The organism is Shinella daejeonensis, from assembly GCF_024281235.1.
GTDB lineage: Bacteria > Pseudomonadota > Alphaproteobacteria > Rhizobiales > Rhizobiaceae > Shinella > Shinella daejeonensis.
This window is the reverse complement of the sequence record NZ_JAHWXY010000003.1, coordinates 396960-448442: the sequence shown is the minus strand read 5'-3', so window position 1 is coordinate 448442 and position 51483 is coordinate 396960. Positions and strand designations below refer to the sequence as shown.

The window sequence follows — 51483 nt, the reverse complement described above, 5'->3', positions numbered from 1 at the left end:
GGATCATTGGCAAGATGATCGCGGGTGGCACTGGGCGCGTGCTTCACACCCACAGAAACAGTTAAAGAAGAGTCTTCTATAGAGTGTCGGTGCCGATTTGCGCCTGATGTCCCGATACTGCGTGCGCCTGATGTCCCGATTGCGTCCACAGGGTTATCCACAGTGCCTGTGGATAGTTTTGCGGGGAGAAAGCGCAGCAGTTCTCGCCCGTCCTGCCACTCGATCTGGAGACGATAACCGGGCAGAGATTGGCGGGCTGCAATCCGGCGCAGATCGAGCGCGAAGTCAGACGGCCGTGCGAGGCTGCCAGATTTATGGTGCAGGTGAGAAAACTCGAATACCCAGCCCTCGGGCTGATGTCCGGCATGCTTGCGGGCGACGCGATAGAGCCAGCGCTCGATGCCACCTTTCAGCCGGAAATATGCCGGGTCGATTGCCAGAACCAGCGAGCGATCGATGACGCTCTGATAGAGCCATTCGGGCAGGACGAACTCCATGCCCTCGACGCGGCCCCTGCGCGTCGTCATCTCTTCCCATTCGTTGATCCATGAGAATTGGCGGCGCCGCCAATGCGCGCCATTGCGGATGCTGGTCGCGATGACGGTCGATTGCAGCCGCGCGAGTGCGGCCTTCAGCAGAAGATAGTCGCGGTTTCCGGTGGACCGGCCGACCGCGCGCAGGAGCTGATAGGGCATGAAGCGAAAGAAGCGCGAGGTGGGAAAGCCGGCGTTCTCGGCCGCGACGATCTGGGACGCCGCCCAGATCAGCACATCGGCATCCCAGATGGTCGCCATGCCGTGCTCGGGCATGGCGAGCACCTGCACCTCCACATCGGCGGCCTTGTAGAGAATGGGCCTGGTGCGCGGGGATTTGGCCAGCGAGAAGAACGGTCGTTCCATCAGGTCGCGCTGATCGCGCGGCGCGGCGTCTCCGGTGGCTACGACGAATGGGTCGAGGTGGCTGCGCTCGCTGACAGCATCGCGCCTCGACGGTTTATGATCGTTGGTGCACAGCATTCAGAGTTCACCCCTCTCGGCAGGGGTGAGCGGACGCGCCGGAAAGACCGTACCGGCATTTTGGTCGCGCGTGGATTTCCGCGAGCCGACTGCGCTCCAGGCCTCCAGATCGTGCAGGGTGTAAAGGACGCGCCCGCCGATCTTCCGATAGACGGGCCCAGTTCCATAGGTCCGGTGTTTTTCGAGGGTGCGCAGCGAGATACCGAGGAAGCGTGCAGCTTCCTGGGTGCGAAGCAGGCGCGGCGGCAGGTCGGCTTTGCGGCCGTGGGTCATGGGATCGCCTCCGGTTGGTCAGACAGACAGGCCGTCGCGGGGACGGCGGACTGTGGCGAACCATGGCGAGGCACCGGCGGCGTGTAGCGTGCCGCATTTGCGACCACTCGCTGGCGGCACCCCCTCCAAGACGGGGCTGGCACGGAAAAAGACGTGAGATTTCAGAGGCGAGATGGCTGCCCCGTCGAATTGCCGAAGACAATCCTGCGCGGTTCAGCTATGAATGTAGATGGAGCAGACGCACTGCTCCGGGGGCGTCGAAACCCCTGACTAGCGGTTGGTGTCGGCCGTGACGACACCAAACTCCTTGACCCTATGGTCGGGGAGCCCATGGCGTATGTCCAGGGCTACCCGCCTAAAGGCCATGGGGCCGTCTAGTCACGGTTTCGAACTTCCCGATCACCAGGTCAAAGGGGCCAGTTGCGGGGGCGCACCGCAAGCAAGGCAATTCTTCGGATGGGGAGTGAAATGAAAACACCCACTGAACTCGATCCCGATGTCGATGACGTCGCGCCGACCGGCGATCAGATCACGCCGTATGACGAGCAGCATTTTGTGACCTACCTTCGGCTGCTCGATGCCAAGGCCGAAGATGCCGATTGGAAGGAAGTGGCGCAGATCGTTCTGCACCGCGATCCTGCTGCCGAGGAGCTTCAAACCTACCGCTGCTGGCAAAGCCACCTGGAACGCGCGCAATGGCTTTCGCGTGAAGGCTATAAACGGATTCTGGAGCAGGCCGCTGCAAACAAGGCGTGATGCTGAGATCCCAGTGTCAGGACTTGCCCGGCTTGACCGGGTAGTGAAGCAGCAGACGATAGCCTCCCCGCATCATCCTGATGCCATGCTTGACCAGACGGCGCGCCTTGTTCTTGCGCGGGTCGTTCTCAAAATCTTCTTTCGTCCCCTGAAAGCCGAGCAGGACTTCGGCAATGGCGCGATAGCTCTCACCGCGCAGTTTCGCGTCCAGCGCGCGCAAGGACAGGATGTGCCATTCGCGCAATTGATCTGGGAGCGTGCCGATGGCCGGGCCTGGCGGGCGGCGTGTCAGGGAGCGCCACAGTCGTCTTGCCGCGTGGATACGCAATTCCAGAAAGCTGTCCAGCGGCAAAGTCACCGCGTAGCTGGCTGCTGTGTCCGGTGTGCCATCCGGCAACCAGAATTGGTGCGCTATTCCGTCTAGACGCCATATGCCGTGCCAGCCGTCAGTCGCTCGGCGAAGCTCCAGACCATCAAGATGCGCCAGCGTGAACAAGGAGCTGCCGTGAGCTCCATCGGCCTCGACCTCTGATAACCTCACTGCTTGTGGCTGGAGTTTTGGCGACCATATTATGGTCTGCTGTTCATGCGGCTCGTCGGGATTGCTGGGGAAATCGCACACCCCAACGCTCGACGAACGCCTCCAGATGTCCGGAAGCCGACTGCTTACTCGCCGCCAGAGCCCTGTATTCCTGGCGGTATTCGTTGTTGCGGCGAAGGTATTCCCAGGCGAAACCGGCGGCCGGCAGATTCCTAGTGTGCCTGTAAGCCGCCGGAGTACGCCAATCGATGCTGAGCATGGCGCTTCCTCCCTATGTCGGGCGCGCAAGCGCTGCCCGCATAAAGATCATTCGGTACGTCCGGCCACAGGGGTAGCCCTCGTTGAGAGATAACTGGTCCGCGTAACCCGATCAGTGCCCCAATGCGTTCCGACAATGCTTGCATTGTCCTGCGAGCCGGGCCCCGCCCGGCGAGCGTGTTTTTCCAACGCGATGCCGAATGGACGCGCGAAAGCCGCCGTCCCGGCTGGGACGGCGGCGGCGACTTGCGGCCATACAATTTTTTTATGGGCGAAGCGAGCGCCAGGCGTCTTGAGTTCCTGCACGGCGGTATGACAGGCGGCGGCAATGGAACGGATGCCATAGGTAATTCAGCGGCTCGAAACCGTTCCACCAATCGGCATCGATGTCACCGCAACGGCCCTCGAACAGCACTTCTCCGCTTGCGAGGTGAAGCCTGAAATCCATCGGAAGGGCTGCGGCCTGTTTCGGTTCTCCGCGTGCCGGAATGCCATTCGCGTCCTCGCCCAAGCCTATGCAGCCGCCATGGTGATCAACCGTAACAATCCGGCGCATTGTGAGGTCCTTTTCGTAAAATGGTGGCATGATGGCGCCCGCCCCATCGACGAGCGCCGGTGCAAAGGGGCTATGCGGCCACCCGGTGGTGTTGCAGCTCCGCAAGGCGCTTTCTGGCGGTGTGATAGTGGGCGTTGTCCAATTCGATGCCGGTCCAGTTACGCCCAGTCTGCTGCGCGGCCGCCAGGGTCGAACCGCTGCCGCTGAACGGGTCCAGCACTAAATCGCCGGGCTTCGTGAACGCCTCGATAAGCGGCGTCAAGGCTTCGACGGGTTTCTGCGTCGGATGCAGCCGGTTGCCGGTATAAGGAAAGTCCAGCACGTCAGGGATAGGCTGGGCGGGCAAAGTCGGATTACCCTTTGCCAGCAAATAAGCCTGTTCGTGCTGATAGCGAAGGAAGCGCGTTGATGACGCATAACGCTTGCGGAAAACAAGATGCCCGACAACTCGGAAGCCTGCCGCCTTCCATGCGTCCATGAAAAGATCGACTTTGTTCCACCCATAAAAGCTGACGCAAAAGCCGCCGTCCTTCAAAACGCGGTGCATCTGAGTGAACGCCGGGCGAAGCCAGCGGCCGTTATCGTCGTTGGCAATAGTGCGGCCCTGCCGGTCGCGGAAGTTCGTCACATAGGGCGGGTCGGTCAGGATGAAATCCACCGATGCGCGGTCAAAGGACCGCATCACGTCGATGCAATCGCCATTGAAAATGACATTGCTGGGGGTGTTGGCTGTGTTGGTCATATCTCTAATCCTTCCGGTTTGGGTTCAGAGCCGCGAAGCGCGCGCTCCTGAACCCTTGCCCGTCGGCGAGACCGGGGGGTGAAAGGTGCAAGAGCGATCGGGATGGAGGGGGATCACCCGGCCTGCACGTAACGGAGGAACGAAGTGGAGGAAGGCCGGGGAAACCGTCCCGGTCGAGCGTCAGCGATCCCTTGCGCCGCGCTCGGGGGCGGCGTCCCCAAGCCTTTGAATAGAGTCGGCGGAAGCAACGGCGATGATTTAGTGACCGTATGCGGTCAAGCTTGGTGCGCCGCCGCTGATCTGATTATCCCGGCAGTCCCGATTTCACTTAAAATCCCGCGTTCTGACCCTGATGGCGTCGATATGCAGGTCGCGCACATACATATCGCGCGTTCTCGACACCTTGGGTGGCTGACCGCGGGGATCTGGCGAGGACGATCCGTGGTGGAATTCATCGCCACGACCATGCGGCAGCGGAAAGGCGGCGTCCCGCTGCCCGATGCTCGCCAGTTCCCGTGACAGATCGGTGATCCTATGCGCGACGAGATGCACAACCTCGCCCTCGCGCTGGATACGGCCCTTCACGGCGATCATGCCCGAGGACAGGATGATACGGCGGAACTTCTCAAACACCTTGGTCCAGACGACGAGATTGGCGATGCCGGTTTCATCTTCCACGGTTACGAACATCACCCCTTTGGCCGAGCCGGGACGCTGGCGAACGAGAACGATCCCGGCCGCTTCCAGCCATCGCCCATCGCGTGACCCCATGGCCTCGGCACAGGAGACGATCCGACGTCTCGCGAGATCAGCACGCAGGAAGGAAACCGGATGGCGGCGCAGCGACAGGCCGGTATGGCTGTAGTCCTCGACCACCTCGCGCCCGGCAGCCATGGCGCGCAAGCTGATCGCAGGCTCTTTGACCTCCGCAATGGTCGCGCCCGCCCGCGCTGAGGCGGCGGCGAAGAGCGGCAGTTCTTCATCGCGCAGGCCCTTGATGGCCCAAAGCGCCTCCCGACGGGCGAGGCCAAAGGCCGGACGAAAACCATCGGCTTCGGCGATTCTCGTCAATGCCGCGACCGGAACGCCGCAACGGCGCCAAAGGTCGTCAACCGATGTGAAGGGCTGATCGGCCCGTGCGGCGGCAATGGCGCCGGCATGGGCATTGGCCAGCCCCTTGACCATGCGCAGACCAAGGCGCACCGCGAAGCGAGTTTCGTCGCCGGCCGGCTCCAGCGTGCAGTCCCAGCGGGAGGCATTAACGCAGACCGGACGCACCTCGACGCCATGATCGCGCGCATCGCGAACAATCTGCGCCGGGGCATAGAAGCCCATGGGCTGAGAGTTCAAAAGCGCGGCGCAGAAGGCATCGGGGTGCCAGCATTTCAACCAAGCCGACGCATAGGCCACGAGTGCGAAGGATGCGGCATGGCTCTCGGGGAAACCGTAGGAGCCGAAGCCCTCCAACTGCCGGAAGGTGCGTTCGGCAAACTCTTGTTCATAGCCATTGGCCACCATGCCCTCGATCAGCTTGTCGCGGAACTTCGAGACCCCGCCGGTGAACTTGAAGGTCGCCATGCTCTTGCGCAGCAGGTCGGCTTCGCCGGGGGTGAAGCCCGCGCATTCGATGGCCACGCGCATGGCCTGTTCCTGAAACAAGGGCACGCCCAACGTTTTTCCCAGCACCTTCTCCAGCTCCGGCGTTGGGTAATGAACCTCTTCCAGCCCTTCGCGGCGGCGGAGATAGGGATGAACCATGTCACCCTGGATTGGTCCGGGCCGGACGATGGCGACTTGCACCACGAGGTCGTAATAGGTGCGTGGTTTCAGGCGAGGCAGCATCGACATCTGCGCGCGAGACTCGATCTGGAATGTGCCGAGCGTGTCCGCCTTGCGGATCATGGCATAGGTGCGTGGGTCTTCGGCCGGGATCGTCGCCAGATCGAGTTCGATCCCCTTGTGCTCCGCAATCAGGTCGAGCCCCTTGCGCATACAGGTCAGCATGCCGAGCGCCAGCACATCCACCTTCATGAAACACAGGGCGTCGATATCGTCCTTATCCCATTCGATGATCTGGCGATCCGCCATGGCGGCAGGTTCGATCGGCACAAGATCATCGAGCCGGTCGTGGGTCAGGACGAAACCGCCGGGATGCTGCGACAGATGGCGCGGCGCACCGCGGAGCTGGGCAGCCAGTTCCAGGGTCAGACGCAGGCGTCGATCTTCGGGGTTGAGGTTCAGCTCACGGATCTGCTGATCCGAGACGCCGGTTTCCGACCAGGCCCAGAGCTGGCCGGACAGGGACTGGATCAGATCCTCGGGCAGGCCCATGGCCTTGCCGACATCACGCAGCGCTCCCTTGGAGCGATAGCGGATGACGGTGGCGGTCAGCGCGGCATGCTCTCGGCCATAATGATTATAGACCCACTGGATGACCTCTTCGCGTCGCTCGTGCTCGAAATCCACGTCGATGTCGGGTGGCTCGCGACGTTCTTCGGAAACGAAGCGCTCGAACAGGAGATCGTTGCGGCCGGGATCAATGGCGGTGATGCCCAGAACATAACAGACGGCGGAGTTCGCCGCCGAGCCACGCCCCTGGCAGAGGATGCCCTTCGAACGCGCGAAGCGGACAATGCTGTTCACGGTCAGAAAATAGGGAGCATATTCGAGCTTGCCGATCAGGGTCAGCTCATGGCGCAGGGCCGCCGTCACCTCATCCGGAACGCCTTCGGGATATCGGGTTGCCGCGCCCTCCCAGGTCAGGCGCTCCAGCGTTTGCTGCGGGGTCAGGGTCGGATCGGCCCGTTCCTCGGGATATTGGTAGCGGAGTTCGTCAAGACTGAAGGTGCAGCGCCGCGCGATCTCCAGCGTTCGCGCCAAAGCCTCGGGCCAGCGGGCGAACAGGCGGTACATCTCGGCGGGCGGCTTGAGATAGCGGTCGGCATGGGGCTCCCGCCGAAGACCGAGGGCGTCTATTGTCGTGCTGTGGCGGATGGCCGTCACCACATCCTGCAACATGCGGCGACCGGGCTCGTGGAACAGCACGTCATTGGTCACGACGGTCGGCACCCGCGCCTGCTGCGCCAGTTGTGACAGTTCCCACAGCCGCATCTGGTCATTGGGGCGGCGTCGCAGTGTCAGCGCCAGATAGGCGCGGTCCCCGAACGCCTCGCGCAGGCGGCGCAGGCGCAGGGCACAGTCCTCATCGGCGAGGTCCGGTACCAGTACCGCGATCAGACCCTCGCCATAGGCGACGAGATCAGCCCATTCGAGATGGCATCCCCCTTTACCGGCCCGTCCCTTGCCGAGCGTCATCAGACGGCACAGCCGCGACCAGGCCGCGCGGTCGGTGGGATAGACCAGCACCGACATGCCGCAGGCCAGATCAAGGCGACAGCCGACGATCAGCCGGACTCCGGTGGCCTTCGCCGCCTCATGCGCACGGACGATCCCTGCGACGGAGTTGCGGTCCACGACAGCGAGTGCCTCGATCCCCATGAGGGCGGCGGTTGCGAACAACTCCTCGGCCGAGGAAGCACCGCGGAGGAAGGAGAATTGCGACGTCACCTGCAATTCGGCATAGCGCGGGCCATTGTTCGGAGCGTCCGTCATCCGAAGATTCCATGCAGGAACCAGCGATGCGAGCCGGTGGCAGCATCCTCGCCATCGCCGGCGCGGAAGATCCAGAAACGCTCGCCGGCGTCATCCTCGATGCGGAAATAATCGCGCACCGCAACCAGTTCGGCGTCGCGCTTCCACCATTCGCCGAACACCCGCTCGGGGCCGTCGGCCCGGCGCACCCGCCGACGCACACCGCGCCAGGAGAACCAGTTCGGCGGATGGTCGGGCAGAAGCGCCATGGTCTCGATTGGCTCTGGCCGCATCAAGAGCCGCGACGGACGCGGCCAGTGATCCGGCCAGCTTGCGCCTGTCTCCTCGGCCAAGGCCGGGATGCGGCGGACAGATCGTTCCGGCACATCGCTGGCGACGGGGGCAAAGCGATAGATCGCTCGCGCTCCGACCCGGTTGGCCAGCGTGTCGATCAGGCCCGAAAGATCAGATTCCGGCGTATCGATCAGCGAAGTGACCGCCTGCCGCGCCTCCAGAGGCTCGGTGATGGTGGCCGCAAGCGACATGATCTCAATGCCGAGGCCGGGATCGATGGTTTCGATCTTGTCGCAAAGCAGCCGGGTCAGCCGTTTCGGATCGCGAACCGGCCGGGCCAGCCCGATGCGGACCGTCTCGATGCGGTTGTCGATGCGATGGCACAGCAGATCGAGCCTGCGCGCGCCCAGGCCGCGTTCTTCCAGACTAGCGCAGAGGGAGACAACTAGCTTGCCGATATAGCGCGCGATGGTCTCGGCCGCACCGATCGGCTCGGCAAAACTGCGCCTCGCTTCGATCATGTCTTCGGGACGGACGGGCGTGATCGGCTCTGCGGCCAGCCCAAGCGCCTGGTCGAGCCTGCGTCCGAGTTCCGGACCGAACCTGCGGGTGAGCGGCGCGCGGGGCTGACCGATCAGATCACCTATGGAGTTGAAACCCAGATCGCGCAGCCCAGCCGGGATGGAAGGCGGCAGGCGAAGCGCCTCCAGCGGCAAAGGCGCCAACATGGCCTCTGCCTTTCCCGGCTCGGAGATCAGGATCGGATCGGCCCGGTATCGGGCGAGCGCATGGGCGGCGCCCCAAGTGTCGGCCATGGCGGCGCGGGCAGCAACACCCGAAAGGGTCAGCCGACCGATAAGCGCATCCAGCATGGCAGCCTCGCCGCCGTGTAAATGGTCGGCGCCGGTGGACTCAATGACGATGCCGTCCGGTAGATCGACAGCAACGATGGGGCTGAAGCGCTGCAATACCCAGAGGGCGAGACGCTCCAGGCCTTCCGCATCGGCCTTGGGGTCGGCGGGTTCGATGGCCAGCCCCGGCACCAGCGCCTGCGCCTTGGTGACAGGCATCCCGACCCGCAGTCCGAGCGTTTTTGCCGCCGCATCTGCCGCAGTGACGATGCGCCGGTTCCGGTCTCGCCCGACGAGGACCAGAGGCGCTTCAACCGGCAGCGCTGTGTCGCCAGTCTTCCGCCGCAGCCGGTCTGTCGGCCATGTCGGCAGGAAGACCGAGATGACCCGAGCCATCGCACGCCTCCAGTTCAATATCGAGGGATTCCCCCGCACGGGCGCGGATCAGCTCGATGAGCCAGCGCGCGCGTCCGACGCCCGGAACCGGCAAGGGTTGCGACGGAAGCACTGACACCCGCCACCGCGTCATCGCCGCCGTCGGCTGCCCAAAATCGCTAGCCTCGGCTTGCCGTCGCCAGCGCCGCAGGGCGATGCCTATGGTCCCGCTCTCCTTCGCGGCCAGATGCAGCCGCCGCGAAGCGGTCATAGGCAGGCGGGCGACATCGGCGACCACCGCGCCGAGTCCGCCATGCCGCAACCCTTCCTCCATGCAGGCAAGAACCGACTTGTCGTCCCCGGCCTCGACATGGATGACGCGATCAGGGGCGAGGCCAGCCTGTTCCAGTCCCGGCGCGAACAGATCCTGCTGCGCGACACACCACAGAACCTTGCCAGGTGTTCTAGCGGCTATCCCGGCCACGAAACAGGCGGCTGCCGCACCGTCGACAGCGCCATTCCCGCCGCCCGCCACCTCATGCAGGCAGCCAAGCGCCAGTCCGCCACCCGGCAACCTCCGATCCAGAACCGGCACGCCGAAGGGCAGAACCTCCCGCGTGCGCGCACCATCTCCCTCCAACTGCGTGATACGTTCACGCAGCGCCAGAATGGCTGGATTGAGGGGGCGCGTAGTCATGCGCGTTTGGTGCTCCGAGGGTTGTCACTGTGGATTCTCGCTGTTATGTTCCTTATTTGTTCTCATTTTCGCCAGGAGTCAATCTGAGTCCGGCGAGATGTGAACGACAGGCCCGTTCGAGGTCTTTATTATGGGAGCAGAGTAAAACCGGAGGATCGGGCTTGTGTAATCTCTACAATCTGACGACGAACCAGCAGGCGATCCGGGATTTCGTGGCAGCAACCCATGACAGCCTCGGCAATCTTGAACCGTCGCTGGATGTTTATCCTGATCGTCCGGCGCCGGTTGTTCGCAACATCGACGGCAACAGAGAACTGGCCTCCCTGACCTGGGGCATGCCGACACCGGCCGAACACCTGAAGTCACCCGAGGCGCCCGACACAGGCGTCACCAATGTCCGCAAGACGTGGATAAGACATTGGCAGCAATGGCTTGGAATCGAAAACCGATGCGTGGTCCCGGCCACGGCCTTCTCGGAATACGGACAGACGCCTGACCCCGTGACGAGGCGCAAACCGCTTTACTGGTTCGCTCTGGACGACAGCCAGCCGCTGTTCTTCTTCGCCGGCATCTGGACGCGTTGGGAAGGCGTTCGCGGATCGAACCGGACCCCGCGTCCCGGCCAGCATGAACTGTTCGCCTTTCTCACCACCGAGCCGAACAACATCGTGAAGCCGATCCACCCCAAAGCCATGCCTGTGATCCTGACCAGCCGGGAGGACGTCGAGACCTGGCTGGGGGCAGACTGGCATGAGGCAAAGACGCTGCAACGCCCGCTCGATGACGACCTGCTTGAGCTCATCGAAAAGCCCACTCCTGAGGCTGGCTGAGCATTTTCCATGTCGGGGCACGCAGAACAGATCGAGGAGAGGGATGATCGGGAGGGCATGGTCCGCAAGATCATCCATGTCGATATGGATGCCTTCTATGCCTCGGTCGAACAGCGCGACAATCCCGAGCTGCGCGGCAAGCCGGTCGCGGTCGGCGGTTCAGCCGCGCGCGGCGTGGTGGCCGCAGCAAGTTATGAAGCGCGCGAATATGGTGTGCGATCGGCGATGCCGTCGGTCACGGCGAAGCGGCGTTGCCCCGATCTGGTTTTCGTGAAGCCCCGCTTCGAAGTCTACCGCGCCGTCTCGGCGCAAATCCGTGAGATCTTCGCTGAGCACACCGACCTGATCGAGCCCCTGTCGCTGGATGAAGCCTATCTCGATGTCACCGAGAACAAGCAGGGCATCCCTGCCGCAACCGAGATCGCTCAGATAATCCGCAACAGGATCAAGGAGGTGACGGGCCTCAATGCATCAGCCGGGATCAGCTATTGCAAGTTTCTCGCCAAGATGGCGAGCGACCTGAACAAGCCCAACGGCCAGGCCGTCATCACTCCGGCGCGCGGCCCGCAGTTCGTGGCCGAGCTGCCGGTCAAGAAATTCCACGGGGTCGGCCCTGCCACGGCAGCGAAGATGGAGCGCCTTGGCATTGTGACCGGCGCTGATCTCAGGGAGAAATCGCCGGAATTCCTGCGGGAGCATTTCGGGAAATCCGGCGGCTGGTACTATCGTGTCTCGCGAGGCATCGATAATCGGCCGGTGGAGCCGAATCGCGAAAGAAAATCGATTGGCGCCGAGGACACGTTCGACGCGGACATCTTCATGCTCGACCAGGCCAAGGCGGAGATCGCCGCACTGTCAGCGAAGGTCTGGCGAAGCTGTGAGGCCAAGGGGTTGACCGGGCGGACGGTGACGTTGAAGGTGAAATATGCTGATTTCCAGCAGATCACGCGCAGCCGGACCGCTGAAATACCCATCCGAAACGACAAGGATCTTGAGAGCGTAGCCTCTCAGCTCCTCACCCCGCTGTTCCCGACAGTGAAAGGTATCCGCCTGCTGGGCGTCACATTGTCATCACTGATGCAGAGCAGCGCTGAGCAAAATGATCGACAGCTCAGCCTGCGGCTTCTTTAGCGTCTTTACAGATCATCACTGTTCGTGGGCCTGAAAAATCGCGCGGAACAGCTTTTCTGGCTGCCTGACGCCTTCGATGGTCAAGACTACGGATTTTGCTTCGCCGACTGGATTGCTGATGAACCCCTTCTCATGAAGCCTGTTCATCGCTTCCCAATCAAAACTTTTTCACGATCGGCCGTCATGATCGCGTGAGAGGAAGATCAGCGCTAAGACTGCATCGCCGATTTTCCAAGAGGAGGTGGCACGTTCACTGTCGTAGTCTATACAAAGGTCAGTATCGCTGCGAAAATCTGGTAAGCGCTGAGCTAGGGGGAGGTGAGATGGGAGTTAATAAGGGCAGTGATGGTGCGGTGTCGACAACAGTCCGGCCTCTGCACCTATTGACCACCGACATCCTGCTAGCCGACCTGATTTCGGGACGAGCGATTTCCACCAACGAGGGGCACTCTTTAGCTGTCGCGACGGACCATGCCCGATCAGTACTCAATTGGTATCGAAGCAACCGCAAGTGGGCTGGCAACGTGATGGCCACCGACTGCGAGGCGATCATCGACGCTATTGCCAACGTAGCTCCCACACTTGCTACCCCGGTTTCGGCTTCGAGCCGAGCAGTGCAACACCTGAAGCTGGTAAAGCTCGTGGCACATCGCTTTGCCGGCCTTCATGCCTATGGGACCGCCACCAGCGCACCCGACGATTTTGTTTTCGAGCCAGTGAAACCCATCACTATGTTTGAAGGGTGGAACGGATCCGGCAAGACTTCGCTTGTGAATGCCATAATCTGGTGCTTGACAGGGCAATTGCTGCGCCCGCAGCGGCTGCCCGAGGGCGGTGATCGCGATTTTGATTGCATCATTGATCGGGATGTGGACCCGACCAAGCATATAATCAGCCCTGTTACTCCGCTGCCGCATGCCAACGACTGGACGCCCGACGCATCGGCAAAGTCGATCCCGGCGGATACTTGGGTAGAACTAACCTTCGCCGATGTGGGCGGTAACCTGCTTCCGCCGGTGCGGCGCACGCAGACCCGTAAGACGAACGGAAAGTTGGTTGAGGAGGGGCCGGACATCGCGACCCTTGGTGTCGACCCTATCGCGTTTCGGCTGGGCACCTCTATGCCGGGGATTCTTCCCTTTCTCCAAATCGGTAGCAGCTCTGAACTGGGTGTCGCGATTGCCAAGTTGACAGGGCTCGCGGACTTAGTCGATCTGGCACGTCATGCGGGGAAAGCGAGCAAGAAGATCGCCGGTGATATAACGAAAGAGCGCAAGAATGAGCTCGATCGGATCGACGACGGTTTTGCCGAGCACAGGCGTGACCTCGAAGCGCGGATCGAGGAGTTTCCGGCGATGAGACCGGCAGATGCTCTTCCCAACGCAGCAGACGAGAGTGCAGCGGAAGTCGTTATTCGACTTCAGATCCATTTCGAGAAACTTAAGGCCGAGGGGCTCGCCGACGCACGGGAGGTTTTGGGAGATAGTTTTGATCCGGAGGTCGCCAGCCAACGCAAGGACCTGGAGGAGAATATCGGGCCGGCGATCGAGCAACTCCGGATGGTGCGCACGCTTCCCAGCATCGAGCGGATCGGGAAACTCGTGCTGGACGCTGAGGCAATCGCGAAGGCTCGCGATTTGCTCAAGACACTGCGAACCGAGGCATCGATGCTTTCGGAACTTGCGGACAATCCGACGCTGGCCCGTCGAACCCAGCTCTATGCGCGCGTCGCGACCTGGATGGCCGAACAGGGGGAGACGCAGGAAGACCATTGCGCCGTCTGTCGGCATTCACTTGCGGGCGTGATCGATCCCGATACCAACATGGCAGTTGCGGAACATATACGACAAGTGCGCGACGATGGCGAACTCGTCGCGCAGACGATCGCCCAGTGGGAACGTCGATGGTCGGGAACATTGTCGCGCGACTTGCCGGAAGCGCTTCGCGCAGAGATGGAGCGCGATCTGCCAAAGCACCCTGGCGCACTGCTCGATACGGGACTCAAAGAAGAACTGTTCGCCACCGACGGCTTCCGCGGCACGCTGCGGGCGTTACAACCTCTAGCCAAAGAGCTGGTTGAGGCGGCAACGGCTGCGCTGCCGCCGTTTGAAGAACCGGAGAGCGAGGCCCTGCCGGAAAATATGGTCGCCGAAGTTGGCAAGCTCCCGATCATGATCGCCAGAATCGAACGCGCCTTGGCCTTTGCCGAGTGGATGGCAGCAAATCCTGGTGCCTTGCGGTCTGCATTAGAGAAGGTTCGCAATGGTGGAGGCACGGCAGCAGGGGAAGTCGTTGTGGGGATGCAGGAACATGCCGCTTCTATCGGCGGAAGCCTCAGTCGCCTTGACGAGATCGTGAAAGGAGTAGCACCTATCTCGGCCGCGATCACCCTCACAGACCGGCTCGACGCTTCGCTCAAGTCACGGCAGACAAAACTTGCGCGGATCGAGGCTTGTGGCCAGTGTGCCAAGGCGCTAGACGAAATTGTTCCCATCGGCGCGCTGGCACAGGAGCAAGTGGAGGGCTTGCGGCGCCAACTCCATGATCGCGCGGAATATTGGCGTGATCAGATCTACCAGAACGCCACGTCGTTTGCGCCTAAGCCACTAGCCTCAGGGATGAGTGCACAGGGCGTCATCGACATTCAAGTGGGGCGAGGTATTGTTCGCGCTCCTGCCCAACACGTGTCAAATTCCTCTGCGCTGCGCGCGGGGTTGATGGCCTTCTACCTCGCGTTCCGGGAATATGTGCTGAAGACCAGTGGTGGCCTAACGATCTTGGTGCTCGATGACCCGCAGGATCTGCTCGATTATGATAATCGACAGCGTCTAGCCCGAGCGTTTACCCAACTCGCGAGTGACGGCGCTCAGATTGTCACCACGACACATGATCGCAGCTTTGCGCGGACGCTGGTACAGGAATCCCGGCCCGCCGATTTGATCGCGCATCGGTCCGTCCACCCGGTGAATATCTCGCGTGCCACGCTCGAGACGTCGCTTGCTGTCGATGAACTGGACCGGAAACGTCAGCTATTCATCGCAAATCCCGACGTCGCATCTTACGCGCAGGACTATGCGAACGAAGCCAGGATCTTCATCGAAGCAAGACTCGGTGACCTCTTTGATGATCCTGCCTATCCTGCACACTCCGCGCCGACCAAGGCACCGACACTGGTGCCGCTGTTCGACCGACTGAAAGCATTGGTCAGCGGTCGCTCGAATGAATTGTTCCGCAGCCCGGTGTTGAATGATTTTTGCAACGATCAGGCGATGACTGCTGGCGCCGACACACGGCGCATCCTGAACACTTCACACCACGACAAGGCGTCGATCAGCTATGCTGATGTCGAGCGTGTTGATGGCGACCTGAAGCGTCTCCGTGCTGGCGTCGAGCGCGTTCACGGCGAATTCCGCCGCTATCGCTGGCGTGAGCCACTGACCGAAGCGCTACCAACTAATGTCGTGACGTTAATCCCGGTCAAGGTACCGGCGTTCAGCATTCCCGTCAGACAAGATATCGCGGCGTTCACCGGCCATCTCCCGTTGGGAGAAAGCCAGGTAGCCGAGTGCGAAATTTTTTCGAGCAGTTGGTTCGACGATAAGGCCCTGTTTTACATAAGGCACGACACGATGGGTTTCGCGATGCCGGCTGGATCCGTAGCTATCGTCGAGGCGGAGCCTTCGCCAGCGCGCGACCATAGTTTGGTCGTCGCTCGGCGTGGAAAGCAGGCTTATGCCCGTCGTCTCCTGCGTCCCAGAAATGGCGAGGGCTTTTCACTCGCTGCCGAAGCGACCGACCCAAGGAAAAGTCGTCCTACCCTAGCCTTCGAGGATCATGGTATTGATGTGCATCGTGTCGTAGGCCTTCTGCTCAGTCATCTGCCGCCGCCCCATGGCCGTGAAGAGGCCATCGAAATCGAAAGCGATCCGATCCTCGCCAAAGTAGAGGTGGCTTATCGGGTGCGGGAAGAAAGCGCGGTTCCACTTGCGCTTCCGGGTCAGACGATACTGGGAGGAAAAGTGCTGACGGCGGGGGAATTGTCGGCGCTTGAGGGACAGGTCGTCGCGCTAACTCTGGATGACGGCACGAGCATCCTGAAGCGGGTCGGATCTCAAGTGACCTCCGCCTTCCCGTATCTGCGCCAATTTGAGACGATCGGCGGTCTCGGCGAATCTGTCGTCATTGCGACCGAAAGCATTGAGGGAGCACCGAACATGCCGATCATGGCATATGCTCGGCCGATCATCGGCGTGATCTACGATCACTGACGGAGCCTGCGTTCGGAAAACGCAGGAAGTTCAGGCAAAATGCGGAGCTTCCAGTGTTTTCGAAGACCGCGATATGCTAGTGTTAGAAATGCCTTCAAATAAGATCACTAGGACAGTAACTGCGGACACCGCAACTCTGCTGCAGGCAGGGGAAGGTGATCGCGCGGACTTCAAGCGCGGCCCTGACGGAGTGTCTGCTGAAGACTTGGTCGCGTTCGCCAACGCGGGTGGCGGAGCCATCCTTGCCGGCGTCGACGAACGCGCCAACGATGGAGGCGCACAGGTCGGCGTCGTGGTGGGATGTGATGTTGGCGATGGAACGATACTCCAGATAGCCAACAAAGCTTTGGGGTGCATCCCTCCGGTCGCTATCGATGTCAGCATCGAAAATGACGACGGCAAGCCGTTTTTGCGAATCGATATCCCGAGCAGCGCCACGAAGCCACACTGCACTCCCAAGGGTATCTACTGCACGCGTGATGGGCGACGTAATCGCGCACTGCATCCAACCGAGCTTCTGAAAATCTTCCTCGAAAGCGAAGCGCGCGCATTCGCCGAGCGGTTTGAGGCCGCAGCAGGCCGTATAACAAAGGAACTCGGTCAGCTCGAAGCTTCTTTAGATGTCAGCATCCAGAGCATGGCCGATCAACTCGGCTGGGCTGACAGCAAGCTTGGCGATACCGAAAGCGCTCTCGACACCATCCAAGCTTACGTCACTCGCATCAACTCAGAAACCAACGATATTGCCTCGAGACTTCGAACGATTTTCCGTCAGGACAAGCGCGATGATCCCGTCACGGAGCGTGAGCGGACCAAGCTTCGTGACGAGTTAGTCGACCAACTTCTAAACGATAGAAAGCTTCTGGACGTCATCGCGAAAGGCACCGCCAACTTCACGATCAATGCTAAGGGTAAGGCCGCAGAAGAGCTGACGAAGGAAGATCTCCACCCAATTTTCAAGGGCGCGCTCAAGATCGCCGTCGACAAGGTCGAGAAGGAGAAATACTCGGTTCAAATCAAGAAGCCCGGCGAATGTACCAAAAACGAACTCGATGATTTCGCGCTCCTCGTAAAGAAGGGAGGTGAAGTCGCGGATGGCATTGAGGCTCGTCTCAAGAGGGCGGATGTCTTGGGCTTCATTCGATATGAGAAGGCAATTGTTGGCGTCGGGGCTCTTAAGAAACCGGCTCTCGCTTACCGAAACGGTGTTTTTCAGAAGGCGCAGGCTACGGCCAATTCTGGTGACTTCACGCGTGAAATAGGATGGCTCTTCGTCGAGCAAAAGCATCGCGGAAAGCAGACCCGGAACCTCATCACGAGCCTGCTAGATGCGGCGCGTGCCAAACTCGTTTACGCGACGACGCGGAAGGCGAATGAGAAATTACAACGCATCCTCAAGCATCATGGCTTCGTCCAGAATGGCGTTGCGTACCCCTCGACTGAAAATCCCAGCGAAGAAATCATCCTCCTGACACAGATCTCCAGACCGCCATCTCAAAGAAAGGATGGCATAGGCCGAGTTCAACACGATCATGAGGCAAAGCGCGGTGCGCCTCAATAATCAATAGGCTGACGAGCATCCTTGGACAGCCCGGTCCCGAACTCTGTCATTACGGCAGAGCTTTCCGCTTGGAGCGTCACCACGGTTCCCGTAAGCGAGTGGCAAGAATGGAGGCGCAAAGCAGAAGTCCTTATTTAGGAGGGATATAGAGGGCTATGGAGTAGGTATCGTGCCCATCGGTATCCCGCATGGCCCGCCATTGACGGTAAAGGAATTCCTTGGAATTATTGATCGCGCATTCGATTGTCTCCAAGAATCTGCTTGCGGATTTAAAGGGGTTATGTTGCTAAACTTTCCCCTGTTTTGTGGTGCGACTGTTTCGGCATAATGCGGCGAACAACCACCGCACTTCGTAATGTGTCCTGCTTGACACAAGAGTACGAGACTGGAATGGAACGGATGACTCCGTAATCGCGTCGCTTCTCACCATGCGCGTGGTTGGGCAAAAACACTCTAAGAGAGAAATATGTCCTCACAACTTTATCCTGCTCTCTACGGGCCGAAGGACGGTTACGTCTTCGTCGTCACTTATGGGCGTTCGGGCTCGACGTTGACGCAGAATCTGCTCAATGCCATTCCGGGCTACAGCATCCGGGGAGAGAACGGAAATCTGACCTATTTCCTTTCGCAAGCCATTTATATGGTCGACCAGAACGACATGTACACATGGCGCCGTGAAGATCGCGCGAAGACGCCCGAGGAGCGCCGTGACTATCTGAAGAATATTTTGGGAGAAGTATTCGATCCATGGGCCGGAGCGGAAAGCGTGGACCCGGACGACTTCCGCCTGTCGCTTATGAACCTGTTTGTGGAAAAAATTCTTCAGCCTGAAAAAGGCTGCCGGGTGAGTGGTTTCAAAGAAATCCGATTTCATTCGGATCCACGCTTTTTTGCAAGCCACATGGCCTATTTGCGCAATAGCTTCCCCAAGGCCCGCTTTCTTTTCCAGACCCGCGATCACGAAGCCGTCAGTAAATCCAGCTGGTGGGCGAAGACACCCAAACCTCGGGTGCTCGAACAGTTGCGCAACGCGGAGAAGATGTTCACCGAGTTTTCGGAGCAGAATCCTGAAATCTGCTTTACGATCGAATACGAACGCTATGCCGAAGGCGTAAGCTACGTTCAGCAGATCTACCGGTTCCTCGGCGAGGAAATTCCGGATACCGAGATCGAGAAGACCCTCGGTCAGAAACTGCGGCACTGACCGGCCGTTTCTCAGGGCCGGTCCGAAACGGCGTCCGGTTCGAGCCGGGCCTTTGCGGCCTGGGGCGGATCGTCATGCCCCATGAACGCCACCAGCGCGGGCTCGGCTGAAAAATAATCCGCGAGGAAGGATATTCCCCGGTCCGTCAGGTGCTGGTTGTCCCAGAACAGCAGCCGGAGCGCTTCGTCCTGTTGCGCGACCAGACACCATTGCGGGCTACAGAAGCGCGCCAGCTTGGGAATGAACGGCCATCCGTTTTCATCCGCCCAGGCAGCAAGCCAGGTCTCCTTGGCGCGGGCGTCGCTGCGGGCGTTGACCGCCTTGTAGCCGAGATAGATCGCGCCGTCTTCCTCGCGGCTTTCCCGATGATGAAACACCATGTTCGGCACCGCGGTCCTCGAAATCGGCGACGCGCCGATCACGGCGACCGGTACGGCGAGATTTTTCAGGATCTCGGCGGTGTCGGCCAGATAGGGCTGCCCCCGTTCCGGCCAGCTCGACGCCAGGACGATGGCGGACACGCGCCCCGCGACGGTGGCTTCCAGGGTGGCGCGCAATCCGGGAAAACATCCCGGCATGGTCGCCGGCGGACAGCCCGACGCGTGATAGAGGATGAAATCGGTCTCGGGAAACGCCCGGCGCAGCGCATGATAGACGTCCCGGCCGTGGCTGTCGCCGATGACCATCACGGCAGACGGGTAGGGCGCGGAGGATATGCAGCGGATGGCCGATGCCGCCGCGGCGTCCGCAGCCACGCCGTCAAGCGAGCACTGGTAACCGGCCAGATCGTCGCCGGACATGTGGACGAGCTTGAGATACCGTTCCTTTTCCCGGCCGACGATATCGTGCCGCTCGCGGTAATCCGAAAACGGAAGCCCCTCGCGGAGCTGCTGGCCATAGATACTCTGGGCGGCGAAGGCGACGACGGCGGCGGCCGGCAGAAGCGACGAGACGGCGATGATCCGTGGCGGCGAACGCCATTCCGGCCTGATCTGGGGCGGCCGTTCGATATAGCGATAGCTCACCGCCGAAAGCACGATCGACAGCGCCGCCATGCTGAGGAGCACCGCATCGTTTACGCGGTCGGCGTAGAGGACCGCGATGACGATGAGAGGCCAGTGCCAGAGATAGATCGAGTAGGAGCGCAATCCCAGCCAGCTTGCGGGCCGCGATGACATGAGCCGGAGAACCGGATCGCGCGCGGCGTGGGGCGCGGCCAGGAACAGCATGGAGCCGATGACCGGAAGCAGGGCGCCGTGTCCCGGAAAATAGCTGTAACGATCGAGCGTGAAAGCGGTCCAGAGGATCAGCCCGAGACCGGCGGCGCGCGCAAGCGCGGTTTTCCAGGCGGGCGTATCGCCCCTGTCCGAAACCCACAGGGCGACGAGGCCCCCGGCCGCGAATTCCCAGAAGCGCGGCGCCGTCAGGAAGAACGCCGCCTCGCGGCTGACGGTCATCAGGTATTCCGCCGCGAGGAACGACAGCCCGGAAAGCGCAAGAAGCATCAGGGAGATACGGTTTCGATTCCGGCCGCAAAGACCGATGAGGACGGGCGTGACGACATAAAACTGGAACTCCACGCCCAATGACCATGTGTGGAGAAAGAGCAGTTCCGACGCATCGGTGCCGAAGTAGTCGGAGGCATTCAGGAAAACGTGGTTTGAAACGAAGAACGCGGCGCCGAGGAGGCCGTCCAGCGTTTCCAGGAAACGTTGCTGCCCCAGCAGGAGAAAGCCCGCGGCCGCCGCCACGACCATCGGCGGGATCATCGCGGGAACCAGCCGCCGCAGCCGGCGCAGCATGAATTGCCTGTAGGAGAACGTTCCGGCGATCCGGGCGGAGCAGATCATCGGTATGATCAGGTAGCCCGATATCACGAAGAAGACATCGACACCGATGAAGCCGCCGCGAAAGTCTTTTAACTGCGCATGATAGAGAACGACGAGAAGGACGGCGAGGGCTCGTAATCCATCGATATCCGGTCGACGTCCCGAGGATGCGTAGTTCATCTTTTCCCCTTAAACGACCGCCGGCGCCGCGATGACGGATCCGAAAAAAGACCTTCATCCCGAGTATCGGTCATTCTTCGTCTTGCTACACTGTTTCCATAAGGTTTCGGCTGGATACGGTCAATCGGCACCGGGCCTCGTAAAAAGGTCTCTGCCCCTGCGGATCAGGCAGCCGAAAACTTGTGTCCCGGGGTTGCGTTATTCGGCGATCTGCCCGCTGTACTGTCCTGTTCTTTCGTCGCTTTCCGTCGTGGCGCGGTTTTGTCCGGGATGTGCGCGTTACTTGCGGGCAGGGGGATCGCTCGCCATCGCAAGCATCTCCCCGAACAGGCTGTTCCATTGCGCCTCGTCCAGCCCCATCAGGCCGAAAGACCGGAGCAGGAAGGCGCCTTCGCAGGCGAGGAATGCGATGGCGGCTTTCCGGTCGGCGGGATCCGTCAGGTCGAGCGGCGTAATCCGCGCGTCGTACCAGTCGCGGCTGTCGGCGACCTGGTCGGGCGCTTCGAGCAGGGCCGTCATCATGGCGGCGGAGCGGGAATGATCCGTTTCATCGTCGGCGCGGGTCGCCTCCAGATGCGCGCGGATGGTCGCCCGCGCGGAAGGATCGGGCCCGGCAAGGCCTGCCACTTCGGCGTCGAATGCGTCGCTCCAGCGGGCGATCATCGCCCGGATCAGGTTTTCCTTGGTGCCGAAGCAATATTGCACGCCGCCCTTGGTGACGCCGGCGGCCCTGGCCACCGCATCGATGGTCAGTCGCGCCGCGCCCATCCGTGTCACCACCGCCTCGGCGGCGTCGAGTACCCTGTCGCGGTCGATGCGTCGAGGACGGCCGGCCATTTTTTTCTTCCATTTCAATACGTGTGTATTTATATATCCCGCCGCATGCGGGCAAGTCCGCGTTCCTCTTGTTTGCCGAAGGATCATGACGATGTCGACCGGGGGCCGCTGGCTGGTTCTGGCCATTGTGTCGAGCGCATTGCTGCTGATCGTCATCGACATGACGGTGCTCTACACCGCGCTGCCCGCGCTCACCCGCGATCTGGCCGCCACCGCGACGGAAAAGCTGTGGATCGTCAATGCCTATCCGCTGGTCGTCGCGGGGCTCCTGCCGGGCCTTGGAACGCTGGGGGACCGCCTCGGCCACAAACGGATGTTCATGGCGGGCCTTGTGGTTTTCGGCCTGGCCTCGCTCGGCGCGGCCTTTTCGCCCGATCCGTCCGTGCTGATCGCGACGCGGGTGGTGCTGGCGGCCGGTGCGGCGATGATGATGCCGGCCACCCTGTCCCTGATCCGCCTGACTTTCCGCGACGAGAAGGAGCGCGCCTTCGCCATCGGCATCTGGTCGGCCGTGGCGTCCGGCGGGGCGGCGCTCGGTCCCGTGGTGGGCGGCGTGCTGCTCGAACATTTCTGGTGGGGATCGGTCTTCCTGATCAATGTGCCGGTCGTGGTCCTCGCGCTCGTCGCCAGCGCGGTTATGCTTGCCAACCGGCCGGGCAACAGCTCTCATCCCTGGGATCTCTACGGCTCGGTCCAGGTGATGGTCGGGCTGATCGGCCTGACCTATGCGGTCAAGGAATTCGGCAAGCGCGATCCCTCCCTGCCGGTCGCCGGGCTGGCCTTCGCCGTGGGGCTTGTGGCGATGGTCGTCTTCATCCGCCGCCAGCTTGCAAGTTCCGCGCCGCTGATCGACTTCTCGCTGTTTGCCGACCCGCGCTTTTCGGCGGGCGCGGCAACGGCGCTGGTGGCCTCGGCCGCCCTGGTCGGGGTGGAACTGGTCTTCAGCCAGAGATTGCAGCTCGTGCTTGGCCATTCGCCTCTGGAGGCCGGCCTGCTGATCCTGCCGATTCCCCTTTCCGCCTTCGTCGCCGGGCCGCTGGTCGGCCTGATGCTCCCGCATTTCCGTGCGGAGCGAATGCTGTGGGTCCTGTTGCTGCTCACGGGGGCGGCGCTCGGCGTCTATCTTGCGTGCTACCAGTCGGCGTCGTGGATGTGGATTGCCGCCGTCTCCGTCATGGGCTTCGGGGTCGGCGGAGCGATGACGGCGGCATCGAGCGTGGTCATGCTCGCAGCGCCGGAGGAGCGCGCCGGCATGGCGGCCTCCATCGAGGAGGTTTCTTATGAACTGGGCGGCGCTCTCGGCATCGCCGTCCTCGGCAGTCTGATGTCGACACTCTATACACGGGCGCTGGTCCTTCCCGCAGGCGTCGCCGCGCGGGCGGGCGACAGTCTCGACGAGGCGCTTCTCGCAGCCGGTGCGCTGTCGTCCGCCGAAGCGGCGGAACTGACCCGGCTGGCGCGTGCGGCTTTCGATCAGGCCTTCGTCGGAGTGATCGGCGCGGCGGCGACGCTGCTCATTGCCGCCGCCCTGATCGTCCGAAGGAAAACCCGGCGGCTGGAACCTCGGCGAGGGACAGGGCCGGCGTAAGGCGCGGAGCGGCGCATTTTCCTTGCCGTCCTGCCCCCGGCTGCTATGCAGGACATCATGACGATACGTATTCTGGCTTGGCTTGTCCTGGCGGGCATCCTGTTTGCAACGGTCTCGCCGATCGGCCTGAGGCCGCCCGTAACCCTCTCCGTCAATGCCGATCGCGCGCTGGCCTTCGCCGGGATGAGCTTCCTTTTCGTCCTTGCCTATCCGCGCGCCGCGCTCCGGGTCTGCGTGGCCATGCTCGCCGGCGTGGCGGCGTTCGAGCTTCTGCAATATCTGTCGCCGACGCGTCATCCCGGCATGATCGACGCGCTGGCCAAGATGGGGGGCGTGATCGCCGGCGGCCTCGCGGGCGTGCTGTTCCTGCGGCTTCTCCGGCGGCGTAGGCGGCAGCGGCGGTGAAACGGGAATCGCCCCGGCTGATTCTCCGGGCCGGTCGCGCGAACGCCGATTCCCGTTCCTGGATTCGCCGTGCGGATGTTTGGAAACGGACTTTTTCGATGCGTCCTGTGCGGGCAAAACGGGTGATTTGCCACCGTTTGGCCGCGTATGCGGCAATTCAGCGTGATTTCCGTGAAGCGCTAAGTGCCGATGAGATAAGGGATTTCGTTAACAGAACGTAAATTTTTAACGATCCGTGCCATGATTTTGTGTCCTTTGGGCAACAGGGCGGGGCGAAGGCGGCAAGGAACGGCCCCCGCATTCAGTTTGGCGATTGCGTACCCGGTCGCGTCTTGTATTTTCAGCTTCGGAAGCAGGGGCGGTTGTTCGTCCGCTTCCTGGAACCAGGGTATGGGGCAGGGAACGCTGTCCTTCAGCAAAAAAACCCAGACCCGCATGAAACTTTTTGACTGGAGGTCAGAAATGAACATCAAGAGCCTTCTCATCGGCTCCGCTGCTGCTCTCGCAGTAGTTTCCGGCGCTCAGGCCGCCGACGCTATCGTCGCTGCCGAGCCCGAGCCCATGGAATACGTTCGCGTTTGCGACGCTTTCGGCACCGGCTTCTTCTACATCCCGGGCACCGAAACCTGCCTCCGCATCGGCGGCTATGTCCGTACGCAGCTTGAGTACAGCGACAATCCGGGCAGCAACGACTGGTCGACCCTCGCTCGCGCCCGCGTCTTCTTCGACGCCCGCGAAGACACCGAATACGGCACGCTGCGCAGCTTCATCGCTATGCAGATCGACGCTTCGGGCGCCAACGGCGGTTCCGCTTACCTCGACGAAGCCTACATCGACATCGCCGGCCTGCGCGTCGGTTACATGCTCAACTGGTGGGATGACGGCTTCGCTGGCGAAACCGACAGCTACTTCAACTCCATCGGCGGCCCCGACACCAACAACGTCGCCATCCGCTACTGGTACGACGGTGGCCAGTTCGGCGCCGGCGTAGCTGTTGAAACCCTGGCTGACTCGGTCGGCACGAGCAGCGGCAGCGACAACGTTGGCATCAACGGCAAGGTCCAGTTCGCATTCGGCCCTGCTACCTTCGACGTTATCGGTTCGTATGACACCGCATATGAAGAAGGCACGATCCAGGCTCGCATCATCGCTGAACTCGGCCCGGGCTCGCTCCAGGCTGGTATCATCTACAACTCGGGTTACTCCAATTACTCGGCGCAGAGCGTTCTCTTCAACGATGCTTACGAATGGCAGGCTGTTGTTGCTTACGAAGCCAACGTAACGGACCGCTTCACCATCACCCCGGCATTCCAGTACGACTGGGATCACAACATCACGGGTGACGACGACTGGACCGTTGGCGTAACTGCCGGCTACCAGGTCACCGACAACCTGTCGACCCTCGCGACCGTCAACTACAACGACTCGCGTGACTCTGTCGGCGGCTTCCTCCGCCTGCAGCGCGACTTCTAATCTGATCTGACATCTGTCAGTGACGGGGAGCCCGGCTTTCGAGCCGGGCTCTTTTCGTTTCAAGCCGGCCGTTCGAAAATGCCGGTCCGGATGAAACGCATCGGGCGGCGGCCTCAATGGCGGTTGAGGAATTCGAGCAGCGGCGCCAGAATATCCGCCCGGTGGAGCAGGGGAACGTGCCCCTGACCCCGCGCCGTCAGGGCGAGGACGCCGGGGCGGCGCGCCATGGCGGCGAAAGTCCCGGCCGAGAGCAGCGCCGAGTGCTCGCCGCGAATGGCCAGAAGCGGCCCTTGCGCCAGCCGGTCGAATTGCGGCCAGAGGGTGGGAAGCGGTGCGTCGAAATCGATGGCGTCGAGCTGGAGCCGCAGCGCGGGATCGTAGTCCGCGGCAAGCCGGCCGTCCCGTTCCACATGGATCGCATGGGCCATGTCCAGCCAGTCGTCCGCCGCAAGCGCCGGGAAGCTCCTGCCGTGGAGAGCCCGAAGATCGTCTGCGGCGGCTTCGAAACTCGCCGGAGAGCGGGCTTGAGCGAGATAATCGCGGATCTCGCGCAATCCGGCCGCCTCGATCTGCGGGCCGATATCGTTGAGAACGGCGGCGGCGATCCGCTCCGGTTGCGTGGCCGCCAGCACATGCAGGATGAGGCCGCCGCGCGAACTGCCGATAAAGACGCAGCGGGGCAGGTCGAGCGCTTCGCAAAGCGCGACAAGGTCGCGGCATTCCGTGACGACGGTGTAATTTCCGGGATCGGCATCATATTGCGAACGCCCCCGGCCGCGATAGTCGACGGCGATCACCCGGCGCGGCGTCGTCGGATGCGTTGCGATCTGCCGGGCAAGATGGTGAAAATCGCGTGCATTACGGCTGAGGCCGGGCAGGCAGACGACGGGAAGGCGTGTCGTTTCTCCGTTTTCGGGAGCATAATCGCGGGCATGAAGCCGCAGGCCGTCTCCGGCGGAGACGTAGCGGTGTTCGAAGTCCTGCATCGGCGCGCCCCTTGCTGGCGGAAAGACGGTCTGGCGGCGGCGCGGTCCGGCGGCCGCCGTCAGCGACCCATCGTAAGGTCGTGCTGGATATCTGCAACCTGTCCCAGGCGGGCCTTGTAGATCTGGTAGTTCTCCATCACGCGCTGCACATAGCCGCGGGTTTCGGAAAACGGAATGCGCTCGATCCAGTCGACCACGGCGTCGACCGGTTTGCCACGGGGATCGCCGTAGCGGGCGATCCATTGCGGCACCCGGCGGGGGCCGGCGTTATAGGCGATGAAGGTCAGGACGTAGGAGCCGCCGAAATTGCTGATCTGTTCGCCGAGATAATGCGCGCCGAGCGTGGCGTTATAGGCGGCGTCGCTGGTCAGCCGTTCTTTCGAATAGGCAAGACTGTGCCGTTTCGCCACGCCCGCCGCCGTGCCGGGCATGAGTTGCAGCAGGCCGCGCGCGTCGGCCGGCGAGACGGCGGCCGGATTGAAGGCGCTCTCCTGCCGGGCGATGGCATAGGCAAGCGCCTTGCCGGAGCCGGCGATATCGGCGCTTTGGGGAATGACGCCGATCGGGAAGGCGAGGGCGGCGACGTCGATGCCGTTGGAAAAGGCGATCTTGCCGATTTGCAGCGAAAGCTGGTGGTTGCCGTCCCGCTCCGCTTCGGCGGTCAGCAGCGCCAGTTCGCCGGGATTGACGAGGTCGCGCGCCAGCGCGCGATAGAGGCTGTCGCCCCGCCAGCCGTGGCCGGCGGCCTTGAGCCGGGCAATCGCCTGCACGGCCTCGCGGGCGGAAAAGCGGGCGCGCTCCTCCGGCGATGGCTTCGGATAGGCGACGTCGAGCGTTTTTCGCCCGAGGCGCGCGGCGGCCAGCTGGCCGTAGAAGGTGCCGGGAAAAACCGCCGCCTTGGTGAAATAATCCTTTGCCTCGCCCGGACCGCCCTTTTCGGCCGCCCGTCCCAGCCAGTACCAAGCGCGCGAGACAGAAAGCGGCCGGCTCGAGGCTTGCAGGATCGCCCGGAAGTGCCTGGCCGCCGTTTCCGCCTCGCCAAGATCGCGCAGCGCATACCAGCCGGCGTGGAATTCCGCCTCGACGATGTCGGTGGGATCGTCCGCATGGTGGCGCGCCGCGACGCGATAGGCGTCGCGGTAATCGCCGAGATCGGCCAGTCCGCGGCTGATGATGCGCTGTTCGTTCCACCATGCGCCGGGATTGACGAGGCGGGCGGGATCGTCGGGCATCGCCACGAGAAGCTTTGCGGCCTCCCGATAGGCCTCCTTGTCGCGGAGGTGGCGGACGCGCAGAAACAGATAGGCGGGGTCGTCGGCCCAGCGCGCATCCACGGCGCCGATCAGGGCTTGCGCGTTCTTCGCCTGACGCAGCACGGCCGCCCAGGCGCGATAGAGCGATTGCGCCTTGCCGAGATCGCCGAAGCGGGCGGCCTGATCGATGCGGCCGCGATAAAGCAGCATCTCCATGCGCGCCTTGTGATCGGCCGCGGTCAGCAGGGGCGCAAGTTCATCGAGGATGCGGCTTTCGATATCCTTCGATAGCGGCTCCTTCAGCCAGTAGGAGCGCAGCACCTTGCCGGCGCGGGCGCTGTCGCCCGTCGCGACGAGGGCGCGGCAAAGGGCGATCGCCCCTTCCGCCGTTTCCGGCCGGGTCGTTCCGAAAGCGGCTATGGTGTCCCGGGCGGGCGGATTTTCCCGTGCGAGCGCCCGCTCGGAGTGGGCGCGCAGGGTCGCAAGGCCCGGCCAGCCCTTCAGTTCGCGCTGCGCGGCGGCGATTTCGAAGGACGGCACGCCCCTCTGTCCCGAAACGGCGATCGACCAGGTAAGGATATGCCGGTCGAGGCTTTTCAGAGGCAGCCGGTCGCGCGCGGCGAGCGCGGCGGCGGGGTCGCGGTTGGAAAGCGCGTCGAGCCCCGCCTTGAGGTCGGGGGCGACGGCCTGCGGCGGTTCGCCCCGGGCGATGGCGGCGGGGAAATCGCGTGCGGGCATTTCGGCGGCGAAGCCGAGCGGGGTGACCGCCGGCGTGCCGCTTTCCGCCTCGACCGGCGAGGGACGCAGCGCAAGCCCGGCCATGCCGGCAAGCAGTGTCGCGGAAAGGAGAAAAGCACTTTTCGAGATCATTTCATGTCCCGCGGTTCGGGGCGCGGCCGACATCGCGGGGCCTTGCTTTGACGATATCGTGTCCGGCTCGATCTTCGATAAACATTAATCCTTCGTTGTCTTAACGGAAGGTTACCTGTCATACTCACAAGCCCGTGAGGCCAGGCGGGGAGCAAAGGGCGCGAAGCCCGTTAAAATCGCCTGCCGCGCGCTTGCCGCAGAACTGTCACATGATTATTGTGCGGCAGTTTTTAACCATGGAATACGGCCAAAGCATGGGTGCCTCCGGGCGGCTCTGGTCTCAGGAGTTCTGGATGTTCAAGGGATCCATGCCCGCGCTCGTCACCCCGTTTTCCGAGGATGGGGCTGTCGACGAGGGTGCTTTCGCCGCTCATGTGGAATGGCAGATCAGCGAGGGCAGTCACGGCCTCGTGCCGGTCGGCACCACCGGGGAATCGCCCACCCTGTCGCATGACGAGCATAAACGCGTCGTGGAGCTTTGCGTCGAGGTCGCCGCCGGCCGCGTTCCGGTCATCGCCGGCGCCGGCTCCAACAATACCCGCGAGGCGATCGATCTGGCCCAGCACGCCGAAAAGGCCGGCGCGAACGCACTTCTCGTCGTCACGCCCTATTACAACAAGCCGACGCAGAAGGGGCTTTTCGCCCATTTCGCAGCGGTGGCCGAGAGCGTGAGCCTGCCGATCATCATCTACAACATTCCCGGCCGCTCGGTCATCGACATGACGCCGGAGACGATGGGCGCCCTGCACAAGGCGCATCCGGGCATCATCGGCGTGAAGGATGCGACGGGCCGGATCGAGCGTGTCTCGGAGCAGCGCATCGCCTGTGGCAGGGACTTCGTCCAGCTTTCCGGCGAGGATGCGACGGCGCTCGGCTTCAACGCCCACGGCGGCGTCGGCTGCATTTCGGTCACCGCCAATGTCGCGCCGCGGCTATGCGCGGAGTTCCAGCAGGCCCTGCTGTCGGGCGATTTCACCAAAGCGCTCGACTATCAGGACCGGCTGATGCCGCTGCATAAGGCGATCTTCCTCGAACCGGGCGTCTGCGGTGCGAAATACGCTCTCCATCGGACCCGCCGCATGGGGCGCACCGTGCGGTCGCCGCTGCTGTCGGCGCTGGAACCCGCCACCGAGGCGGCCATCGACGTGGCGCTGCGCCATGCCGGGCTGTTGAACTGACCATGGCGACCAAGGCGCGTCCCACGACGGTCGGGAAGGTTGTGGCGGAAAACCGCAAGGCCCGCCACAACTACGAGATCATGGATACCTACGAGGCCGGTCTCGTCCTGACCGGCACGGAGGTCAAGTCCCTGCGCGAGGGCAAGGCCAATATCGCCGAATCCTACGCGTCCGACGAGGGCGACGAAATCTGGCTGATCAACTCCTATCTGCCGGAGTATCTGCAAGCCAACCGCTTCAATCACGAGACCCGCCGGCGGCGCAAGCTGCTGTTGTCCAAGCGGGAGATCAACCGGCTGCGCGCGGCGATCAACCGCGAGGGCATGACGCTCGTGCCGTTGCGCATCTATTTCAACGATCGCGGCCGGGCGAAGCTGGAACTGGCGCTGGCCAAGGGCAAGAAGCTGCACGACAAGCGGGAAACCCAGAAGGAACGCGACTGGAACCGGCAGAAGGCGCGGCTGCTGCGCGACAAGGGCTGAGGCGGAGGCCGGGCTGCGTCTTGCCGTCAGGCGGGCTTGCGGAGGCCCGTTTCAGAACTGTTCGTAAAACTGGCTGATCACCGAGGGGCGGGCGGGTCCGGCCGCTTCCGCGCCCTTGCCGGCGTTTATCTGCATCAGCGAGGACATGATCGCTTCGAGCGCCCGGCTTTCCACCGGAATGCGGCCGGGAGCGGGGTGCTCGTCGATCACCCGCACCTGCGATATCCGGGAAACCGGCTCTTGCGGCGAGAGAAGCGACGCGACCTGCGCGGCCGGCGGCAGGAGGCCCGCCGATCGGGTGGACAGGGGGGCGGCAGGCAGGCGTTCGACTGCGGTCGCCGGCGCCTTGTGCGCGGTCGCCATTATGAATGTGCCGTTGCTGCGCGATATCGCGTCCATCATTGCCCGATTGTCCCGATGCGAGGAAAGTGCCCGTCCACCGATCCGCAGTAGCAGCAGTCTGTTGACGAAAGCCGAGCGGCCGCGCTGCAATTTGATTTAAAGCTTAACGATCGGTGTGCGGACGGAAAACCGCTTCACACTTTCCCCTGTCCCGCGCTAGTCGGCTTCGTCCTCGTCGGGGTCGGCGGTCCGTGCCGGCCGCTCGGAGGGGTCGCGGCCGATTTCCGCCTTCAGCGATGCCAGATCGATGAAGTAATCGGCCTGGCGGCGCAGGTCGTCGGCGATCATCGGCGGTTGCGTTTGCAGCGTCGAGACGACGGAAACCTTGCGACCCTTGCGTTGCAGCGCCTCCACCAGCGTGGTGAAATCGCCGTCGCCCGAAAAGATCACCAGATGGTCGACGCTCACCGACTGCTCCATGGCGTCGATGGCGAGTTCGATATCCATGTTGCCCTTGATCTTGCGGCGGCCGAGCGAGTCGGTGAACTCCTTGGCGGGTTTGGTGACGACCTTGTATCCGTTGTAGTCGAGCCAGTCGATCAACGGCCGGATCGAGGAATATTCGTGGTCCTCGACCAGCGCCGTATAATAATAGGCGCGCAGCAGATAGCCGCGTTTCTGGAAGGCTTTCAGCAGCTTCCGGTAATCGATGTCGAAGCCGAGCGCGCGCGACGCTGCGTAAAGATTGGCGCCGTCGATGAAAAGGGCGATTTTCTCGCGGGAGTCGAACATGGAACGCATTCCTTGCAAAGGGATTGAAGGGCAAATTGTTTCGCGGCGGGAAATTGCCGCTTCCGATCGCAACGCGTGCGGTTGCATTACCTCTTCTTCATATACAGTTCATTTAGGGCAGGTGCAGTTCCTTTCCAATCAAATCCGGGTTGAGCACGCCTTTTTCCCGTCCGGAGACGGGCCTGCACGCGGCTGCGGGGCGATGCCTGTGGAGCGTGCGGGCAGGAAAAACTTGAATTTTCGTTCCATTGATAGTATCCGGCGGGGGACTTCCTGAAATTCTCGACCATAAAGGACAGGCAATGGCCCGTGTCACCGTTGAAGATTGCATTGACAAGGTGGACAACCGCTTCGAGCTGGTTCTCCTTGCCAGCCATCGCGCCCGCCTCATCTCGCAGGGCGCGGCCATCACCATCGACCGCGATAACGATAAGAACCCGGTGGTCGCGCTGCGCGAGATCGCCGACGAGACCCTTTCGCCAGGCGACCTCAAGGAAGACCTGATCCATTCGCTGCAAAAGCATGTGGAAGTGGACGAGCCGGAACCCGATCCGGCAAGCCTTGCGGGCGACGAACCGGATGCCGGTTTCGCCGCCGCCGAGGATGGCGACGACCAGCCGGAGGCGATCGCTTTCGACCGCATGTCGGAAGAAGAGCTTCTGGCCGGTATCGAAGGTCTGGTGCCGCCGGAAAAAAGCGACGATTTCTGATTTCGGTCTTTACCGAAGTCCTTGATATTGCGAATGTTGGTGCGCCCCTGAACGAGGGGCGCATTTTTTTGTTTGCCCGCCTGCCGGGACAGGAGCCGACCGAGGATGATGCGTCAATATGAACTCGTCGAACGGGTTCAGAAATACAAGCCCGATGCCAATGAGGCCTTGCTGAACAAGGCCTATGTCTATGCGATGCAAAAGCATGGCCAGCAGAAGCGGGCAAGCGGCGACCCCTATATCTCCCATCCCCTCGAAGTCGCCGCCATCCTCACCGAAATGCGCCTCGACGAGTCGACCATCGCGGTCGCGCTGCTGCACGATACGATCGAGGACACGAGCGCCACGCGCGCGGAGATCGACGAACTGTTCGGCGAGGATATCGGCGCGCTGGTCGAGGGGCTGACCAAGATCAAGAAGCTCGACCTCGTCTCCAAGAAGGCCAAGCAGGCTGAAAACCTGCGCAAGCTGCTTCTGGCCATTTCCGACGATGTGCGCGTTCTGCTGGTCAAGCTGGCCGACCGGTTGCACAACATGCGCACGCTCGACCATATGTCGCCGGAAAAGCGCGCCCGTATTTCCGAAGAGACGATGGACATCTATGCGCCGCTTGCCGGCCGCATGGGCATGCAGGACCTGCGCGAGGAACTGGAGAACCTTTCCTTCCGCCACATCAACCCCGAGGCCTATGAGACCGTCACCCGCAAGCTGAAGGAATTGTCGGAGCGCAACGAGGGCCTGATCCGCAAGATCGAGCAGGAACTCGACGAGCTGCTGGCCGCCAACGGGCTTGCCGAGGCGCAGGTCACCGGCCGGCAGAAGACGCCCTATTCGGTATTCCGCAAGATGCAGTCGAAGTCGCTCTCCTTCGAGCAGCTTTCCGACGTCTACGCCTTTCGCATCATCGTCGGCGATATTCCCGCCTGTTACCGCGCGCTCGGCATCGTCCATACGCGCTGGCGCGTCGTGCCCGGCCGCTTCAAGGATTATATCTCCACGCCGAAGCAGAACGACTACCAGTCGATTCACACCACCATCGTCGGCCCGTCGCGCCAGCGCATCGAGTTGCAGATCCGCACGCAGCGCATGCATGAGATCGCCGAATACGGCATCGCCGCCCATTCGCTCTACAAGGACGGTGAAAACGGCGAGAGCGATTCTCCCCATTCCAACGCCTATGCGTTGCTGCGCCGGACCATCGAATCGCTGGCGGAAGGCGACAACCCGGAGGAATTCCTGGAGCATACCAAGCTCGAACTCTTCCAGGACCAGGTGTTCTGCTTCACGCCGAAGGGACAGTTGATCAACCTGCCGCGCGGCGCCACGCCCATCGATTTCGCCTATGCGGTGCATACCAACGTCGGCGACACCTGCGTCGGCGCGAAGATCAACGGCCGCATCATGCCGCTCGTCACCCGCCTCAACAACGGCGACGAGGTGGAGATCATCCGCTCCGGCATTCAGGTGCCGCCGCCCGCCTGGGAGGAGATCGTCGTCACCGGCAAGGCGCGCGCCGCCATCCGGCGCGCCACCCGCGCCGCCGTGCGCAAGCAGTATTCCGGTCTCGGCTACCGCATTCTGGAGCGCACCTTCGATCGGGCCGGCAAGAGCTTCTCGCGCGAAGGGCTGAAGCCCGTCCTGCACCGGCTGGGACAGAAGGACGTGGAAGACGCGATCGCCGCCGTCGGGCGCGGCGAACTCTCCTCGCTCGATGTGCTGCGCGCGGCCTTCCCCGATTACCAGGACGAGCGGGTGACCGTGAAGCCGAGCCCCGACGACGGCTGGTTCAACATGCGCAGCGCCGCCGGGATGGTCTTCAAGCTGCCGGGCCGCACCAAGGCGGCCCTCGAAGATCAGGAGCAGTCCGGCGCGGGGCCGGAGGCGCTGCCGATCCGTGGCCTGTCCGGCAATGCCGAGGTGCACTTTTCGGCGGGCGGCGCGGTTCCGGGCGACCGGATCGTCGGCATCATGGAGAAGGGCAAGGGCATCACCATCTATCCGATCCAGTCGCCGGCGCTCCAGCGATTCGACGACGAGCCGGAGCGCTGGATCGACGTGCGCTGGGATCTCGACGAGGCCAACAACACGCGCTTCATGGCCTGCATCATCATCAATGCGCTGAACGAGCCGGGCACGCTTGCCGAAGTGACGCAGACGATCGCCACCAGCGATATCAACATTCGCTCGATGTCGATGACCCGGGTCGCCGCCGATTTCACCGAAGTCGAGATTCATCTGGAAGTCTGGGACCTGCGGCAACTGAACCAGTTGCTCGGCCATCTCAAGGAATTGCAATGCGTTTCGACGGTGGAGCGCGTCTTCGAGTAGGCATTCCATGCGAAATCGGGCAGGCTTGCGGCAATTGAGGCAAGTCTGCCTAATTTTTGACCAGTCGATATGCGCAGGACGCATGGCTGGTCTTGTATAGTGGCGCTGGTTTCGGAGCGCCGTCACGCCTATCTTCAGCATCGGGAGGTCAAACAGGAAAGGTTTGACAATGTTGAAGCAAATCAGGAATTTCACGCGCGCTCTTCGTATCCCGACCACGGCAGAACGCGAAATGGCCTATCTGAACGGCGCCGTCGACCGGGTCGACCTGGAATATCGCCAGCGTCAGATCGACCGTGGCCTGTTCCGCATGCCCTACTGAGTAGCCGCGAGCGGGTGGCGCAGCCTGCCTGTGCCACGGTTCGCTTGCGCGGCGCCTCTTCCGGCCGCCAGTTCCGGTCCCGGTTCAGGCCCCGGTTGCGGGCATTGAATTGACATGTGCGGATCGGCTATGTCTGGACCATGTTGTTCAGACGGAAAAAACAGCCCCGATGGCAAGAGCGTGTGCGCGAATTCCTTTGGCCGCGCAAGGGATTGACGCGTCCGCTGCGCTATCTGGCCAAGCGCATCCTGCGCCTGTCGGCCAGTCCCCATTCCGTCGCCGCCGGTGTCGCGGCCGGCACCTTCTCCGCCTTTACCCCGCTTTTCGGTTTCCACGCCCTTCTGGCGCTGGCGCTCGCCTGGCTCTTGTCCGGCAATCTGATCGCCGCGGTTCTGGCGACGGCCATCGCCAATCCCGTGACGATCCCGATCATCATGCTCGCCACCTTGCGGGTGGGGGAGGGATTGCTCGGCGGTGAAAGCGCCCGCACGCTCTCGACGGCCGAATTGCTCGACCGCTTCGAGCATCTACGCCTTTCGGAATTGTGGGCGCCGCTCCTGAAGCCGATGTTCGCCGGATCGCTCACCCTCGGTTTCGGGGCTGCGTCCGTCGCCTACGGCGGCACGCGCATCGCGGTGAGCGCCTTCGCCACGCGCCGCCGGGCGCGCATTCTGGCGCGCGCCGCCCTGCCGCCGGCCCATTCGACAACCGGGGCCGCCCCCCTTCCACCGCACGGAGACGACAACCCATGATCATCGGAATTGGCAGCGACCTCATCGACATCCGCCGGGTGGAGAAATCGCTCGAACGCTTCGGCACGCGCTTCACCGAGCGCTGCTTCACCGAGATCGAGCGGGCGAAGTCCGATGGCCGGCGCAATCGCGCCGCCTCCTACGCCAAGCGCTTCGCGGCCAAGGAGGCCTGTTCCAAGGCGCTTGGAACGGGGCTGGCGCAGGGCGTTTTCTGGAAGGACATGGGCGTCGTCAATCTTCCCGGCGGCAAGCCGACGATGCGCCTGACCGGCGGCGCTCTGGAGCGGCTGAACGCGCTTGTCCCCGCAGGCCATGAGCCGCGCATCCATATCACGATCACCGACGATCATCCGCTGGCGCAGGCTTTCGTCATCATCGAGGCGGTCGCGGCCTGAGGTTCCGGCCGGAAACCGTCTTTTTCATGCTTTCGATTTCCAATGGACGTCCTTTGATCTATAGAGGGCCGCATGTTCGCAGATAAGGAAAAATCCCGCGTGGCAGAGAAGAGTGACAAGGCCGGGGGCGGCCTTTGGGAAAACGTGAAAGTCATCGTCCAGGCGCTTCTGCTCGCCGTGGTGATCCGAACGATCCTGTTCCAGCCCTTCACCATTCCCTCCGGTTCGATGATGCCGACGCTTCTGGTGGGCGACTACCTGTTCGTCAACAAGTTCTCCTACGGCTATTCCCGCTATTCGCTGCCGTTCTCGCCGAACCTGTTTTCCGGCCGTATCTTCGCAAGCGAGCCCGACCGCGGCGATATCGCGGTTTTCCGCTTCCCGCCCAATCCGGATATCGACTACATCAAGCGCGTCGTCGGGCTGCCCGGCGACCGCGTGCAGATGCGCGACGGGGAACTCTACATCAACGGTGAAGTGGTGAAGCGCGAGGCCGACGGTCTCTTCCGCGCCGACGACCAGTATGATACCGGCGAGCCGATCCCGATCTTCCGCGAGACGCTGGATACCGGCGTTTCCTATGACACGCTCGACACCCGCCCCGGCACCATTGGCGACAACACCCGCGAATTCCTCGTGCCCGAGGGCCACTATTTCATGATGGGCGACAACCGGGACAATTCTGCCGACAGCCGTTTCGACGTCGGCTTCGTTCCGGCTGAAAATCTCATCGGCCGCGCCAGCCTGATTTTCTTCTCGCTCGGCAACGACACCGCCTTCCGCGAAATCTGGAAATGGCCGACGAACCTTCGCTGGGACCGCCTGTTCAAGGTGGTTGAATGAAAGGCGCCAAACCGCTGAACGAGGCGAACCGCACGCTGCTCGAAGCCGAGATCGGCTATGTCTTCAAGGAGCAGGAGCGCCTCGATCGTGCCGTCACCCACTCGAGCGCCCGTCCCGGCAAGGACGTGAACTACGAGCGGCTGGAATTCCTCGGCGACCGGGTGCTCGGGCTCTGTGTCGCCGAACTGCTTTTCCTCACCTTCCGCGACGCGAAGGAAGGGGAATTGTCGGTGCGCCTCAACCAGCTCGTCAGCGCCGAAAGCTGTGCGATGGTGGCCGATGCCCTGGGCCTGCATCGTTTCATCCGCACGGGCGCGGACGTGAAGAAACTGACCGGCAAGGCGATGCTCAACGTGCGTGCCGATGTGGTGGAGGCGCTGATCGCCGCCATCTATCTCGATGGTGGGCTGGAGGCCGCCCGCGCTTTCATCCTGCGCAACTGGGAGGGCAGGGCGGCGCGCGCCGAGGGCGCGCGGCGTGACGCCAAGACGGAGTTGCAGGAGTGGGCCCACGCCCGTTTCGCCACGACCCCCGTCTACCGGGTGGCGGAGCGCTCCGGCCCGGATCACGACCCGCTCTTCACCGTCACGGTCGAGATTGCGGGCGCTGCCCCGGAAACGGGTCGTGACCGCTCGAAAAGGGCCGCCGAACAGGCGGCCGCAACCAGGGTGCTCGAACGCGAAGGCGTTTGGCGCAAGGCCGATACGGCGGATTGACGATATGACAGAGAACAACGACATGGCCGCCGAAGGCGCTTCCGGAGAAGCCGGCGCGACGCACTCGGGTTTCGTCGCGCTGATCGGCGCCACGAATGCCGGCAAATCGACGCTGGTGAACCGCCTCGTCGGCGCGAAGGTGACGATCGTCAGTCACAAGGTGCAGACGACGCGGGCCATCGTGCGCGGCATCGCGATCCACAACAATGCGCAGATCGTCTTCATGGATACCCCCGGCATTTTCAAGCCGCGCCGCAGGCTCGACCGCGCCATGGTCACCACGGCCTGGGGCGGGGCGAAGGATGCGGATTTCATCCTGTTCCTGATCGACGCCGAGCGCGGCCTGAAGGGCGATGCCGAGACGATCCTGGAGGGTCTGAAGGAGGTGCCGCAGCGCAAGGTGCTGGTGCTCAACAAGGTCGACCGGGTGAAGCCCGAGGACCTGCTGAAGCTTGCCGCCGCCGCCAATGACGCCATTTCCTTCGAGCGCACCTTCATGGTCTCGGCGCTCAACGGCTCGGGCTGCGACGACGTGATGGACTATCTGGCGGAAGCCTTGCCGGAAGGCCCCTGGTACTATCCCGAAGACCAGATCTCCGACCTGCCGATGCGCCAGCTTGCCGCCGAGATCACGCGCGAGAAGCTGTTCCTCCGCCTGCATCAGGAATTGCCCTATTCCTCTCATGTCGAGACGGAGAGCTGGGAGGAGCGCAAGGACGGTTCGGTGCGTATCGAACAGGTGATCTACGTCGAGCGCGACAGCCAGAAGAAGATCGCGCTCGGCCGCAACGGCGAGGCGATCAAGGCGATCTCCATGGCCTCGCGCAAGGAGCTTTCGGAAATCCTGGAGCAGCCCGTCCATCTGTTCCTGTTCGTGAAGGTACGGGAAAACTGGGGCGACGATCCCGCGCGTTTCCGTGAGATGGGGCTCGATTTCCCCACCTCGTGAAGACGGCTGCCGTCTTCAGGCGCGCATCCGGCCGGCGTCGGCCGCCGCCGTTTCGCGGGCCTGCGTCATCAGCCGTTGCATCGCCCAGACGCCGATGTCCTCCAGGCCGAGCGGCTGGGTGATCAGGTAGCCCTGATAGAGATCGCAGCCCGCCGCCGCCAGCAGCGTCATCTTCTCCGGCGTGTCGACGCCTTCGGCGACCACCGACATGTCCTGGGCATGGCAAAGCGCGATCAGCGCCCTCAGGGTCGGCAGGGAAGCGCCGATCGCCAGGCTGTCGACGAGAGAGCGGTCGAGCTTGATGGTGTCGGCCGGATATTCGATGATCTGCTGCACCGAGGTATAGCCGGCGCCGAAATCGTCGATCGAGATGCGGAAACCGCGAGCCCGCAGCACCTCGATATTGCGGCTGAGCTGCTCGCCGAGCTTGACGGCGAAGGTTTCCGTCAGCTCGATCTCGATGGAGCGCGGATCGACGCCGTGCCGGTCGACGCAGGCGCAGAAATGGTCGCTGATCGATTTCGTATAGAGTTCCGCCGACGAGATATTGATGCAGAGGATGGTGTCCGGTCCGAAGAGCTTCTTGAGATGGCCGCATTCGGCCATGGCGCGGTCTATCACCCACCAGTCGATCTTGCTGAACAGGCCCGTCGTCTCCGCGATCGGGATGAATTCGTCCGGCGTCACCTGGCCGAGCGTGGGCGACGTCCAGCGCAGCAGCGCCTCGCATCCCGTGACTTTCCCATGGCCGTCGACGATGGGCATGTAGAAGAGATCGAACTCCTCGTCGGGATCGAGCACGCGCAGTTCTTCCTCGATGCGGCGCTGGCGGGTGCGCCGGGAATGCAGCGAACGCGAATAGCGCGCCGAACGGTTCTTGCCGAGCGATTTCGCCTGATACATGGCGGCGTCCGCATTGGCGAGAAGTTCGGGAAGCGTGCCGGCATCCTCCGGATAGGTGGCGATACCGATGCTGGCGGTCACCGGGTAGGATTTATCGAGCACCGAGAACCCCTCGGCGAAGAGATCGAGGATGGCGTTGGAGATTTCGGCGAGCACGCCGGCCCCGGGCCGGTTGTGCAGCATGATGGCGAACTCGTCGCCGGAAAGCCGGGCGAAAAGTCCTTCCGGCAGGTTCCTGGCCCGGATGATCGGCGTGACGATGGCGGAGACGCGGACGGCCATGGTCTTGAGCAGTTCGTCGCCGACCTTGTGGCCGTGCTTGTCGTTGACGAACTTGAAATTGTCCACGTCGATGAAGAACAGCGCGCAGCCGGTCTGCGCCGTTGCGGCTTCTTCCAGGAGCTGGATGGAGCGGAGGTTGAAATGTTCGCGGTTGCTGATGCCCGTCAGCGTATCGGTCCAGGAGGCGTTGCGTACGAGGTCGAAGGAATGCAGCGAGGTGTCGTGCAGGCGCTTGACGTTGGCCGACAGCCGGCCGATCTCCCCGGCCTCGCTGGTTTCCGGCAGAACCGCGAGATTGCCGTCCATCACGTCGGTCAGGCGGCGGTCGAGGCGGGCGATCGGTTCGGTGATGTAGCGGCGGACCAGATAGAGCACGAGGCCGATGGTGCACAGGCTGAGCGCCAGCGCGCCGAGCGCCAGCAGCGATTTCAGCGTGCCGAGACGCTGATCGAGGTAGCCGGGTTGCGGCGTCAGCCGGATGAACAGGCGCGGACTGAGGGTGGCGGTCGCCGAAAGCGTTCCCTCCGCTGCAAGCGGATGCAGGGAGATTTCCAGCGGTGCGCCATATTCTTTCTCCAGCGTTTCCTTCATCTGGAGAAAAGGGACAGGCCGCACGGCGGTCTGGATCAGGATCGAATCCTTCTTGGCGCTCGCCACCGGGCGGTTGAAGGTCAGGGGATCGATGAACTCCGAATGGACGATCAGTGGCTCGATGCCCTGCATGTCGAGATAGGTCCAGTGGGAAATGCGCGGACTGTCGATAATGGCGCGGGCATGTTCCGTCTGTTGCGGGGTGATCTGGGCGAAGGGATCGTCGCTGTTTTCGTAATAGTAGTCGACCGTGTCCGGCGGTCGGATGATGGCGACGGAAACGAATTTCCTGCGGTCGTTGGTGAGCGAGGTGATGCTTTGTTGCAGGCGCACGCCGAGCGCGTTGCTGCGATAGCTGGCGTTGGGCTCGTTGACGAAGAGGCGCACGGCGTTGCCCTCGACCAGCGAATTGATCAGGCTGCGGTTCTGCGTCACTTCATTCTGGAAGAGGGCGTTCAGCAGGCCCATCTGCTGCCATAGCCGTGCCCGTTCGAGACCGAGGACGGAGGTGCTTTGCACGAAATAGATCAGCGCGGCGGCAAGCACGTAGCCCGCCAGAATGACCGGAAAGATGAGGGCGAGGGCGCGTTTATCGAGCGTCACTGAACTGGGCCAAGCTGCTGAGGATGCGCCGTCGGGCCTGCACCGAGTGAACGGTCAGTTCCTGCTGGAACTGGCTTCTCGCCAGGATTTCCGGGGCGGCATAGATTTCGGGATCGGAGCGGATGTGCTCCGGGATGAGGGCGAGCGCGGCCTTGTTGGGCGTCGGCATGCTGAGATGGAGGGCGTTCTTCGCGGCGTTCTTCGCGCTGGAGATGAAGTCGACGAGGCGCTGCGCATCCGGCTTGTTTTTCGAGCGTTCGTTGACGGAGATGCAGTCGAGCCACGAAAGCGTTCCCTCGGTCGGCACGACGTAGCGCCAGATCCCGGGTGTTCCCGCCTTTTCGTTGAGCACGTGCTGGTCGCCGCTGTAGCCGAGCGCCATATAGATGTGCGGGCCGTGGGTGGGGCTCTGGATCGAGGTGATGACGTAGTTGTAGGTCAGCACATAGGGCGACTGCGCCTTCATCAGCGCATAGGCTTCGCGCAGCGACTCGTCGTCATTGGCGTTGACGGATTTGCCGAGCATGACCAGCGGCGCGACGAAGGCTTCGGCATGATCGTCATACATGGCGATATGGCCGCGCAGCCCCTCGGCGGGGCGCATCAGGTCCGCCCAGGAACCGGGCGAGGGCGAAACCATGTCGGAGCGGTAGAGAATGCCCATCGTGCCCCACAGATAGGGCAGGCCGTAGCCGCCGCAGCGGCTGATCCATTCCTCCGGATAGTCGGCGGCGGACGCCAGTTCCTGCGTGTCGAGCGGTGCGAGAATGCCGCGCTTGCCGTAAAGGCGCGCGCCGTTCTCGCTGCTGACCACCACGTCGACATTGCTGGAGGGATCGGAAAGAATCTTGTCGCGGGCGTCGCCGCTGTCGTAATAGGTCTGTCGCACTTCGATACCGGTTTCCGTCGTGAAATCGACGAGGATCTGCGGATCGAGATAGGCTTCCCAGATCAGCAGGTTGACGGGATTCGCAAGGGCGGGAGCGCTGACGGTGAGCGCGCCGAGCGACACTGCTGCAAGAAATGCGCTTCGCATCCGATCCCCGTCCTCCCCGACATGACCTGGAGGAACGATAGGGACCAACACTTTAGGAATTGTTACAACCGGCAGGCAGGCGGCGTCTTCGCCGCGCCCGCGATGCGCGAAGCGGCCGGCGTCCCGGACATGCGATACCTGTGGACTTGCCCCGGCTGGGCGGTTGGCGCGCCCGACCGGCCGCACTATGGTCGCCACCCGCGCGCCAACCGCAGAGGAATACGCCATGGCCCCGACATCGATGAAGATCGCGAACCTGATCGCCGCAGAGATCAGGGCGACCGCCGCCCAGGTGTCCGCCGCGGTCGGGCTTATCGACGAGGGGGCGACGGTTCCCTTCATCGCGCGCTACCGCAAGGAAGTGACCGGCGGCCTTGACGATACGCAGCTTCGCACGCTGTCCGAACGGCTCGGCTATCTGCGCGAGCTGGAGGCGCGGCGCGGCTCCATCCTCGAGTCCATCGCCGGGCAGGGCAAGCTGACGGACGAGCTTGCCGCCAGGATCGCCGCCGTTACGACCAAGGCGGAACTGGAGGATATCTATCTGCCCTATAAGCCGAAGCGTCGCACCCGGGCGGAGATCGCCCGCGAACGCGGCCTTGGTCCGCTTGCCGAACAGATCCTCGCCGACCGGGCCGTGGCGCCGGCGGAGCTTGCCGGAAAATTCCTCTCCGACGATGTGCCGACCGTCAAGGCGGCGCTGGAAGGCGCCCGCGACATCGTCGCCGAACAGATCGCCGAGAATGCCGATCTGCTGAAGCGGCTGCGCGATTACATGAAGGACAATGCCGTGCTGCGCGCCCGCGTGGTGGAGGGCAAGCAGGACGCCGGCGCGAAATTCTCCGACTATTTCGATCACACCGAACGCTGGGCGACGGTGCCGGGCCATCGCGCGCTCGCCATGCTGCGCGGCTGGAACGAGGAGGTGCTGTCGGTCGACATCGTCGTCGACCAGGACAATACGGAGCCGGTAAAGCCCGTCGAGCGCATCATGGCCGCCTTCCATGCGCTCGGCACCAAGCCCGGTGACGGATGGCTTGCGGAGGTGATCGGCTGGACCTGGCGGGTCAAGCTTTCCCTGTCGCTCTCGCTGGATCTGATGCGCGAGATGCGTGAACGGGCGGAAGAGGAGGCGATCGGCGTCTTCGCCCGCAATCTGAAGGACCTTCTGCTCGCCGCGCCCGCCGGAACGCGCGCCACGATGGGGCTCGATCCGGGGATCCGCACCGGCGTCAAGGTCGCCGTCGTCGACAATACCGGCAAGCTGGTCGATGCGACGACGGTCTATCCCTTTCCGCCGAGAAACGACGTGCGCGGCGCGCAGGCGGACCTTGCCGGCCTCATCCGCAAGCACAAGGTGGAACTGATCGCCATCGGCAACGGCACCGGTAGCCGCGAGACGGAGAGGCTCGTTGCAGACATGCTGGCGCAACTGCCCGCGCCCAAACCCACCAAGGTCATCGTTTCGGAGGCCGGCGCATCCGTCTATTCCGCCTCGGAAACGGCGGCGGCGGAATTTCCCGGCCTCGATGTCTCGCTGCGCGGGGCCGTCTCCATCGCCCGTCGCTTGCAGGACCCGCTTGCCGAACTCGTCAAGATCGAGCCGAAGTCGATCGGCGTCGGCCAGTATCAGCACGATGTCGATCAGGGCCGGCTCGGCCGTTCGCTGGATGCGGTGGTGGAGGACGCAGTGAATGCCGTCGGCGTCGACCTGAATACGGCGTCCGCCTCGCTGCTCGCCCGCGTTTCCGGCCTTGGCAGGTCCTCGGCCGAAGCGATCGTGGCGCATCGCGACGCCAATGGTCCTTTCGAAAGCCGGAAGGAACTGATGAAGGTCTCCCGTCTCGGTGCGCGCACCTTCGAGCAATGCGCGGGCTTCCTGCGCATCGCCAACGGCAAGGAGCCGCTCGACGCGTCCTCGGTCCATCCCGAAGCCTATGGCGTCGCCAAGAAGATCGTCGCGGCCTGCGGCCGGGACGTGCGCGCGCTGATGGGCGACAGCGCGACGCTGAAGCGGCTCGATGCCGCGCTCTTCGTCGACGAACGCTTCGGCCTGCCGACGGTGAAGGATATTCTTGCGGAACTCGAAAAACCCGGTCGCGACCCGCGCCCCGAATTCAGGACCGCGACCTTTGCCGACGGTGTCGACGACATCAAGGACCTGAAAGCCGGCATGCTGCTGGAAGGCACGGTGACGAATGTCGCCGCCTTCGGCGCTTTCGTCGATATCGGCGTGCATCAGGACGGGCTCGTCCACGTCTCGCAACTCGCCGACCGCTTCGTCAAGGATCCGCACGAGGTGGTGAAGGCCGGCGATGTGGTGAAGGTGCGGGTCACCGAGATCGATGTCGCGCGCAAGCGCATCGGCCTTTCCATGCGCAAGGACGGTGGCGCGCCGGCCGCCCGTGACACCGATTCCCGCAACGACCGCAATTCGTCGGCAAGGCAGAAGCACGGCCAAAAGCCGTCTCCGAAGCAGCCCGCCGCATCACAGGGCGCGCTGGGGGCGGCGCTCGCCGAGGCCCTGAAGCGGAAATAGGCTCCGGCTGCTTGCGGTCCGGCCGCCTCAGATGGCGGCGCGCGGCATGATGCCGTCGTAGGCGGCCACGGGCGCGGGGTCCTCGATCGGTCGTTCGTGTTGCTGCACCACGACCCGGCTTCCCGGCGGCACGCGGCCGTAAAGATCGATGATATCCTGATTGAACAGGCGGATGCAGCCGCTCGACACCGCCTTGCCGATCGTCCAGGCTTCGGTGGTGCCGTGGATGCGGAACAGCGTGTCCCTGCCGTCCTGGAAGAGATAGAGCGCGCGTGGTCCAAGCGGGTTGGTCGGCCCCGGCTCCATGCCGCCGGCCAGGGGGCCGTAGCGTTCCGGTTCGCGGGCGATCATGTTCTGCGTCGGTGTCCAGCGCGGCCATTCCGCCTTGCGGCCAACGCGCGCCGTGCCTTCGAACTCCAGCCCGGCCTTGCCGACGCCGATGCCGTAGCGCATCGCCATGCCGCCTTCCTGCACCAGATAAAGGAAACGGTTTTGCGTATCGATGACGATGGTGCCCGGCGGCTCCGCCGTCTGATAGGGCACGACCTGACGGAAATATTTCGGATCGACCTTGCGGATGTCCATGGCCGGCAGCGGGAAGCGTTCGTCCGGCTGCGGCCCGTACATCGTGAGATACATGGGATCCGGCCCCTTCTTCCGGGGCGGCTGATGCGTGGTGACGCATCCGGCCAGAATGGCGGCGAGGGAGAGAAGAGCAAGGCTGCGCAGCGCAAGGCGGCTGCGGGTCGCGGACACACACATCAGTCGGGCACCTGGGTTCTTGAAGACTGTTTGGAAACGGCGGTACGACCGTTCGGATGGTTATTCAAGCGCAAAGCCGGCAAGTGCTTGGCGAGAAGAAAGCAAAATTGTGGCAAGCCCCAGGTGTGCCCGCCGGGCCACGCGACCTTCTGCCGCAGGCTGCGCGCGCCCACGCTTGCCGCTCCCGTCGCAAGGGCGTATGGCAGGGCAATGCAATGGAGTGATGAGGCCATCGTTCTGGGCGTGCGGCGCCACGGCGAGACATCGGTGATCGCCGAGGTGATGACGCGTGGGCGCGGGCGCCATCTCGGCATGGTGCGCGGCGGCCGCTCGCGCACCATGCAGCCGGTTCTCCAGCCGGGCAATTCCGTGGAGGTGACCTGGCGGGCCCGCCTCGACGAGCATCTGGGCGAATTCCGCATCGAGCCCGTGGAACTGCGCGCCAGCCGGCTGATGGAGACGGCGACCGCCGTCTACGGCGTGCAGGCGATGGCGGCGCTCTTGCGTTTCCTTCCCGAACGCGATCCGCATCCGCATCTTTATGAGGCGCTTGCCGTCATCCTGGAGCATCTGCACGAACCGGCCGAGGCGGGGGAGCTTCTCATCCGCTTCGAGCTTGCGGTTTTGAACGATCTCGGTTTCGGGCTCGATCTGTCGCGATGCGCCGCGACGGGCGGGCAGGAGGATCTCTGCTACGTCTCGCCGAAATCCGGCCGCGCCGTTTCGCGCGATGCCGGCGCGCCCTGGGCCGACCGCATGCTGGCGCTGCCGGCGTTCCTCGGTGAAGAAAGCCGGCACGCCGCCGACAGGGCGGCGCTTGCGGAGGGCTTCCGGCTGACCGCCTTTTTCCTGAACCGCCATGTCTGCGAACCGCGCGGACTGGAACTGGCCAGTTCCCGGGAGGGTTTTGTGCAGGCGGCGCTGAAGGCGCTTGCATCTCCGGTGGAAAAGACCGCCTGAGACGCGTCTGCGTTTGGCCTTCGGCAAAAAACGGATACTCTTTCCGCCCTGTCCCTGTCGTCGGTCCGCCGTTGCGGATCGTATCGCGCCGGAGTCGCAATGCTCGATATTCTTTCCCTCGTTGCGCTCGGCGTGGCGCTCTTTACCCTCAACGCCCAACGCGGCAGCGCCGAGAAGATGGCGGCGGAAATCCGCCGGCTGGCGCGCGAGGTCGAAATGCTGAAGGGGAGCGGCGCGGCGCTGGCGGAAGAGCCGGCGGCCAGCGCCGAGCCACAGGCCGCAGAGGCGGAGCCGACCGGCGCTGCGGTAACAACCGGACCCTGGGGTCCGCCGGCGGAGGTCGATAGCGAGGCGGCGGCCGGCCGGGCCCTCTTCGGCGGCGAGGCATCGCAGGATGCGGCGGTGCGCGAAACGGCGCAGGCGCCCGTCGCCGCGCCGCCGGTCCAGCGGGAAAGTTTCGAAAGCCGCATCGGCGCGCGCTGGGCGGTCTGGGTCGGCGGCGTCGCCCTGGCGCTCGGCGGCATCTTCATGGTGAAATATTCGATCGAGGCCGGTCTGCTCAGCCCCGCCGTCCGCCTGACGCTCGCCGCGCTCTTTGCGGCTTTGCTGATTGCCGCGGGGGAAGTGGTGCGCCGTCGCGCCCAGCCGCTCGTTGCCGACGCCTTCCGCAACGCCATGATCCCCGGTGTGCTGACGGCGGCGGGCGTGGTGACGCTCTTCGCCGTCTCCTTCGTCGCCTATGGCGTCTATGGCTATTTCGGTCCGGCAAGCGCGTTCCTGTTGCTGGCGGCGGTCTCCTTCATCGCGATCGGCCTGTCGCTGTTGCATGGCCAGGCGCTGGCGGGCCTCGGTCTCCTGGCGTCGATGATCACGCCGGCGCTGGTGGCGACGGGCCAGTCGCGCCCCTCAATCCTGTTCGGTTTCCTGACCGTGGCCTGGCTCGCCACGCTGACCGCCGCCCGGCTGCGGCGCTGGCAGGTGGTGCCGGCTCTCGCCAATCTCGCGCTTGCCGGCTGGGCGATCCTCTATCTGACGCAATCCGCCGCAGTCGAGGTCGCGCCGGTCGCTTTCTCCCTGCTCGTCCTTGCGGCCGGCCTCGGGCTCGTCTGGCCGGGCGGGGCCGCCTTCGCCGAAGCGTCGACGGCCGGGAAAACGCATGTCGCCGATGTCTGGGAACGGCTGCTTTCGCCGCCCGCCATGGCCGTTTCGCTTTCCGGCGCACTGGCGCTGTTTTTCACCGCGCTCGCCTTTGCCGGGGCGGTATCGGACGTGGTGCACGCCGACTATGGTTTCGCGGTTCTGGCGCTGGCGCTTGCCGTGCTCGGCGCATCGCGCGGCTGGGCGGTCTATCCGGCGATCTTTTCCGCCGCCGCCGTCGTGCTCGGCGCGGGCATCGTCACCGCCCTGCCGGCCGGGCTGCTGTTCGACACGTTCAGCCTTGCCCCGCCGGGAGGAGAAGGCGGAACGCCGGTGCCGCTTTCGGCGCTGGCCCCCGTCAATCTTCTTCTGGGCCTCGCCGTCGCCTATGCGCTAGCGGGGATTGCCGCCGTCCGGCTGCGGGCGGCCAGATCGCGGGAGTTCTCCGCGCTCTGGAGCGTGCTTGCCCCGGCTGCGCCATTTTGCGTCCTGTCCGGGAGCTTCGCCGTTTTCGGCAACTTCTCGCTGGACTTCAGGCATGGCCTGCTCGCCCTCGCGCTGGGTCTCGCGTTCCTTGCGGCGGCGGAGATGCTGTCGCGGCGGGAAAGGACGGAGGCGGGGGCCTTCGTGCCGCAATGGACCTTCGCGGCCGGCGGGTTCGCCTTCCTGCTGCTGGCGCTGCATGCGCTGAGCGACGGCCTTGCAACGACGCTCGGCGTTGCAGTTCTCGGGGCGCTCGCCGTCTTCGCGACGCGGCTGCGCCGCTGGCCGGTGCTGCCATGGCTGATGGTCGGGGCGGGCGTCGTCGTCGCCGTCCGCATCGCCATCGAGCCCACCATCGTCGGTGCGGAAAACCTTTCGAGGATGCCGGTCCTCAACCAGCTTCTTGCCGGCTATGGCGTTCCGGCAGCCCTTCTCGCGCTGTCGGCGTTCGAACTGCGGCGCTGGCCGGACGAGCGGGTGCGCAACCTGCTCCAGGCGCTGGCGAGCCTTTTCGTACTGCTGACCGCGGCGATCCTCGTGCGCCATGCGATGAACGGCGGCGTCCTCGACAGCGCGGTGCCGACGCTCGGTGAACAGTCGATCTACACATTGCTGGTCATCGGCGCCTCGGCGATCATGATGTCGCTCGACCTGAAATCGCCGAGCCCCGTCTTCCGCTATGGCTCCATGGCGGTGGGCGTGGTCTCGGTGCTGTCGGTCGCAAGCGCCCATTTCATCGCACTCAATCCCTATTTCAGCGGCGAACTGCTCGGCCGCATCCCCGTCTTCGACCTACTGCTGATCGGCTATCTTCTGCCGGGCGTGGCCTATGCCGGGCTTGCCCGCCATGCGCGCGGCCGCCGGCCGCAGCCCTATGTCGTCATGCTGGCGCTGGCCGGTGTCGCGCTCGTCTTCGCCTGGATCACGCTTTCCGTGCGCCGCTACTGGCAGGGCGAAAGCATCGCCGACTGGAAGGGGTTCCTCCAGCCGGAGACCTATACTTATTCCGTGGTGTGGCTGCTGCTCGGGGTGGCCCTGCTGGCGCTGGGCTCGCGGCTCGATTCGAAGAGCATCCGGCTGGCCTCGGCGGGTCTCGTGCTGATCGCCGTGGTGAAGGTCTTCCTCATCGACATGTCGAACCTCGAAGGCTTCCTGCGGGCGCTCTCCTTCATCGGCCTCGGCGCGGTTCTCATCGGCATCGGCCTGTTCTACCAGAAGATCCTGTCGGCGAGGCCAACGGGTGGAGAAACCGGCTGAAAGCCGAAGGAAAACATGCTTTTGTGCCGGCCGCTTGAATCGGTTCGGCAAGGCGTTGAATCGAAATCACGAAAAGGACGCAGCATGAAGGTCGAGGGGCTGAACATCCACCCGCTGAAAAGCGGCCGCGCGGTCGCGGTCGGGAGCGCGCAACTGCGCCGCGACGGGCTGGCCGGCGACCGCCGCTTCATGCTGGTCGAGCCGGGCGGCCGTTTCATCTCGCAGCGGGAGTTGCAGATGCTCGCGCGCGTCGAAGCGGAGGAAATGGCCGGCGGCGTCCGCCTTGCCCTGGACGAGCGGGTGCTGCTGGCAAGCTTCGATCCGGACGATCGCATGGAGGTCACCGTCTGGGACAGCGCCGTCAGCGCGGCGGTCGCCGATGCGGCGGTGAACGATGTGCTTTCGGACTGGTTTTCCCGACCGGTGAAGCTTGTCCATATGGATGCGCAGGCCCGCCGCCTGGAAGGCGCCGAATGGGCCGGCGCGCCGGTGCCCGTCGCCTTCAACGACGCCTTCCCGGTCCTCGTCACCACCACCGGATCGCTTGCCGATCTGAACCGCACGCTGGCCGAAAAGGGGCAGGAGCCGGTCGGCATGGATCGTTTCCGCACCAATATCCTCATCGGTTGCGACATGCCCTGGGAGGAAGACTGGTGGCAGACGCTGGAGATCGGCGGCGTCCTTTTCGATCTCGTCAAGCCCTGCGCCCGCTGCATCATCACCACGCAGGATCAGAAGACGGGAGAACGCACCGGCGGCAATCCGATCCAGGGTCTTGCGGAAAAGCGCATGTCGGCCGACCGCCGCGTTCCCGGCGTGCTGTTCGGCTGGAACGCGGTGCCGCGCGGGGAGGGGCGACTGCGCCTTGGTGACGGCGTCACCGTCGCCGCACGCCGTTCTGAACGCTGGCCGATGAAGCAGCGGGGCTGACGCTCAGACCCAGCCGCGCCGGCGGAAATAGAGGAAGGGCATCAGCGCCGACAGGAACATGATGCCGATGGCGAAGGGATAGCCGGCGGACCATTGCAGCTCCGGCATCAGCGCGAAGTTCATGCCGTAGATCGAGGCCACCAGCGTCGGCGGCAGGAACACCACCGAGGCGACCGTGAAGATCTTGATGATCTGGCTCTGCTCCAGGTTGATGAGGCCGAGCGTGGCGTCCAGCAGGAAATTGATCTTGCCCGAAAGGAAGGCGGCGTGGTCGCCAAGCGAGGCGGCATCCCGCTGGAGCAGCTTGACGAGCTGGCGGAGTTCCTTCGTCGGCCGGTGCAGCGGATTGTCCAGCGCCGCGTGAAAGGCCGCCAGCCGCGACATGCTGACGAGACTTTCGCGCACGCCGCTCAGGAAATCGCCCTTGCGCCCGAGCTGTTCGATCAGCGATTGCAGGTCGCGCGTCTTCTTGCTGGAGGAAACGGATTTGCTGCGGAAAACCTCTCGCGAAATGACGTCGATCTCGTTGCCGAGCCGTTCCAGCACATCGGCCATCCGGTCGATCACCGATTCGAGCAGGCCGAGCATCACGTCCTCGCCGGTCGCCAGGTTGTGGCCGTTGCCGCGCAGCGCCCGCTGGGTGAAGGCGGAAAAGGGCTTGGCGTCGCCATAGCGCACCGTGACGAGGGTTCCGCCGCGCAGGATGAAGGTCACCGGCATCTTGGCGGGTTCGTCCGTATCGAGATGGGCGAGCGCCGTCATCGTCATGAATTCCGCGCCGTCCTCCTGATAGAGCCGGGCGGACAGTTCGATATCCTCCATTTCCTCGCGCGTCGGCAGGGAAAGGCGCAGCGCCGCCTCCAGGTCCTTCACCTCTTCCGCCGTGGGTTCGAGCAGGTCGTACCAGAGCGCCGGCGTGATCGTCTGCTCGATCGCCGCATTGGTGAATTCGACACGGCAGAAACGCTCCGCCTTGCGCGCGTAGACATGCAACATGTATCGCTCCTTCTGGCCGTCGTCCCGCAAGCCGGGGCGCATCGTCCTACCTGTTCATCATATGTATCGTGTGACGATCCGGCGACAGGGGGCGGCTGGCGGCGGGTGGATGATTTATCAGCGGGATTGATCGGTATCTCAAATTAATTGACTTTCATTCATGGGTGGCCGGACATAGCTTGCGCCCGACATTCTGGAGAAACCCCATGCTCTCATCCCCGGCCGTCCGGCCGATGCCCTGGCTGATCATTGCCGCAGGCTCGCTGATCGCCATGCTGACCTTCGGCCCCCGCTCGGCCATGGGGTTCTTCCAGTTGCCGATGTTGCAGGAAACCGGCTGGGACCGCACGACGTTCGGCCTCGCCATGGCGCTGCAAAATCTCTGCTGGGGGTTGGGCCAGCCCTTCTTCGGCGCCATCGCCGACAAATACGGCACCTGGCGCGTGCTGCTGATGGCCGGTCTTCTCTACGCCGCCGGTCTGGTTCTCATGTCCTTCGGAACGGTGACCATGACGCTGCATGTCGGCGGCGGCGTGCTCGTCGGCCTCGGCGTGGGGGCGGGCTCCTTCGGCACGCTGCTTTCGGCCTTCGCCCGCAATGTCACGCCGGAGCAGCGTTCGCTGGCCTTCGGCATCTGCACCGCCGCGGGCTCTGCGGGCATGTTCCTCTTCGCGCCGCTGTCGCAGGGCCTGATTTCCGCCTATGGCTGGTCGGACAGTCTCGTCTGGCTCGGCGTGATGATGCTCACCGTGCCGCTGCTCGCCATTCCGCTGCGCGGCAATTCCGCCTCGGGTCTTACCGCCGAGGTGGGGAACCGGCAGACCGTGGCG

The 51483-nt window shown here is 63.4% G+C and carries 45 protein-coding genes and 1 pseudogene (1 of these 46 cut by a window edge); 25 read left to right on the top strand and 21 right to left on the bottom strand.

Annotated features, from left to right (window positions below; translation table 11 throughout):
• Together KYK29_RS12735 and KYK29_RS12730 are read right to left on the bottom strand one after the other, a co-directional pair.
• Window positions 1–1016, bottom strand: a 1016-nt coding sequence (locus KYK29_RS12735) for a replication initiator protein A (RefSeq protein WP_254691267.1), incomplete at its 3' end; no start/stop codon positions are given.
• Window positions 1017–1289 (bottom strand): helix-turn-helix transcriptional regulator, encoded by a 273-nt coding sequence (locus KYK29_RS12730; protein ID WP_254691266.1) that lies wholly within the window; start codon window positions 1287–1289, stop codon window positions 1017–1019.
• A gap of 468 nt (window positions 1290–1757) precedes the next feature.
• Between KYK29_RS12730 and KYK29_RS12725 the strand changes: the two genes are divergently transcribed.
• Entirely contained in the window at window positions 1758–2045 is a 288-nt protein-coding gene (locus KYK29_RS12725) for a DNA -binding domain-containing protein (RefSeq protein WP_254691265.1), read from the top strand.
• Window positions 2046–2061: 16 nt separating this feature from the next.
• Here KYK29_RS12725 and KYK29_RS12720 read toward each other — a convergent pair whose 3' ends face one another.
• From KYK29_RS12720 to KYK29_RS12690, 7 genes are all read right to left on the bottom strand, one after another.
• Entirely contained in the window at window positions 2062–2541 is a 480-nt protein-coding gene (locus tag KYK29_RS12720) for a DUF2285 domain-containing protein (protein WP_254691264.1), read from the bottom strand.
• 88 nt (window positions 2542–2629) lie between these two features.
• Entirely contained in the window at window positions 2630–2845 is a 216-nt protein-coding gene (locus tag KYK29_RS12715; protein WP_254691263.1) for a transcriptional regulator domain-containing protein, read from the bottom strand.
• A gap of 264 nt (window positions 2846–3109) precedes the next feature.
• Window positions 3110–3400, bottom strand: a complete 291-nt coding sequence (locus KYK29_RS12710) for a hypothetical protein (RefSeq protein ID WP_254691262.1) — start codon at window positions 3398–3400, stop codon at window positions 3110–3112.
• Between the two features lie 70 nt (window positions 3401–3470).
• Window positions 3471–4142 carry a DNA methyltransferase gene (locus KYK29_RS12705; RefSeq protein WP_254691261.1) on the bottom strand — a complete coding sequence of 224 codons (672 nt, stop codon included), beginning with the start codon at window positions 4140–4142 and terminating at the stop codon, window positions 3471–3473.
• Window positions 4143–4466: 324 nt separating this feature from the next.
• Window positions 4467–7754, bottom strand: coding sequence for an error-prone DNA polymerase (locus KYK29_RS12700; RefSeq protein WP_254691260.1), 3288 nt, complete (start codon window positions 7752–7754; stop codon window positions 4467–4469).
• Window positions 7751–9274, bottom strand: coding sequence for a Y-family DNA polymerase (locus tag KYK29_RS12695; protein WP_254691259.1), 1524 nt, complete (start codon window positions 9272–9274; stop codon window positions 7751–7753). Before KYK29_RS12695 ends, KYK29_RS12700 begins: the two co-directional genes overlap by 4 nt.
• On the bottom strand, window positions 9189–9950 hold the full coding sequence (locus KYK29_RS12690) for an ImuA family protein (protein WP_254691258.1): 762 nt from the start codon (window positions 9948–9950) through the stop codon (window positions 9189–9191). Before KYK29_RS12690 ends, KYK29_RS12695 begins: the two co-directional genes overlap by 86 nt.
• A gap of 161 nt (window positions 9951–10111) precedes the next feature.
• Between KYK29_RS12690 and KYK29_RS12685 the strand changes: the two genes are divergently transcribed.
• Together KYK29_RS12685 and dinB are read left to right on the top strand one after the other, a co-directional pair.
• Window positions 10112–10780, top strand: coding sequence for an SOS response-associated peptidase (locus KYK29_RS12685; RefSeq protein WP_254691257.1), 669 nt, complete (start codon window positions 10112–10114; stop codon window positions 10778–10780).
• A gap of 57 nt (window positions 10781–10837) precedes the next feature.
• On the top strand, window positions 10838–11911 hold the full coding sequence (gene dinB, locus KYK29_RS12680; protein ID WP_254691256.1) for a DNA polymerase IV: 1074 nt from the start codon (window positions 10838–10840) through the stop codon (window positions 11909–11911).
• A 15-nt stretch (window positions 11912–11926) separates the two neighbouring features.
• Here the strand turns inward: dinB and KYK29_RS22630 are convergent.
• Window positions 11927–12067, bottom strand: a pseudogene (locus KYK29_RS22630) (DUF6429 family protein); the annotation flags it as partial.
• Between the two features lie 167 nt (window positions 12068–12234).
• On the opposite strand from KYK29_RS22630, the gene KYK29_RS12670 reads away from it, so the two are divergent.
• From KYK29_RS12670 to KYK29_RS12660, 3 genes are all read left to right on the top strand, one after another.
• Window positions 12235–16179 (top strand): ATP-binding protein, encoded by a 3945-nt coding sequence (locus tag KYK29_RS12670; protein WP_254691255.1) that lies wholly within the window; start codon window positions 12235–12237, stop codon window positions 16177–16179.
• A gap of 73 nt (window positions 16180–16252) precedes the next feature.
• Window positions 16253–17740 (top strand): ATP-binding protein, encoded by a 1488-nt coding sequence (locus KYK29_RS12665; protein ID WP_254691254.1) that lies wholly within the window; start codon window positions 16253–16255, stop codon window positions 17738–17740.
• A gap of 466 nt (window positions 17741–18206) precedes the next feature.
• Complete coding sequence (locus KYK29_RS12660; protein WP_254691253.1) at window positions 18207–18944, top strand: sulfotransferase; 738 nt, start codon at window positions 18207–18209, stop codon at window positions 18942–18944.
• Window positions 18945–18955: 11 nt separating this feature from the next.
• On the opposite strand, the gene KYK29_RS12655 is transcribed toward KYK29_RS12660, so the two are convergent.
• Both KYK29_RS12655 and KYK29_RS12650 read right to left on the bottom strand, forming a co-directional pair.
• Window positions 18956–20953, bottom strand: a complete 1998-nt coding sequence (locus tag KYK29_RS12655; protein WP_254691252.1) for an acyltransferase family protein — start codon at window positions 20951–20953, stop codon at window positions 18956–18958.
• A gap of 279 nt (window positions 20954–21232) precedes the next feature.
• On the bottom strand, window positions 21233–21790 hold the full coding sequence (locus KYK29_RS12650; protein ID WP_254691251.1) for a TetR/AcrR family transcriptional regulator: 558 nt from the start codon (window positions 21788–21790) through the stop codon (window positions 21233–21235).
• A gap of 91 nt (window positions 21791–21881) precedes the next feature.
• Between KYK29_RS12650 and KYK29_RS12645 the strand changes: the two genes are divergently transcribed.
• Window positions 21882–23378, top strand: coding sequence for an MFS transporter (locus KYK29_RS12645; protein ID WP_254691250.1), 1497 nt, complete (start codon window positions 21882–21884; stop codon window positions 23376–23378).
• Window positions 23379–23435: 57 nt separating this feature from the next.
• A complete protein-coding gene (locus KYK29_RS12640) occupies window positions 23436–23783 on the top strand; it encodes a VanZ family protein (RefSeq protein ID WP_254691249.1) in 348 nt (115 codons plus the stop codon).
• A 179-nt stretch (window positions 23784–23962) separates the two neighbouring features.
• On the opposite strand, the gene KYK29_RS12635 is transcribed toward KYK29_RS12640, so the two are convergent.
• Complete coding sequence (locus KYK29_RS12635; protein WP_254691248.1) at window positions 23963–24253, bottom strand: hypothetical protein; 291 nt, start codon at window positions 24251–24253, stop codon at window positions 23963–23965.
• Here KYK29_RS12635 and KYK29_RS12630 point away from each other — a divergent pair.
• Entirely contained in the window at window positions 24246–25256 is a 1011-nt protein-coding gene (locus tag KYK29_RS12630; protein WP_254691247.1) for a porin, read from the top strand. The genes KYK29_RS12635 and KYK29_RS12630 overlap by 8 nt on opposite strands.
• A 113-nt stretch (window positions 25257–25369) precedes the next feature.
• Here the strand turns inward: KYK29_RS12630 and KYK29_RS12625 are convergent, their stop codons facing one another.
• Window positions 25370–26242, bottom strand: coding sequence for an alpha/beta fold hydrolase (locus tag KYK29_RS12625; protein WP_254691246.1), 873 nt, complete (start codon window positions 26240–26242; stop codon window positions 25370–25372).
• A gap of 59 nt (window positions 26243–26301) precedes the next feature.
• Window positions 26302–28365 carry a lytic transglycosylase domain-containing protein gene (locus KYK29_RS12620; RefSeq protein WP_254691245.1) on the bottom strand — a complete coding sequence of 688 codons (2064 nt, stop codon included), beginning with the start codon at window positions 28363–28365 and terminating at the stop codon, window positions 26302–26304.
• Window positions 28366–28658: 293 nt separating this feature from the next.
• Here KYK29_RS12620 and dapA point away from each other — a divergent pair, with 293 nt between their 5' ends.
• Window positions 28659–29543 (top strand): 4-hydroxy-tetrahydrodipicolinate synthase, encoded by an 885-nt coding sequence (gene dapA, locus KYK29_RS12615; protein ID WP_254691244.1) that lies wholly within the window; start codon window positions 28659–28661, stop codon window positions 29541–29543.
• 2 nt (window positions 29544–29545) lie between these two features.
• Window positions 29546–30025, top strand: a complete 480-nt coding sequence (gene smpB, locus KYK29_RS12610) for an SsrA-binding protein SmpB (protein WP_254691243.1) — start codon at window positions 29546–29548, stop codon at window positions 30023–30025.
• A gap of 51 nt (window positions 30026–30076) precedes the next feature.
• Here the strand turns inward: smpB and KYK29_RS12605 are convergent, their stop codons facing one another.
• Window positions 30077–30427, bottom strand: coding sequence for a hypothetical protein (locus KYK29_RS12605; protein ID WP_254691242.1), 351 nt, complete (start codon window positions 30425–30427; stop codon window positions 30077–30079).
• Window positions 30428–30583: 156 nt separating this feature from the next.
• Complete coding sequence (locus KYK29_RS12600; RefSeq protein WP_254691241.1) at window positions 30584–31159, bottom strand: LabA-like NYN domain-containing protein; 576 nt, start codon at window positions 31157–31159, stop codon at window positions 30584–30586.
• On the opposite strand from KYK29_RS12600, the gene KYK29_RS12595 reads away from it, so the two are divergent.
• From KYK29_RS12595 to era, 9 genes are all read left to right on the top strand, one after another.
• A complete protein-coding gene (locus tag KYK29_RS12595; RefSeq protein ID WP_254691240.1) occupies window positions 31158–31436 on the top strand; it encodes a hypothetical protein in 279 nt (92 codons plus the stop codon). The two genes, KYK29_RS12600 and KYK29_RS12595, sit on opposite strands and share 2 nt — an antisense overlap.
• A 25-nt stretch (window positions 31437–31461) precedes the next feature.
• Window positions 31462–31869, top strand: a complete 408-nt coding sequence (gene rpoZ / locus KYK29_RS12590; RefSeq protein WP_254691239.1) for a DNA-directed RNA polymerase subunit omega — start codon at window positions 31462–31464, stop codon at window positions 31867–31869.
• 105 nt (window positions 31870–31974) lie between these two features.
• Window positions 31975–34197: a RelA/SpoT family protein gene (locus KYK29_RS12585; protein ID WP_254691238.1), complete on the top strand. Its 2223-nt coding sequence runs from the start codon at window positions 31975–31977 to the stop codon at window positions 34195–34197.
• Window positions 34198–34366: 169 nt separating this feature from the next.
• Complete coding sequence (locus KYK29_RS12580; protein WP_254691237.1) at window positions 34367–34519, top strand: DUF3563 family protein; 153 nt, start codon at window positions 34367–34369, stop codon at window positions 34517–34519.
• Window positions 34520–34701: 182 nt separating this feature from the next.
• On the top strand, window positions 34702–35271 hold the full coding sequence (locus KYK29_RS12575; protein ID WP_254691236.1) for a DUF2062 domain-containing protein: 570 nt from the start codon (window positions 34702–34704) through the stop codon (window positions 35269–35271).
• Window positions 35268–35666: a holo-ACP synthase gene (acpS, locus tag KYK29_RS12570; RefSeq protein WP_254691235.1), complete on the top strand. Its 399-nt coding sequence runs from the start codon at window positions 35268–35270 to the stop codon at window positions 35664–35666. The genes KYK29_RS12575 and acpS overlap by 4 nt, the downstream gene beginning before the upstream one ends.
• A 72-nt stretch (window positions 35667–35738) precedes the next feature.
• Window positions 35739–36509, top strand: coding sequence for a signal peptidase I (lepB, locus tag KYK29_RS12565; RefSeq protein ID WP_254691234.1), 771 nt, complete (start codon window positions 35739–35741; stop codon window positions 36507–36509).
• Window positions 36506–37225, top strand: coding sequence for a ribonuclease III (gene rnc / locus KYK29_RS12560; RefSeq protein WP_254691233.1), 720 nt, complete (start codon window positions 36506–36508; stop codon window positions 37223–37225). Before lepB ends, rnc begins: the two co-directional genes overlap by 4 nt.
• A gap of 4 nt (window positions 37226–37229) precedes the next feature.
• Window positions 37230–38174, top strand: coding sequence for a GTPase Era (era, locus tag KYK29_RS12555; protein ID WP_254691232.1), 945 nt, complete (start codon window positions 37230–37232; stop codon window positions 38172–38174).
• 15 nt (window positions 38175–38189) lie between these two features.
• Here the strand turns inward: era and KYK29_RS12550 are convergent, their stop codons facing one another.
• Both KYK29_RS12550 and KYK29_RS12545 read right to left on the bottom strand, forming a co-directional pair.
• Complete coding sequence (locus KYK29_RS12550; RefSeq protein WP_254691231.1) at window positions 38190–40553, bottom strand: putative bifunctional diguanylate cyclase/phosphodiesterase; 2364 nt, start codon at window positions 40551–40553, stop codon at window positions 38190–38192.
• Window positions 40540–41589 carry a polyamine ABC transporter substrate-binding protein gene (locus KYK29_RS12545; RefSeq protein ID WP_254691230.1) on the bottom strand — a complete coding sequence of 350 codons (1050 nt, stop codon included), beginning with the start codon at window positions 41587–41589 and terminating at the stop codon, window positions 40540–40542. Before KYK29_RS12545 ends, KYK29_RS12550 begins: the two co-directional genes overlap by 14 nt.
• Window positions 41590–41815: 226 nt before the next feature.
• Here KYK29_RS12545 and KYK29_RS12540 point away from each other — a divergent pair, with 226 nt between their 5' ends.
• Window positions 41816–44128: a Tex family protein gene (locus KYK29_RS12540; RefSeq protein WP_254691229.1), complete on the top strand. Its 2313-nt coding sequence runs from the start codon at window positions 41816–41818 to the stop codon at window positions 44126–44128.
• A gap of 27 nt (window positions 44129–44155) precedes the next feature.
• On the opposite strand, the gene KYK29_RS12535 is transcribed toward KYK29_RS12540, so the two are convergent.
• Entirely contained in the window at window positions 44156–44890 is a 735-nt protein-coding gene (locus KYK29_RS12535) for a L,D-transpeptidase (RefSeq protein ID WP_254691228.1), read from the bottom strand.
• 210 nt (window positions 44891–45100) lie between these two features.
• Here KYK29_RS12535 and recO point away from each other — a divergent pair, with 210 nt between their 5' ends.
• The 3 genes from recO (at window position 45101) to KYK29_RS12520 (ending at window position 49657) form a co-directional block, all read left to right on the top strand.
• Window positions 45101–45850, top strand: coding sequence for a DNA repair protein RecO (recO, locus tag KYK29_RS12530; RefSeq protein WP_254691227.1), 750 nt, complete (start codon window positions 45101–45103; stop codon window positions 45848–45850).
• Window positions 45851–45949: 99 nt separating this feature from the next.
• Window positions 45950–48727 (top strand): DUF2339 domain-containing protein, encoded by a 2778-nt coding sequence (locus KYK29_RS12525; RefSeq protein WP_254691226.1) that lies wholly within the window; start codon window positions 45950–45952, stop codon window positions 48725–48727.
• Between the two features lie 84 nt (window positions 48728–48811).
• Window positions 48812–49657 (top strand): MOSC domain-containing protein, encoded by an 846-nt coding sequence (locus KYK29_RS12520; protein ID WP_254691225.1) that lies wholly within the window; start codon window positions 48812–48814, stop codon window positions 49655–49657.
• 3 nt (window positions 49658–49660) lie between these two features.
• Here KYK29_RS12520 and KYK29_RS12515 read toward each other — a convergent pair whose 3' ends face one another.
• A complete protein-coding gene (locus tag KYK29_RS12515; protein ID WP_254691224.1) occupies window positions 49661–50653 on the bottom strand; it encodes a magnesium transporter CorA family protein in 993 nt (330 codons plus the stop codon).
• Window positions 50654–50859: 206 nt separating this feature from the next.
• Between KYK29_RS12515 and KYK29_RS12510 the strand changes: the two genes are divergently transcribed.
• Window positions 50860–51483 carry the 5' portion of an MFS transporter gene (locus KYK29_RS12510; RefSeq protein ID WP_254691223.1) on the top strand. It continues 594 nt past the right edge of the window, so 624 of the gene's 1218 nt are visible here — the first part of the coding sequence; it begins with the start codon at window positions 50860–50862; the stop codon falls past the right edge of the window.

What these genes read in the sequence shown, in the direction of transcription:
- KYK29_RS12730 (WP_254691266.1), bottom strand. Translation starts at nt 1,289, where the DNA reads ATGACCCACGGCCGCAAAGCCGACCTGCCGCCGCGCCTGCTTCGCACC.
- KYK29_RS12725 (WP_254691265.1), top strand. Translation starts at nt 1,758, where the DNA reads ATGAAAACACCCACTGAACTCGATCCCGATGTCGATGACGTCGCGCCG.
- KYK29_RS12715 (WP_254691263.1), bottom strand. Translation starts at nt 2,845, where the DNA reads ATGCTCAGCATCGATTGGCGTACTCCGGCGGCTTACAGGCACACTAGG.
- KYK29_RS12710 (WP_254691262.1), bottom strand. Translation starts at nt 3,400, where the DNA reads ATGCGCCGGATTGTTACGGTTGATCACCATGGCGGCTGCATAGGCTTG.
- KYK29_RS12705 (WP_254691261.1), bottom strand. Translation starts at nt 4,142, where the DNA reads ATGACCAACACAGCCAACACCCCCAGCAATGTCATTTTCAATGGCGAT.
- KYK29_RS12700 (WP_254691260.1), bottom strand. Translation starts at nt 7,754, where the DNA reads ATGACGGACGCTCCGAACAATGGCCCGCGCTATGCCGAATTGCAGGTG.
- KYK29_RS12695 (WP_254691259.1), bottom strand. Translation starts at nt 9,274, where the DNA reads ATGGCTCGGGTCATCTCGGTCTTCCTGCCGACATGGCCGACAGACCGG.
- KYK29_RS12690 (WP_254691258.1), bottom strand. Translation starts at nt 9,950, where the DNA reads ATGACTACGCGCCCCCTCAATCCAGCCATTCTGGCGCTGCGTGAACGT.
- dinB (WP_254691256.1), top strand. Translation starts at nt 10,838, where the DNA reads ATGGTCCGCAAGATCATCCATGTCGATATGGATGCCTTCTATGCCTCG.
- KYK29_RS12670 (WP_254691255.1), top strand. Translation starts at nt 12,235, where the DNA reads ATGGGAGTTAATAAGGGCAGTGATGGTGCGGTGTCGACAACAGTCCGG.
- KYK29_RS12665 (WP_254691254.1), top strand. Translation starts at nt 16,253, where the DNA reads ATGCTAGTGTTAGAAATGCCTTCAAATAAGATCACTAGGACAGTAACT.
- KYK29_RS12660 (WP_254691253.1), top strand. Translation starts at nt 18,207, where the DNA reads ATGTCCTCACAACTTTATCCTGCTCTCTACGGGCCGAAGGACGGTTAC.
- KYK29_RS12655 (WP_254691252.1), bottom strand. Translation starts at nt 20,953, where the DNA reads ATGAACTACGCATCCTCGGGACGTCGACCGGATATCGATGGATTACGA.
- KYK29_RS12650 (WP_254691251.1), bottom strand. Translation starts at nt 21,790, where the DNA reads ATGGCCGGCCGTCCTCGACGCATCGACCGCGACAGGGTACTCGACGCC.
- KYK29_RS12645 (WP_254691250.1), top strand. Translation starts at nt 21,882, where the DNA reads ATGTCGACCGGGGGCCGCTGGCTGGTTCTGGCCATTGTGTCGAGCGCA.
- KYK29_RS12640 (WP_254691249.1), top strand. Translation starts at nt 23,436, where the DNA reads ATGACGATACGTATTCTGGCTTGGCTTGTCCTGGCGGGCATCCTGTTT.
- KYK29_RS12630 (WP_254691247.1), top strand. Translation starts at nt 24,246, where the DNA reads ATGAACATCAAGAGCCTTCTCATCGGCTCCGCTGCTGCTCTCGCAGTA.
- KYK29_RS12635 (WP_254691248.1), bottom strand. Translation starts at nt 24,253, where the DNA reads ATGTTCATTTCTGACCTCCAGTCAAAAAGTTTCATGCGGGTCTGGGTT.
- KYK29_RS12625 (WP_254691246.1), bottom strand. Translation starts at nt 26,242, where the DNA reads ATGCAGGACTTCGAACACCGCTACGTCTCCGCCGGAGACGGCCTGCGG.
- KYK29_RS12620 (WP_254691245.1), bottom strand. Translation starts at nt 28,365, where the DNA reads ATGATCTCGAAAAGTGCTTTTCTCCTTTCCGCGACACTGCTTGCCGGC.
- dapA (WP_254691244.1), top strand. Translation starts at nt 28,659, where the DNA reads ATGTTCAAGGGATCCATGCCCGCGCTCGTCACCCCGTTTTCCGAGGAT.
- smpB (WP_254691243.1), top strand. Translation starts at nt 29,546, where the DNA reads ATGGCGACCAAGGCGCGTCCCACGACGGTCGGGAAGGTTGTGGCGGAA.
- KYK29_RS12605 (WP_254691242.1), bottom strand. Translation starts at nt 30,427, where the DNA reads ATGATGGACGCGATATCGCGCAGCAACGGCACATTCATAATGGCGACC.
- KYK29_RS12595 (WP_254691240.1), top strand. Translation starts at nt 31,158, where the DNA reads ATGGAACGCATTCCTTGCAAAGGGATTGAAGGGCAAATTGTTTCGCGG.
- KYK29_RS12600 (WP_254691241.1), bottom strand. Translation starts at nt 31,159, where the DNA reads ATGTTCGACTCCCGCGAGAAAATCGCCCTTTTCATCGACGGCGCCAAT.
- rpoZ (WP_254691239.1), top strand. Translation starts at nt 31,462, where the DNA reads ATGGCCCGTGTCACCGTTGAAGATTGCATTGACAAGGTGGACAACCGC.
- KYK29_RS12585 (WP_254691238.1), top strand. Translation starts at nt 31,975, where the DNA reads ATGATGCGTCAATATGAACTCGTCGAACGGGTTCAGAAATACAAGCCC.
- KYK29_RS12580 (WP_254691237.1), top strand. Translation starts at nt 34,367, where the DNA reads ATGTTGAAGCAAATCAGGAATTTCACGCGCGCTCTTCGTATCCCGACC.
- acpS (WP_254691235.1), top strand. Translation starts at nt 35,268, where the DNA reads ATGATCATCGGAATTGGCAGCGACCTCATCGACATCCGCCGGGTGGAG.
- lepB (WP_254691234.1), top strand. Translation starts at nt 35,739, where the DNA reads ATGTTCGCAGATAAGGAAAAATCCCGCGTGGCAGAGAAGAGTGACAAG.
- rnc (WP_254691233.1), top strand. Translation starts at nt 36,506, where the DNA reads ATGAAAGGCGCCAAACCGCTGAACGAGGCGAACCGCACGCTGCTCGAA.
- era (WP_254691232.1), top strand. Translation starts at nt 37,230, where the DNA reads ATGACAGAGAACAACGACATGGCCGCCGAAGGCGCTTCCGGAGAAGCC.
- KYK29_RS12545 (WP_254691230.1), bottom strand. Translation starts at nt 41,589, where the DNA reads ATGCGAAGCGCATTTCTTGCAGCAGTGTCGCTCGGCGCGCTCACCGTC.
- KYK29_RS12540 (WP_254691229.1), top strand. Translation starts at nt 41,816, where the DNA reads ATGGCCCCGACATCGATGAAGATCGCGAACCTGATCGCCGCAGAGATC.
- KYK29_RS12535 (WP_254691228.1), bottom strand. Translation starts at nt 44,890, where the DNA reads ATGTGTGTGTCCGCGACCCGCAGCCGCCTTGCGCTGCGCAGCCTTGCT.
- recO (WP_254691227.1), top strand. Translation starts at nt 45,101, where the DNA reads ATGCAATGGAGTGATGAGGCCATCGTTCTGGGCGTGCGGCGCCACGGC.
- KYK29_RS12525 (WP_254691226.1), top strand. Translation starts at nt 45,950, where the DNA reads ATGCTCGATATTCTTTCCCTCGTTGCGCTCGGCGTGGCGCTCTTTACC.
- KYK29_RS12520 (WP_254691225.1), top strand. Translation starts at nt 48,812, where the DNA reads ATGAAGGTCGAGGGGCTGAACATCCACCCGCTGAAAAGCGGCCGCGCG.
- KYK29_RS12515 (WP_254691224.1), bottom strand. Translation starts at nt 50,653, where the DNA reads ATGTTGCATGTCTACGCGCGCAAGGCGGAGCGTTTCTGCCGTGTCGAA.